Genomic DNA, 43,333 nt, shown 5'->3' on the forward strand with positions numbered 1-43,333 from the left:
TGCTGGTCTTGCCGAGGACTAGAAAAACAGGTTGGTTACGGCCGGGCGCTTCCATGCACTTCTGGATTCGCTTTGAAACGTACAATCCGGCTTACCGATCCAGTTCATGAGTTTTTACACGGCCTGGGTCGATAGCGGACATTCACGGCCCCTGTGCCGGCCTGTTCGCAGGCGGACCAATACCATCAAGCACTTCTCCCTGAAACCCTTGGCCGCTCAGGGCCGCTCATCGTCCCAAACACTGTCGATCCGCTAAAGTCAGGCGGCCTTGCAGTCATCACCGGGCGGCCTTGACTCGCATCCCGTCTTGCTAGGGACGAGAACACCGCGTGAAGCGATGGGCCGCGTCGAGCGAACACCTGTTCGGCGCCAGCGATTTCGACGACTGCATCGCCGTTTCGAGGGGTGGTCCGACCATCAGACCTTCTTGTCCCTTGTCGGTACGCTCATCTGCTGGAGTTAGGCCGAGAGGTGTCGTCAGGCTTTCTTTAGAACCTATCCCGGTAGGGAGGTGGAAGCCGGCGGCGATGCCTGGCAAGCGAGGGCAAGGCGCCGCGACGCCGCATGGCCGGCCATGCAAGGACGAGTAAGGCAGCACCCGCTTGCCAGGCGCGTCGACAGCGACGCATTCCCTGCTGCGATAGCTTCCTAGTACTCGCGGCGGTCCGGCTTGATTTCCTGCAGGATGGTGGTGGCGATCTCTTCGATCGACTTGGTGGTCGAGGACAGCCAGCGGATGCCTTCGCGGCGCATCATCGCTTCGGCCTCGTTGACCTCGTAGCGGCAATTCTCGATCGAAGCATATTTACTGCCGGCACGACGCTCGTTCCGGATCTGCGACAGGCGCTCCGGCGTGATCGTCAGCCCGAACAGCTTGGCCTTGAAGGGCGGCAGCGAGGAGGGCAGCTTGCCGCGCTCGAAATCGTCGGGAATCAAGGGATAGTTCGCCGCCTTCAGCCCGTACTGCATCGCCAGGTACAGGCTGGTCGGGGTCTTGCCGGAACGCGACACGCCCACCAGGATGACGTCCGCCTCCGCCAGGTTCTTGTGCGACTGGCCGTCGTCATGCGCGAGCGAAAAATTGATCGCTTCGATCCGGTTCTTGTACTCCTCGGTATCCACTGCATTGTGGATGCGCCCGATGGTATGGGTCGACTTCACGCCCAGTTCCTGCTCGAGCGGCGAGACGAAGGTCTGGAACAGGTCCATGTGCATGCCCCGCGCCGCGCGGATGATGCTGGACAGGTCGTGCTTGACCAGGGTCGAGAACACGATCGGCCGTTGACCGTCGCGCGCGAAGCTGTCGTTGATGCGGCGCGCGGCGTCGTGCGCTTTCTCGACCGAATCGATGAAGGGCAGGCGGATCTGGCGGAAACGCATCTCGAACTGGCTCAGCACCGCGTGCCCGAAGGTCTCCGCCGTGATGCCGGTGCCGTCCGAGACGAAGAAGACGGTGCGCGAGGTGGGGGAGGAGGAAGTCGTGGTTTCTGCGGTCATGGTGTCGGGATGCTCGGTCGTGACAAAGTTGCAGCAAGGTTTGCCGGTCACGCGGTAGAATGCTCGGCAACGGGTCTGCATTGTGCTGCACGACGGCCAGAATAACAAGAACAGGCCGTTGCCCAGGACACGATGTAAAAGCAGCCACAAGGTTTCTATCATCAAGTAAGGGTGTTTTACCATGACTAACCTGTCTGAAGCAGCATTGAAGGAGCCTGGCCAGGCCGCACGGGATCTGGCGAACAACGCGGCGCGTACCTACGTCGCGTCGTTCGAGAACCTGCGCATGACCGACGTCGAGTCGGTGGGCGGCAAGAACGCCTCGCTCGGCGAGATGATCTCGCAGCTGGCCGAGGCCGGCGTGCGGGTGCCGGGCGGCTTCGCCACCACGGCCGACGCCTTCCGCGACTTCCTCGAGCACAGCGATGGTGGCCCATCGCTGGCCCAGCGCATCGCCACGCGCCTGGAAGGGCTCGATATCGACGACGTGCGCGCGCTGGCGAGCGCGGGCGCCGAGATCCGCCAATGGATCGTCGACACCCCGTTCCAGCCGCGCCTGGAGCAGGAAATCCGCGCCTTCTACGAGCGCCTGGTGGCCGATTCCGATACCGAAGTCTCGTTCGCCGTGCGTTCCTCGGCCACCGCCGAAGACTTGCCGGACGCGTCCTTCGCGGGCCAGCAGGAGACCTTCCTGAACGTGGTCGGCATCGACAACGTGCTGGAAGCCATGAAGCACGTGTTCGCCTCCCTCTACAACGACCGCGCGATCTCCTACCGCGTGCACAAGGGCTTCACCCACGCCGAAGTGGCGCTGTCGGCCGGCGTGCAGCGCATGGTGCGTTCCGACACCGGCGCGGCCGGCGTGATGTTCACCATCGATACCGAATCGGGCTTCAAGGACGTGGTGTTCGTCACCTCGAGCTACGGCCTGGGCGAGACCGTGGTGCAAGGCGCGGTCAATCCGGACGAGTTCTACGTGCACAAGCCGATGCTCGCGCAGGGCAAGCTGCCGGTGATTCGCCGTAACATCGGCTCCAAGCTGATCAAGATGGAGTTCACCGAGGAAGCCAAGGCCGGCCGCTCGGTGCGCACCGTCGACGTGCCGATCGAGATGCGCAACCGCTATTCGCTGAGCGACGCCGAAGTGGTCGAGCTGGCCAAGTACGCCGTGATCATCGAGAACCACTACGGCCGTCCGATGGACATCGAGTGGGGCAAGGACGGCCGCGACGGCAAGCTGTACATCCTGCAGGCGCGTCCGGAAACCGTGAAGTCGCAGCAGAAGGCCACCGACGCCCAGCAGCGCTTCAGCCTGAAGGGCACCGGCACCGTGCTCACATCGGGGCGCGCGATCGGCCAGAAGATCGGCGCCGGTCCGGTGCGCGTGATCCACGACCCGAGCGAGATGGAACGCGTGCAGCCGGGCGACGTCCTGGTGGCCGACATGACCGACCCGAACTGGGAACCGGTCATGAAGCGCGCCTCGGCCATCGTCACCAACCGCGGCGGCCGTACCTGCCACGCGGCGATCATCGCGCGCGAGCTGGGCGTGCCGGCGGTGGTGGGCTGCGGCGACGCCACCGACGCGCTGAAGGACGGCACCTTTGTGACCGTCTCGTGCGCCGAGGGCGACGAAGGCAAGATCTACGACGGCCTGCTGGAAACCGAGATCACCGAAGTCTCGCGCGGCGAGCTGCCGCCGATCCCGACCAAGATCATGCTCAACGTCGGCAACCCGCAGCTGGCCTTCGACTTCCAGTCGGTGCCGAACAACGGCGTCGGCCTGGCGCGTCTCGAGTTCATCATCAACAACAACATCGGCGTGCACCCGAAGGCCATCCTCGAGTACCCGAACATCGATGCCGACCTGAAGAAGGCGGTGGAGTCGGTGGCCCGCGGCCACGCCTCGCCGCGCGCCTTCTACGTCGACAAGCTGGCCGAAGGCGTGGCCACCATCGCCGCGGCCTTCTGGCCGAAACCGGTGATCGTGCGCCTGTCCGACTTCAAGTCGAACGAGTACAAGAAGCTGATCGGCGGTTCGCGCTACGAGCCGGACGAAGAGAACCCGATGCTGGGCTTCCGCGGCGCCGCGCGCTACCTGGCCGAGGACTTTGCCGAGTCCTTCGAGATGGAATGCCTGGCCATGAAGCGCGTGCGCGAGGAGATGGGCCTGACCAACGTCGAGCTGATGATCCCGTTCGTGCGCACCCTGGGCCAGGCTGAGAAGGTCATCGAGCTGCTGGCCAAGTACGGCCTGAAGCGCGGTGAAAACGGCCTGCGCGTCATCATGATGTGCGAAGTGCCGTCCAACGCCATCCTGGCCGAGCAGTTCCTGCAGTACTTCGACGGCTTCTCGATCGGCTCGAACGACCTGACCCAGCTGACCCTGGGCCTGGACCGCGACTCCGGCATGGAGCTGCTGGCCAAGGACTTCGACGAGCGCGACCCGGCCGTGAAAGCCATGCTGTCGCTGGCGATCAAGGCCTGCCGCGCGCAGGGCAAGTACATCGGCATCTGCGGCCAGGGTCCGTCGGACAACCCGGACTTCGCGCAGTGGCTGGTGGGCGAGGGCATCGAATCGATGTCGCTGAACCCGGACTCGGTGATCGAGACCTGGCAGAAGCTGGCCGCCGGCTGAGCCCACAAGCACAGTGAACCAAAAGCCTGCTCGTCGAAAGACAAGCAGGCTTTTTTCTGGGCGCTGTTAGCAAATATTTGCGCACTGTAACTTGATTTAGGTCAAGGATTTAAAGCCTTGCACCCGGCTACTATCATATTGGCGAGCTCTACATTTTGCGTTCGCTTAACAATAAGGTAGGAAAATGCGGATACAGTTTCTTGGCGGTACTGGAACGGTCACGGGCTCGAAATACCTGCTCAGGACCGAGCACTCCAGCATCCTGGTCGATTGCGGACTCTTCCAGGGATACAAGCAGCTTCGACTGCGTAACTGGGCCGGCTTGCCCTTCGATCCCGCCAAACTCGATGCCGTCGTGCTGACCCATGCGCATCTCGACCACAGCGGCTACCTGCCCCTGCTCGTCAAGGACGGCTTCAAGGGGAAGATTTATTGCAGCGAGGCGACCTATGACCTGTGCCGGATCCTGCTGCCCGACAGCGGACACCTGCAGGAAGAGGATGCTGCCGCCGCCAACCGGCATGGCTATAGCCGGCATCACCCGGCCATGCCGCTGTACACCGAAGAAGATGCGCGCGTGGCGCTCAGGCAGTTCGTCACCGTCGGTTTCGGCAGCCATGTCGCGGTCGCGCCGGGACTGAGCGCGCACTTCAGCCGCGCCGGCCATATCCTGGGCGCGGCGATCGTCGCGCTCGACGACGGCAGCCGCAGGATCACCTTCTCCGGCGACCTGGGCCGCGCCAACGACGCCATCATGGTGGCGCCGGCGCCGCTCGCGCCGACCGACTACCTGGTGGTCGAGTCCACCTACGGCAACCGCGTGCACGACCCCGCCGATCCGCTGGTGCCGCTGGCGCGGACCATCCGCGAGACCGCCGCGCGCGGGGGCGTGATGATCATTCCCGCCTTCGCCGTGGGCCGGGCCCAGGGGCTCATGTACGCCATGCACCAGCTGAAGGCCGCCGGCGCCATCCCGGCCCTGCTGCCGGTGTTCCTGGACAGCCCGATGGCCAGGGATGCCACCGCCATCTATCGCAAGCACCGCGCGGACCACCGCCTGAGCGTGGCCGAGTGCCAGGCCATGTGCCATGCCGCCACCATCATCAACACCGTCGAGGAGTCGAAGCAGCTCGACGCCAGGAACACGCCGAAGGTGATCATCTCCGCGAGCGGCATGGCCACCGGCGGGCGGGTGCTGCACCACCTGAAGGCCTTCGCCGACGATCCCCGCAACACCATCCTGTTCGCCGGCTTCCAGGCCGGCGGCACCCGTGGCGCGGCGCTGATCGACGGCGCCGGGGAGATTCGCATCCATGGCCAGCAGGTGCGCGTGCGCGCCCAGGTGGCGCACGTCGACAACCTGTCGGCGCACGCGGACAGCAACGAGATCCTGGACTGGATGTCGGGCCTGGCCACGGCGCCGCGCCGCACCTTCATCACCCACGGCGAGCCGGCCGCCTCGGAGGCCCTGCGGCTCAGGATCAAGCACCAGCTGGGCTGGGATTGCCTGGTGCCCGAACACCTGCAGGAGGTGGCGCTGTGAGGAACGACGCACCGCTCGACGGCAGCTTCTGCGTGACGGCGCAGCGCCTCGGCATCGACAGCGGCGACGCTGCGGTCCTGTACCTCGATACGCGCCATGCCGCGTGCACGATGGCCGGGTTTTCAGCCGGGGCCCGGGTCCAGATCAGTGCGCAGGGGCGCTCGACCACTGCGCGCCTCAACCTGGTCGATGGCGGCATCCTGGCGCCGGGCGCGGCGGGTCTGTCCGAGCTGGCCTGGCGCCGGCTCGGCGCGCCCGCCGGCTGTGAACTGCGGGTGCAGCCGGCGCCGCCGGCACGCTCGTTTTCATTGGTGCGGTCCAAGATCTATGGGCAGGACCTGAGCGTGGACGCGGCCAGCGCCATCGTCGGCGAGATCGCCGCCGGCCTGTATTCCGAGATCGAGATCGCGGCCTTCGTCACCGCCTGCGCGAGCAGGCGCCTGGAGGTCGACGAAGTCTTCGCGCTGACCGGCGCCATGGTGGAGGCAGGCACGCGGCTCGAGTGGCCGGTGACGCCGGTGGTCGACAAGCACTGCGTCGGCGGCCTGCCGGGCAACCGTACCACGCCGCTGGTGGTGTCGATCGTGGCGGCCTGCGGCCTGACGATTCCGAAGACCTCGTCGCGCGCGATCACCTCGCCGGCCGGCACCGCCGACGTGATGGAAACGCTGGCGCCGGTGGCCCTCGATACCGCGCAGATGCGCCGGGTGGTCGAGCAGGAGGGCGGGTGCATCGTCTGGGGCGGCGCGGTCGACCTGAGCCCTGCCGACGACATCCTGATCCGCGTCTCGCGGCCGCTGGATTTCGACGGCGAGGCCACCATGGTGGCCTCGGTGCTCTCGAAGAAGATCGCCGCCGGCGCCACCCACGTCCTGATCGACATCCCGGTCGGCCCGAGCGCGAAGGTGCGCTCGCTGGCCGACGCCGAATCCCTGACGCGCCTGTTCCTGGCGGTCGGCGGCGCCTATGGGCTGCACGTGCGGACCGTGATCAGCGACGGCCGCCAGCCGGTCGGACGCGGTATCGGGCCGGCCCTGGAGGCGCTCGATGCGCTGGCCGTGCTGCGCAACGACGCCGACGCGCCGCAGGATTTGCGCGGACGCGCGCTGGCGCTGGCCGGCCAGCTCCTCGAGCTCGGCGGCAAGGCCGATGCGGGCGCGGGCCTGGCAATGGCGAGCGCCACCCTGGCGAGCGGCGCGGCCTGGCGCAAGTTCCAGGCGATCTGCGCGGCCCAGGGCGGCATGCGGGCGCCGCAAGCCGGCGCCTGCCGCTTCGAGGTGCTGGCGGCGCGCAGCGGGCGCGTAGCCACGGTCGACAACCGCCAGCTGGCAAGGGTCGCCAAGCTGGCCGGCGCGCCGCGCGATCCGGGCGCCGGCGTGCTGTTCCGGGCGCCGCTCGAGCGGATCGTCAGCACCGGCGAAGTGCTCTATACGATTGTCGCGCAATCGTCCGCGGCCCTGGCGCGCGCGATCGCGCATGCGTCCGCGCATCCGGACATCGTCGGGATCGTGGAAGCATGAAGCCGATCCTGTTTGCCTTGCCCGGCAACGAAGCCATGGGCGCCGAACTGTGCCGCCTGCGCGGCTGGGAAGCGGGCGACTGGGAAGTGCGCTCGTTCCCGGACGGGGAAACCCACATCCGCTACCTGAGCGAGGTGGCCGGACGCGAGGTGATCCTGGTGTGCAGCCTGGATCGCCCGAACGCCCGGGTGGTGCCGCTCTACCTGGCCGCCGGCGTCGCGCGCGAACTCGGCGCGCGCCGGATCGGCCTGGTCGTACCCTACCTGGCCTACATGCGCCAGGACGCGCGCTTCCACAGCGGAGAAGGCGTCACGGCGCGGCACTTTGCCGGCCTGCTGGGACGGGCCGGCGACTGGCTGGTCACGGTCGATCCGCACCTGCACCGCATCCATCGCCTGGACGAGATCTACGGCATCCCCTCGCGCGTGGTGGCGGCCGCCCCGGCGATCGCGGCCTGGGTCGTGGAGCACGTCGGGCAGCCGCTCCTGATCGGTCCGGACGAGGAGAGCGAGCAATGGGTCGCGCAAGTGGCCGCCGCGGCCGACTGCCCCTACACGGTGCTGCGCAAAGTGCGGCGCGGCGACCGCGACGTGTCGGTCTCGGCCCCCGAGCTGGCCGGCTGGCGCGAGCGTACGCCGGTGCTGGTCGACGATATCGCCTCCACCGCGCGCACCCTGATCGCGGCGGTGGGGCGCCTGCGCGAGGCCGGCATGCCGCCCCCGGTCTGCGTCGCCGTGCATCCGCTGTTCGTCGGCGAGGCCTATGCCGAGCTGCTGGCCGCCGGCGTCGCCGAGGTGGCCTGCACCGACACCATTGCCCACCGCTGCAGCCGGATCGGGATGGCCGCCGCCATCGGGGACGCGGCCGATGCACTGTCGGCCTGCTGCGACGGCGTCGGCATCTGATGGCAGCGTCCGTGTTCAGCGCCGCGACGCTCACGGCGATCGCGGTCGCCGCCGGCTGCGGCATGCTGATCGGCATCGACCGCGAACGGCGCAAAGGCAGCGGCCCGGCGCGCGGCTTCGCCGGCCTGCGCAGCTTCACGCTGGTGTCGGTGCTCGGCGCCCTGGCGCAGGCGCTGGGCGGCTTCCTGGTGCTGGCCGCGGCTGGCCTGGTGGCCGCGCTCGCGGCGCTCGCCTACTGGCGCGACCGCTCCGGCGACCCGGGCATCACCACCGAACTGGCCCTGTTCCTGAGCTTCCTGATCGGCGTGGCCGCCATCGACAACCTGGCTTTTTCCGCGGGCGCCGCCGTCGTGCTGGCCTCGCTGCTGCACCTGCGCGGACCGCTGCACCGCTTCGCCCGGGCGTCCTTGACGACGGCCGAACTGCGCGACGCGCTGCTGTTCGCCGGCGCCGCGCTGGTGGTGCGCCCGCTGCTGCCGGACGCCGGCCATCCCTGGCTGCTGGGCGTCAATCCGCGCACCCTGTGGACCCTGGCGCTCCTGATCATGGGGATCCAGGCCGCGGCCCACATCGGCGTGCGCCTGGCCGGCCCCCGGATGGGCTTCGCGCTGTCCGGATTCGGCGCCGGCTTCATCTCGAGCGTGGCCACCGTGACCGCGATGGCGGCGCGCTGCCGCAAGGAGCCGCAACTGCTGCGCGCCTGCGTCGCCGGGGCGCTGCTGTCGAACATCGCCACCTTCGTGCTGCTCGGAGTGGTTGCCGTCACCGTGGCGCCCGCGCACCTGGCGGCGCTGGCGCCGGTGCTGGGCGGGACGCTGCTCGCCGCGCTGGCGGTGGGCGGCGTCAGCCTGGCCGGGGCGACCGGCATGGCGCCGGACGCGCCCGCGACCGGGCGGGTGTTCGACATCCGGCAGGCGGTCCTGTTCGCGCTGGCGCTGAGCGCCGCCACCCTGGGCCTGGCCTACCTGAACGCCCACGTGGGGCAGGGCGCGCTGCTGGGCGGCACCGCGCTGGCGGGCTTCTTCGATGTGCATGCCGCGTCCGGCTCCGCGCTGGCGCTGCTGGCCGGCGGCACGGCGACGGCGCATGATGCGACACTGGCGATGCTGCTGGCGGTGAGCACGAATACGCTCAGCAAGGCGGCCGGCGCGCTGGCTGGCGGCGCCCGCTTCGCGCTGCGCGTGAACGGCAGCCTGGCCCTGGTGCTGCTGGGTGGCTGGCTGCCGTTCTGGTTCTGGCCTGCATGAACATCTGCGTGGCAGCGTAAATGCGTGAAATAAACCTCGAAAAACGGAGTGAATATGAAATATTCTTTCAAGGGAACATCGGTACTGGTCAGTGGCGCCGCGTCCGGCATCGGCGAAGCGACTGCGCGGCTGCTGGCGGCCAACGGCCTGGCCGTGGTCGCCTCCGACCTCCAGCATGATGCGCTGGCGCGCCTGGTGGCGGCGATCGAGGCCGACGGCGGGCGTGCCGTGGCCCACGTCGGCGACGTGGCCGACCCGGCCGCTGCCGAGGGCGCGGTGCGCGCCGCGCAACAGGCTTACGGCAGCCTGTCGTATGCGGTCAACAATGCCGGCATCGGCGGGCGCTTGCTGCCGGCCGGGGAGTTGCCGGCCGAGGACTGGCAGCGCGTGATCGACATCAACCTGAGCGGCGTGGCCCATGCGCTGCGCTTCCAGATCCCGGCCATGCTGGCCGCCGGCGGCGGCGCGATCGTCAACATGTCGTCGATCCTGGGCCTGGTGGGCAACCCGATGGCGCCCGCCTACGTGGCGGCCAAGCACGGCGTCACCGGCTTGAGCAAGTCGGCGGCGCTGGCCTATGCGGCCCAGGGCATCCGCATCAACTCGCTCCATCCGGGCTATGTCGAGACGCCGATCCTGGGCGCGCTCGACGCCCAGCAGCGCGGCGCCCTGGTCGGCCTGCACCCGATGGGCCGGATCGGGCGGGCCGACGAGATCGCGCATGCCGTCGCCTTCCTGCTGTCGGACGGCGCCAGCTTCGTGACCGGCGCCGCGCTGGCGGTGGACGGCGGGTATACCGCACAATGAACGACAGCGCACAATGAACGACAGCGCACAATGAACGACAGCGCACAATGAACGACAGCGCACAATGAACGACAGCGCACAATAATCCCAAAGCCCGGCAGGGCCGGGCAGCCCCTTTTTATCCTCTGCAGGAGCGCAGCATGGAAGCACCCACCAAGCGTATTGCCATCGTCACCGGCGGGGGCGACGCGCCCGGCCTGAACGCCGTGATCCGCGCCGTCGTGCTCGCGTCGGCACGGCTCGGCTGGGAGTGCTACGGCATCCGCGACGGCTTCAATGGCCTGCTGGCGCCCGACACCTGCATCGGCGAGCCGGTCATGCTGCTGCGCCCCGAATCCGTGCACGGCATCGCCCATCTCGGCGGCACCATCCTGGGCAGCACCAACCGCGGCAATCCGCTGCGTTATCCGGTGCGGGAGCCTGGCGCCGGCGCGCGCGAGCAGGACCGCAGCGACGAGCTGGTCGGCTTGTTCCGGCAGCGCGGCTTCGAGGCCCTGGTGATGGTCGGCGGCGACAGTTCGATGGAGATCGCCGCCTGCCTGCAGCGCAAGGGCTTGCCGGTGGTGGGCGTGCCCAAGACCATCGACAACGACCTGGACGGGACCGCGCAGACCTTCGGCTTCGACACCGCGGTCGGTTTCGCCACCGAATGCATCGACCGGCTGCACACCACCGCCGACAGCCAGCATCGCGTGATGGTGGTCGAGGTCATGGGGCGCTACGCCGGATGGATCGCGCTGCACGCCGGCATGGCCGGCGGCGCCCATGCGATCCTGCTGCCGGAGATCCCGTTCGACATCGCGGCGGTGGCCGCCGCCATCGCCGCGCGCGACGCCGCCGGGCGTGGCCACACCATCGTGGTGGCGGCCGAGGGCGCGCAGCCGGCAGGGCAGGAACGCGCGCTGCTGGCCGGGGCCGGCGCCGGCCACGCCGAGCGCCTGGGCGGCATCGGTGCGCGGCTCGAGGCGGCGCTGGCGCAAGCCACCGGCAAGGACTGCCGCAGCGTGGTGCTGGGCCACCTGCTGCGCGGCGGCAGCCCGTCGGCCTTCGACCGCATCGTCGCCGGCCGCTTCGGCGCCGCCGCGGTGCGGACCCTGGCCAGCGGACAGTCGGGCGTGATGGTGGCGCTCGGGGGGCAGGATATCGGCGCCGTGCCGCTGGAGCAGGTGGCGGGGCGCAGCCGGCGCGTCCCGGTCGAGGGCGAGACCGTGCGGGCGGCGCGCGACCTGGGCATCTGCTTCGGCGACGGTTTGACCTGACGGCCGCGCGCCGGACTAGCGCATGCCCAGCGCCCGCATCAGGGCCGCATCCTGCCGGTAGATATCCTGGGCAAACAGGGCCTGGCCGTGCTGGTCGACCAGCGCGGTGGCGTAGAACAGCACCACCGGCACCGGCCGGGCCAGCGTCACCGTGCGCATGGGGCCGGGGAGCATGGCCTTGGCCACCGCAGCGGCATCCCAGCGGCGCGGGTCGGCGAGCACGAACTGCGCCAGCTCGGCCGGGCGTTCGACCCGGATGCAGCCGTGGCTCAGGTCGCGCCGGGTCCTGCCGAACAGCTCCTTGGACGAGGTCGAATGCAGGTAGATGTTCATCGGGTTGGGCATCGCGAACTTCAGCTCGCCCAGCGCGTTGTGCGGTCCCGGCCGCTGCCGCACCCGCACGTCGCCGCGCCGCAGGCGGGCCAGCGCCTGGTCCGGCGCCAGCTGCAGCACCCGCCCGTCCGCGCCCACCAGCTCCATGTCGTTCTGCTGCAGGTAGGCGGCGTTCCTGGCCAGCTTCGGCACGATTTCGCCGGCCTGGATGCTGGGCGGGACGTTCCAGTAGGGGTTGAATTCGAGATAGCGCATCTGGCCGATGAACAGCGGCGTGGGCGTCCTGGCGGCGGTGCCGACGATCACCCGCATTTCCAGCATCGGCGCCGCCGATCCGGCACCGGTGTCGAAGGCCCACAAGCGGTAGGTCGGCACGTTGACCGCGACGATCCGGCCGCGCGGCAGCGGCGGCAGCCAGCGCAGGCGTTCCAGCGTGAGCGCGAGCTGCGCCACCCGTTGCGAAGGCGGCACCGCCAGCGCCGCCAGCGTGGCCGGCCCCAGGACGCCGTCTTCCTCCAGGCCGTGGCGCCCCTGGAAGCGCCGCACCGCGGCCGCCAGTTCGTCCGTGTAGCGGCCATCGCAGGATGGCGGCGCTGCACGGCCCTGCGGGCCGAGGTCGCCCAGCAGGCGCAGGCGCTCGCACAGCAGGGCCGCGCCGGCATAGGCGTCGCCGGGCGCGCGCGCGCCCGGGCCGGCCGGCGGCAGCGCCGGCCAGTCGGGCGCCGCGCCGGCCAGCTCCCGGTAATGCGCCAGCATGTCCTTGACCCGCCCATACAGGGCAATGGCCGGTGCGGCGGATGCGACCGCATCTTCCAGCCCGCCTTCGGCCAGCGCCTGGCGCAAGTGCGCGACCGGATCGAACTCGCCAGGGGCGCCGCTGGCGGGGCGGTAGTGCGAGGCGACGCGGCCGAAGCGCAGGTCGGCCAGGTACTGCAGCACGGCCGTGCTGAGCTCGCGGTCGAGCGCGGCCACAGAGGCGCCATCGCCTTGCCCTTGTTGCACGCCTTCCAGCCGGCGCGCCAGCGCGTCCACGCCGTAGCTGGACGGGTCGAGCCCGTGCTCGCCGGCATTGCCCAGCAGGCGCAAGGCCAGGCGCGCCCGTTGCGGCCCGTCGGCCAGCCAGAGCAGCGCCGGACCGTTCGCATACAGGCGTGCGCTCAGCAGGCGCGCATCGACGCCGGTGTAGGCGCCGCCGTTCGCTTCCGGCGCTGCGGCCGCAGGCTGCACGGCAGCGCCCGCGGCTGCATGGACCAGGAACAACAGGATGGCGCCGGCCCGTTGCAGGGCCAGGAGGGCCGGGCGGGCAAGGTGGGCAAGGGGAGCCTTGGGGCCGTGCAGCGTGACGATCATGGGTGCCGGAATGAATGGTGGGGAGGCCGCGGCGCAAGCCTGGTCTCGACCGCCCTACGATACGCGCCTTCTACATTGAAAGTCATTGACCCAGATCAAAATCACCAAGAACGCCGGCGTGCGGCGCTTGCGCGCCTGGCGCCGCGATGTCCAGGCCTTGCCCGTCGTCGCAACTAACACGGTTCCGTCCGCTTGCCTTGGCTGCATACAGCGCGCCGTCGGCCCGGTCGAGCAGCGTGTTGCCGGGATCGGCGCAATGCGCCGGCGCGATGCAGGCCACCCCGATGCTGATCGAGACGAAGCCACCCGGTGCATCGCGATGGGCCAACCGGCGGCGCTGCAGATCCGTGCGGATGGTCTCGGCAACGACCGCGGCGCCCGCCAGGTCGGTGGCAGGCAAGAGGACCACGAACTCTTCGCCGCCGAAGCGGCCGGCGACGTCGCGCGGCCGGCAGGCGCCGCGCCGGATGGTCCGGCCCACCTCGATCAGGGTGGCGTCCCCGGCCAGGTGGCCATAGCTGTCGTTATATTTCTTGAAATGGTCGACGTCGATCATCAAGGCGGCAAGCAGGCCGCCCTCCTGCTGCGCCTGCGCGATCTCCCGCTCCAGGGCGGACTCGACATAGCGCCGGTTGAACAGGCCGGTGAGCGGATCGAGCTGCGATTGCGTCAGGAGCGACGCATTCAGGCTCTCGAGTGTCGTTTTGGCCCTGATCAGGTCGCCCTCCAGGCCGTCGCGCTCGCGCATCTGCCGCAGCAGGTAGACCCCCATGGCGCCCAGGCCGGCCGCCAGCGCGAACAGCGCCGTGCCGGCTGCCAGCACCGACTCGCGCCATGGCGCCAGCACGTCGCCCTTCGACCGTGCGGCGGCAAGCAGGACCGGGTAGTCGCCAGCCTGGCGTACTGCGTAGATCAGGGCGTTGCCGCGTGCGGAGGTCTCGACCAGCCCGCCATCCGGCAGTTTGGCGCTCAGTTCCGGAAACAGGGAGGTGGCGCGCAGGTCGGCGCCGATCTCGACCCGGCTGAAGGGGATGGCCAGCAACTGGGTGCCGTTCGTCAGCGCCAGGATGAGCCTTCCGCCGGGCCGCAGTTCGATCCGTTCGTAGATCTTGCGAAAGAAGTCGACTTTGATGGTTGCCAGCACGACGCCGGCAAAGCGTCCGTCCGCATCCTCCAGGCGGCGCGAGACCGGAATGACCCAGGCGCCGCTGGTACGGCCGATGATGGGGGCGCCGATGTGCACCCCACGGTCGGAGGAGCCGCGGTGGTACCTGAAGTATTCGCGGTCGGCATTGTTGCGTCCGTTGAAGGACTGCCCGGCCGTGTTGACGATCCAGGTGCCGGATCGATCGTAGACGAACAGGCCTTGCAAGGCAGGCAGTTCGGCCAGGTGATCCTGCATCAGCGCATACAGGGAGTCCCGGTCCGACGCCGCCAGCCCGTCCTGCTCGACGCGGTTGACCAGGCCGACCAGGACGGTGTCGACCATCTTGAATGCCGAGCTGGCCTGGTCGGCCAGCGCGTGCGTGAGATTGACCGTCGAGATTTTGGCGCCCGACAGCTGCAGGCGGCGCAGCTGCCAGCTGTTCCATCCATAAGTGATCATCAAGGCCAGCACCGCGACGATCAGGATGCCGAATGCGCCGGCCCGGATGTTGCGGCGCCTGGCGGCCAGTTGCGAGCCGATCATGCCGGTGCCGCGCAGGAACGCGCTGCGGCCGCATGTGGACGAGGATATGCCAGCATCACTGCTTCCATGCATCGAGCAATTCCCTTAGGGCAGCGGCAAAGGCCTGGCTGGCCGCCTGGCATCGCAGCCCTGCCGCGGCTGCGTCGGCAGGGGCATCCCCGGCCGATGCGGCGTACGCACCGAGCTGCGCCATGAATGCATCGCGGCAGGCGAGGGCGCGCCCGAGCGACAGCCGGCAGGGCTCGCGTTTGCGGCTGCTCAGGTCCAGCCATTCGTTGAAGGTCTGGGTGCCGTTCGCGACGTCGGCCTGGTGGAAACGCTGCGGGCAGCCGGCATTCGTCAGTCCGGCATGCCAGGCGCGCTGCTCGACCAGGGCCTTGAGCAGCAGTGTGTCGTCGCGGTCCAGCGGGGTGCAGCTTGCCACCGACGGCGGCAGCCGCCAACTGGCCAGCCAGGGCGCCAGCGCCTGCGCGGGCATCGGGCGCGCAATGCCGTAGCCCTGCGCCAGCATGCACCCGAGCTGGACCAGCATGGCGGCGTGTTCTTCCGTCTCGACGCCCTCGGCCACCACTTCGCGCTTGAACGCGGCCGCCATGCCGATCACGCCTTCGAGGATGGCCAGGTCGTCGGGATCCTGCAGCATGTCGCGCACGAAGCCCTGGTCGATCTTGATGCGCTTGGCCGGCAGCTGCTTCAGGTAGCGCAGCGACGAGTAACCCGTGCCGAAGTCGTCCAGCGCAAAGCCGATCCCGATCTCGGTGCATTGCCGGATCAGGTTGGATACATGCCCCATGTCTTCCAGTGCGCTGCTCTCCAGCACTTCGAGCTTGATGCGGCGCGGGTTCACGCGCGGATGGGCGGCAAGCAGTCCGCGCACATGCTGGACCAGGTCCTTGCGGCGCAGCTGGGCGCCGCTCATGTTGACGCTGATCGCGATGTCCAGGCCCGCGTCGAGCCAGCGCTCGTGCTGGCGGAACGCCTCGGCCAGGATCCAGTTCTCGAGGGTCAGCATGAGCGGGTGGCCCTCGAGGGTCGGCAGGAAACTGCCCGGGGCCAGGCAGCCGCGGGTGGGGTGGTTCCAGCGCACCAGCGCTTCCACGGAATTCAGCTGGCCGGTCCCGAGATGCACGATCGGCTGGTAGTGCAGGGTGAACTCGTGCCGGACGATGGCGCGCTCGAGCGCGTCGAGCTCTTCGGCGCGTTCGATCATCACCCGGTAGCCCAGGGTATCGAAGCTCAGGTAGCGGTTCTTGCCGCCCACCTTGGCGTCGAACATGGCCTGGTCGGCCTGCCGGATCAACTGGTCGGCGTCGACATCCTCGCTTTGCGGATAGAAGGCCAGGCCCGCGCTGGCGCTGACACGAACCAGCGCACCGCCGAGGTGCAGCGGCTCGGCAATCGCCTGCAGCAGCCGGGCCACCATGGGCTGGCAGGCGGCCAGCGATTCGACCCCATCGAACACGGCCACGAATTCGTCGCCGCCGAGGCGGCATACGGTATCGCTGTCGCGCACCACGTCCTGGATCCGGCGCGCCACGGCGACCAGCAGTTCGTCGCCGCATTCGTGGCCGTGGAGGTCGTTGACCTTCTTGAAGTCGTCCAGGTCGAGCGAGGCGACGCCGACGCCGCCGCCTTTGCGGCGGGCCCGCCCCATGGCCTGCTGCAGGCGGTCGGCCAGCAGCCGGCGGTTGGCCAGGCCGGTGAGCGGATCGTAGTGCGCGATGTGTTCGAGATGCTCGGCCTGCCGCTTCTGGCGCGTGATGTCGGCGAACACCCCGACGTGGTGCGACAGTTGGCCGGCCTCGTCGCGGATGGCGGTAACGGTGAGGCGCTCCACGTAGAGCTCACCGGACTTGCGGCGGTTCCAGACCTCGCCGTTCCAGCGGCCTTCCTGCTCGATGCGGCGCCACATGTCCGCATAAAACTCCTTGCCCTGCCGGCCCGAGCTGAGCAGGCTCGGATTCTTCCCGAGCACCTCGGCGCGTGCGTAGCCGGTGATCGCCTCGAAGGCCTGGTTGACGTCGACGATGCGGCCGTCCGCGGACGTGACCAGGATCCCTTCGCCGGCGCTGGCGAACACGCCGGCCGCGAGCCGGCCTTGTTCGCGTGCGCGCTTGCGCTCGGTGACGTCGAACAGGGTGCCGACCGTGCCCGTCACGCGGCCATTGGCGTCGCGCTGCGCGCGCGCGAAGACGTCGACCCAGCGGACCTCGCCATCGGCGCGCAGATAGCGGACCTCATGGCGGCAGCAGTCACGCTCTCCGAGCAGAAGCTGGTCGAGCCGCGCCTGCTCCCTGCTCCGGTCGTCGGGGTGGACGTGTGCGAGACAGGAGCCGCCGAGCGCCGTGGCCACGCTGTTGCTGGTCAGTGCTTCCCAGGCACGGTTCAGGAAGGTCCAGCGTCCGGCACGGTCGGTCTGGAACACCACCTGCCTGAGTTCGTCCAGGATCGATGTTGCGTTGCTTTCCTGTAGTAGCGGATTGATGGGAGCGGGGAGGGGGGCAAGAAGAGCGGGATCGTTGCGCAAAATCGTATCGGGAGGCATGCAAGGCATTCGCACGGGCGGCCGCTTCCAATGATGCGACGCATGTCGCAGGAACTGCCGCCGGCGCGAGGGATGAACTGATGAAGGACATCATCATATTCGTTAGTTGATGTCAGGAAATTGATGTAGATCAAGAAATGAGGACTTCCGACAATATCCTACACTATGCGGGCAGCAGCATGGCCGCGACCGCCGCCAGCATGACGACGACTCCACCCCAGCCGAGCACGGTGTGGCGCCGGCTGAGGGTATATACGCCCATCAGCTTGCGGTTCCCCGCCAGCAGCATCATGACCACCATGACCGGCACCGCGATCACGCCGTTGACCTGGGCCGACAGCACCAGCGCCGCGATCGGATCGAGCGGGATGAAGTCGAGCAGGGCGCCGCCCAGCGTCGCCAGCGCAATGATCGCGTAGAACCGGCGCGCTTCCATCGGTTTCAGGTCGATGCCGTTGCGCCAGTGGAAGCTCTCGGTGATGGCGTAGGCGGCCGATCCGGCCAGCACCGGCACCGCCAGCATGCCGGTGCCGATGATCCCGAGCGCGTACGCGAGGAAGGCGAATTCGCCGGCCACCGGACGCAGCGCCTGCGCAGCCTGGCTGGCGGACGCGATGTGGGTGATCCCGTGCGCACCGAGGCTCGCGGCCGTCGTCAGCATGATGAAGAAGGCGACCAGGTTCGAGAACCCCATGCCCACCACGGTGTCGGTCTTGATGCGCGCGAGCTGGGCGCCGGCGTCGTGCGGGTGCGTCCGCAGCGGGTGCGCCTGCGGCGCGCTGCGGATTTCCTCGACCTCCTGCGAGGCCTGCCAGAAGAACAGGTAGGGACTGATGGTGGTGCCGAACACGGCGACCACCAGCGCCACCGACTCGCGCGTGAAACTGAAATGCGGCCACAGGGTGCGCGCCAGCGCTTCGCCCCAGTCGACCTGCACGGCGAAGGCGGCGGCGACATAGGACAGCAGGACCAGGGTCAGCCATTTCAGGTAGCGCACGTAGAGCGCATACGGCAGGAATACCTGCAGCAGCAGGCACAGCACCCCGAATCCGAGTGCGTAGAGATGGCTCGAGCCGCGCCCGGCCAGCAGGCGCAGCACTTCGCCCATGGCGGCGATGTCGGCCGCGATGTTGATCACGTTGGCCGCCAGCAGCAGCAGGACGATGGCATACAGGAGCCAGGGCCGGTAGGCGCGCCGGATGTTGGCGGCCAGGCCGCGGCCGGTGACGCGTCCGATCCGCGCCGACACCAGCTGGATGCCGACCATGAAGGGATAGGTGAGCACCAGCGTCCACAAGGCGTTGAAACCGTATTGCGCGCCGGCCTGCGAATAGGTGGCGATGCCGGAAGGGTCGTCGTCGGCGGCGCCGGTGATCAGGCCGGGGCCCAGCGATTTCAGGGTGGCGTTGTCGACGAGGCGGCGCAGCAGGGAGGGCGGCATGATGGTCTACGCGAAGGGGACCTCCCGACGCTGGTACGGGAACTGCCCTGCGTCCGCGGACGCAGGGCGCTTACGCCGGGTCAGGCGTGCTTGGCGGCCTTCAGGTGGGCCCTGGCGCTCTGCGCCTTCGCGATCGCGTCTTTCCTGCATGCCGACTTCTCGGCGCCCTTCATGGTCTTGCAGGCGGCCAGCGCGGTCTTCTCGTCGGCCGTGATCTTCCGCTGTTCAGCCTTGACGTCGGCCTTGACGTCGGCCTTGGTCGCCGGCGCCGCATGGACGGCGGCGGGGTGCTGGGCGCCCGTCGGTGCGGGAGCCTGGGGTGCCGCGAAGGCAGCGCTGGAAGCCATCAGCAGCACGGCACTGGCCAACTTGAACGTCGATTTCATGGTGATCTCCTGTTGCGTATCCGGTATGAGCAAGTCGCTCACCGTCTTAACGCCGCCCTGGCGGCGGGGTTGACGGCCGCTGGCGGCGCCGGCGCCGGTTTAAGCATCGCGTAAGTCGGGGTCTTATGCGCCTGCGATAAACAGCGGGCAGGCGCTTCTATTCCTGGATGGACCTGCTACACTGGTAGCGATAACTCTTTGCCGGAAAACACATAATCAACACGCGCATCGACATCGCCGCCGCTCATCTGCCCTCGCCGCCTGCCGCAGGTCGCGGGGGTTTTTTACTTTTTCGAACCTCGCGAAGGAGACTGGCGTATGACTGACTGGATGGGCTGGCTGGTAGTGGCCGGCGTGCTCGTGATCGCCGAACTGTTCACCGGCACCTTTTACCTCCTGATGATCGCGATCGGCCTCAGCGCCGGCGCGCTGGCCGCCTTCGGCGGCGCGAGCGGGCCGCTGCAGACCCTGAGCGCCGCGGCGGTCGGCCTGGTGGCGACCGCGGTGCTGCACCGCAGCCGCTTCGGCAAGCCGGCCCGCAGCAATGCCGCGCGCGACCCCAACGTCAACCTCGACATCGGCGGGCGGGTGGCGGTGGCGCACTGGCGCGACGGCCGCGCCCGCGTGATGTACCGCGGCGCCCTGTGGGACGTCGAGCTCGGCCCCGGCGCCTTGCCGGAAGCGGGCGACTACCGCATCGTCGAAGTGCTCGGCAACCGCCTCATCGTCGCCAATGCCTAGCAAGGCGCAAGGCGATTTATAAGCTCAGCTAATAGCTGACACTACATCTAGAAGGGATGCTCATGGAATTTACGTTCGGCACGGTCGCGCTGGTGATCTTCATCATTGCGCTGGTATTCATCTTCAAGACCATCAACGTGGTGCCGCAGCAGCACGCCTGGGTGGTCGAACGGCTCGGCAAGTTCCACGCGGTGCTGGCGCCGGGCCTGAACATCGTGGTGCCCTTCATCGACCGCATCGCCTACAAGCACAGCCTCAAGGAGATCCCGCTCGACGTGCCGCCGCAGGTCTGCATCACCAAGGACAACACCCAGCTGCAGGTCGACGGCATCCTGTACTTCCAGGTGACCGACGCCATGCGCGCCTCCTACGGCTCGTCGAACTACATCCAGGCGATCACCCAGCTGGCCCAGACCACGCTGCGCTCGGTGATCGGCAAGATGGAGCTGGACAAGACCTTCGAGGAGCGCGACCACATCAACACCACCATCGTCAACGCGATCGACGAATCGGCCGCCAACTGGGGCGTGAAGGTGCTGCGCTACGAAATCAAGGACCTGACCCCGCCGGCCGAGATCCTGCACGCGATGCAGCGCCAGATCACCGCCGAGCGCGAAAAGCGCGCCCTGATCGCCGCCTCGGAAGGCCGGCGCCAGGAGCAGATCAACATCGCCAGCGGCGAGCGCGAAGCGGCCATCGCCCGCTCCGAAGGCGAACGCCAGGCGTCGATCAACCGCGCCCAGGGCGAAGCCAGCGCGATCGTCGCCCTGGCCGAGGCCAGCGCCGCGGCGCTGCGCCAGGTCGGCGCCGCGATTCGCGAGCCGGGCGGCATGGACGCGGTCAACCTGCGCGTGGCCGAGCACTACGTCGACGCCTTCGGCAAGCTGGCCAAGACCAACAACTCGCTGATCGTGCCGGCCAACATGGGCGACATGAGCAGCGTGATCGCCAGCGCCATGCAGATCGTGAAGACGCAAAAATCCGACCTGCTGCCATGACGCCGGCTCGGTCTCGTACCATCGTCATCACCGGCGCCTCGGACGGCATCGGCGCCGAGATGGCGCGCCAGCTGGCGGCGCGGGAAGGGCAGGGGCTGGCGCTGGTGCTGGCCGCCCGCGACGCGGCCCGGCTGCAGGCGGTGGCGGACGAATGCGCCGCGCTGGGGGCCCAGGTCATGACGGTGCCGACCGACGTCGGGGTGCAGATCCAGTGCCGCCGCCTGGTGGTCAGCGCGCTGGAACGCTTCGGCCGCATCGACGTGCTGGTGAATAACGCCGGCCGCTCGGCGCATGCGCTGTTCGAGGAGGTCGAGGACCTGTCCTGGTACGAGGAGCTGATGCGCGTGAACCTGTGGGGCGCGGTCTGGTGCACCCAGGCGGCGCTGCCGGCGCTGAAAAACGCGCGCGGCAGCATCGTCGCGGTGTCCTCGCTGGCGGGGCTGGTCGGGGTGCCGGGACGCACCGCCTACAGCGCCACCAAGTTCGCGATGACCGGCTTCTTCGAGGCGCTGCGGGCCGAGATGAAGGGCTACGGCGTCAGCGTCACCACCGCCTACCCGGGCGTGGTGGCCACGCGGATCCGCGACAAGGGCTTCAACGCCCATGGCGAGCCGGCCGGGAGCAGCGCCCTGAGCGAGGAGGGCGCGATGAGCGTGGAGGAGTGCGCGCGCCTCATCATCGAAGGCATGAACGCGCGCCGGCGCGAAGTGGTCATGACGGCCAAGGGCAAGTTCGGACGCCTGCTCAAGCTGCTGGCGCCCGGCCTGGTCGAGAAGATGGCGCTGGCCGCGCTCAAGAAGGACCTGCGGCCGCCGCACTAGCGGCCGCGGTCCGGCTTAGAAGTCCACGGTCGCCGACACCGTCAGGGTGCGCGGCGCGCCTTGCACCAGGTAGCCGAAGCCCGGATAGCCGCCGCTCGAGGCCCAGTAAGCCTTGTCGGTGAGGTTGTCGATGCGCGCGCGCAAGGTCAGGTCGCGGTCCATGAAGCGGGTGAGGTAGTTGGCGCCGACGTCCAGGCGCGACCACGAAGGCAGTTTCTGGGTATTCGCCGCGTCGGCGTACTGGGTCGAGGTATGCAGCGCGCGGGCGTTCAGCGACAGGCCCTGCACGCCCGGCACTTCCCACTCGGCGCCCAGGTTCAGCTGGGTGCCGGGCACGCCGATCGCATCCTTGCCCTCGTCGACGACGCCGGCGGTGCGGCGCTGCTCGGCTTCCAGCACCGTCAGGCCGCCCAGCAGGCGCAGGCCGCGCATCGGCGTGCCGAACACGCTCAGTTCCAGGCCGCGGTTGCGCTGCTCGCCGAACACGCCGAAGCGGCGCTCCAGGACAAACGCGCTCGGCTGCGCGGTGGTGAAGAAGGCCGCCGTCATCCCGAGCTTGCCGCTGTCGACCTTGACGCCGACTTCCTTCTGGCGCGAGACGAAGGGCGCGAACACCTCGCCCTGGTTGACGATGTCCCTGCCGGCGGCCACCGGCCCCTGTTGCAGCGCCTCGCTGTAGTTGGCGTAGACCGACACGCCCCTGGCGGGCTTGTAGACCACGCCCGCCACCGGCGTGACCTTGCTCTCTTCGTAGCGCGCATTCGGCGCGCCGCTGGTGTAGTCGTAGCCGAAGGACTTGATGTTCTGGTGGCGCGCGCCCAAGGTGACCAGCAGGCGCTCGTCCAACAAGCCGAGGGTGTCGGCCAGCGCCACGCTCGACAGGATCGATTTCTGCGTCAGCAGCGGATCGTCCATGCGCCCGCCGGTGAAGAAGGCGTTCGAGGGCGGCGCCGCGTCGCGCGGGGCGTAGATGTTCGAGCCGAAGCCGGCGAAGTCGCTCATGGCATAGGCGTTCTTCGACTCCGAGTGGAAGCGCGATGCGCTGGCGCTCAGCTTGTGCGTCACCGCGCCGGTGCGCAACTCGCCGCGCACGCCGATTTCGCCGGTGCGCACCTTGTCCTCGCGCACGTTGTCGAAGCGGGTCATGGTGGCGTCGCCATCGAGGTCGGTGACGGTGGGCGAGGAGATGATGTTCGACTCCGTGCCCGAACGCAGGCCCAGCGCCGCCCAGGCGGTCGCGCCGCCCGGCAGGTCGGCTTCGGCGCGCAGGGTGCCGAAGGTGTCGCGCTCGCCGGAAAAGGTCCACGGCTGGGCGTAGTTGCTGTCGCTGGCCGGCGCCGCCAGGATCGGCACGCCGGCCGCCATCGTCACGCTCGGACGCGCCCCGGTGAGCTGGTGGTCCTGGTGGCCGACGTCGGCCGACAGGCGGTAGCCGCGGCCGCGGTAGTCGGCGCCCACCGAGTACAGGCTCAGCTCGCGGCCTTCGCGGTCGATCGCCGTGTCGCCGTCGCGGCGCACCGCGTTCACGCGCACGCCCAGGCGGTCGCCTTCGCCGAAGCGGCGCGCAAGGTCCGTCGCCACGTAGCCCTGGCCGCCCGATTCGACGCCCACCGTCACCTGGGTCAGCGGCCGGTTGGGGGCGCGCTTGGGCAGCAGGTTGATGGCGCCGCCGATGGCGCCGCCGCCCGGGGCCGCGCCGTTCACGAAACTGTTGGCGCCGCGCAGCACCTCGACCCGCTCGAGCAGTTCGGAGGCCACGAACTGGCGCGGCAGCATGCCGTACAGGCCGTTATAGGCCAGGTCGTCCGAGTTCAGGGCGAAGCCGCGGATCACGTACAGCTCCTGGTAGTTGCCGAAACCGCGCGCCACCCGCACCGACGGGTCGTTCTGCACCACGTCGGCCACGCTGCGCGCCTGCTGGTCCTGGATCAGCGCCTGGGTGTAGTTCATGCTGTTGAAGGGCGTGTCCATGATGTCGACGTTGCCCAGCAGGCCGAGGCGGCCGCCGCGCGCGACCTGGCCGCCGGCGTAGGCGGGCGGCAGGCCCTGGCTCGAAGCATCGGCCGAGGCGGTGACGACCACGGTGGCGATCGGTTCGGCAGGGGCGGCGTCCTGTGCGTGGGCGCCGGCGGCAAGCAAGTTGGCAAACACGGCGGCGGCGAGGGCGGTGGGGGTCGGGCGAAGCAGTATCATCGGAGGCGCTCTTCTTTTCTTGATGAGAATGATTGTCATTCTAGCGTCCCGGCTTGCGCATGTAAATGAGAACGATTATTATTTGCCGATCCGTCGTTCTCGATCGCCCATGTCCCCTACCTCCCTGCGCCGCTGGAGCTGGATCCACAAATGGAGCAGCCTGGTCTGCACCGTCTTCATGCTGCTGCTGTGCCTGACCGGCCTGCCGCTGATCTACCACCACGAAATCGGCCACCTGCTCGGCACCGACGTCGAGGCGCCCGCCATGCCGGCCAACACCCCGCGCGGCAACATCGATGCCGTGCTGGCCTCGGCCAAGGCACTGTATCCGGACAAGATGGCGATGTACATCTCGCAGGAGATCGACGAACCGGCGATCTGGAACGTCACCCTGGGCGACCATCCGAACGACGAGCACTACAAGCCGATCGCGGTCGATGCCCGCACGACCGAGGTGATCGCCGAGCCGGCCTTCGAGGGCGGCGCCTTCATGTCCACCATGTTCCGCCTGCACGTCGACCTGTTCGCCGGCCTGTACGGGAAACTCTTCCTCGGTCTCATGGGCCTGCTCCTGATCGTGGCGGTGGCAAGCGGCGCCGTGCTGTACGCACCCTTCATGCGCAAGCTTGATTTCGGGGAGGTGCGCCGCGAGCGCAGCCGGGTCATCAAATGGCTCGACCTGCACAACCTGCTCGGCATCGTCACCCTGGTGTGGGTGTTCGTGGTGGGCGCCACCGGCATGGTCAACACCTGGGCCGACCTGCTGCTGAAGTACTGGCAGAACACCGAGATCGCCGAGATGCTCAAGCCCTACGCGGGCCAGCCGAAGGTGGAAACGATGGCCTCGATCCACGACGCCATCGTGCGCGCGGAACGCGCCGAACCGGGCATGAAGGTGGCCTTCGTGGCCTTCCCGGGCACGCCCTTCACCAGTTCGCACCACTATGGCATTTTCATGCGCGGCGAAGAAGCCTTCAGTTCGCGCCTGTACAAGCCGGTGCTGGTCGACGCCGCCACCGGCGAGATCACCGACCGCCGCGAGCTGCCCTGGTACCTGAGCGCGCTGCTGCTGTCGCAGCCGCTGCATTTCGGCGACTACGGCGGCCAGCCCATGAAGCTGCTGTGGGCGCTGCTCGACCTCGGCACCATCGTCATCCTGGGCAGCGGCCTGTATTTGTGGCTCAAGCGCAGCAGGAAGGGGGCGCCGGCCGCCAAGGCCGTGCAAGAGGCGCCGGCCCTGGCGCGCAAGGCGAAAGCGCCATGATCCGCACCCGCATCCAGATCTGGGCCATGCCGGTCCTGCTGGCCGTGCTCACCGTGGTCGGCCTGGTCGCGGCCTTGCTGGGCGACGGCGCCTGGGACCTGGTCTCGGCCGTGGCGCTCGGCGCCCCGGTCGCGATGGGCGCCCGGCATGCGCTGCGGCGCACGCCCGCGCGCCGCAGCGGTCCGCCCTGACGCGCCCCGACGCTGTATACTTCGCCGACACGGCAGCCCGTTGGCGGGCAGGGCCGGACAACGAGCGAAAGGGCGCACATGTTTGCAGCAGTGGACCTGGGGTCGAACAGCTTCCGACTCCACATCGGCGAGCCGGCCGGCGGCCGCATGCACATCGTGCGCAGCGCGCGCGACCCGATCCGCCTGGCGGCGGGCCTGGACCAGGACAACATGCTCACCGAGGCGGCCATGGACAGCGCGCTGCGTACCCTGCAGGATTTCAGGGCGATCCTCGACGAGTATGTGCTGGACGCGGTGCGCGTGGTGGCCACCAACACGCTGCGCGTGGCGCGCAATGCCGAGCAGCTGCTGCCGCGTCTGGAGCAGGCGATCGGCCACCCGATCGAGGTCATCTCGGGCGAGGAGGAAGGGCGCCTGATCTACATGGGCGTGGCGCGCGCCATCGACAAGCCGGACGAGCGCCGCCTGGTGCTCGACATCGGCGGCGGTTCGACCGAAGTCATCGCCGCCATCGGCTCCGAGATCAAGCTGGTCGAATCCTTCGGCATCGGCACCCATCCGCAGACCGCCGCCTTCTTCGGCGACGGGCGCATCACCGCGCAAGGCTTCGAGGCTGCCGTTACCGAGGCGCGCGCCCGCTTCGAAGACGCCGCCGACCTGTACAAGGCGCAGGGCTGGGACGCCGCCTATGGTTCCTCGGGCACCATGCGCGCCATCCATGAGGTGATCGGCAAGAACCGGATCGGCGACGGCACCGTGTCGCAGGCCAGCCTTGCCGCGCTGCGCGACGTCCTGCTCGAACTCGGCCAGATCGAGGCCGTCAGGCTGCCCGGCATCAAGCGCGAGCGGGTGCCGGTGATGGTGGGCGGGCTGACGGTCCTGATCGGCGCGATGCAGGAACTCGGCATCGCCCGGCTCGCCACGATCGACGCCGGCCTGCGCCTGGGCGTGCTGTCCGACCTCGAACTGCGCGCCAACCGGAGCGACCGCCGCGACGCCGCGATCCGCGCCTGCATGCGCCGCTTCGAGGTGGACAGCCAGCGCGCCCTGCGCACCGCGAACATCGCATCCAGGCTGTACCAGCAGATGGACCCGTCCGAGGCGCAGCACTACCTGTGCTGGAGCGCGATGCTGCACGAAGTCGGACTCCAGGTCTCGATGACGGGCGCGCACAAGCACGGCGCCTACATCGTCGAACATGCCGACCTGGCCGGCTTCACCACCCGCGAGCAGCGCCTGATGGCGACCCTGGTGCTGGGCCAGAAGGGCAACCTGCGCAAGATCCGCGAGGCCCTGCACGAACCCGACCTGGCCAGGGCGGTGCTGGCGCTGCGCATGGCGGTGGTGCTCATGCATGCGCGCGCCGACGAGGACCTCGGCGGGCTGAAGCTGCGCATGAAGGGACGCATCGAGCTCGAGCTGCCGGCCGCGCTGATCGACAAGCATCCGACCCTGCGCCCATGGCTGCAGAAGGAAGAGGGGGCCTGGAACGAGGTCGGGATGCCGTTCCAGCTGCGCGTGGTCTGATTGGTGGGCGGCGCTTGCCGCCTTCCGATACGCCGGATTCCTCCAGAATATTTGCCCAAATGAAATTTTTTATTCATAATGTTCTGGTTTTTGGAGCAGTCTTCCGAGCGTCGGAAAACGGATTCCCGAACCGAATCCGTGCGCAGCCTATTTTTACTGAAAAGCCCCACCCATGACCCAATCCATGCAGGACGAAGCGCATCGCTTCGGCGATGCCCTCGCCGCCTATCTGAAACCCCACCGCCACGCGTTGAAGGACTACGCCTGGCCCATGTCCGCCAAGGCCAGGACGACGGCGCGCGCGCTCGGTCTTGCGGTCGGGGACACGGACGGCGGTGCACTGGCGACCCAGCAACTGCGACAGGCCGTGGCCCAGCGCGTGCGCGAGATCCATCGCCTGTCCGGCCCGGAGCGCGACGCCGGCATGGAAGCCTTGTGCGGTTTCGTGATCAGGGTCTGGGGTGGCCTTGCCAGCAACCGGGACGAGACCATCGCCGCGTATTCCAGCTTCTTCCTCGACGCTTGTCCGCCGGACCTGTCGGACATCGCGTCGGCCATGCAGCTGCGCAGCCACGCCAGGTGCGACTTTCCCTTCAAGGGGATTTCCAGCTGGTCGAAGTGGTTGAATTTCGTCTGGAACGACTGGGCCCTGATCTATGACGCCCGCATCGCCTTCGCCCTGAATGCGATTCATTTCCGCGAAGGCGTCGACGCGCGCGCCTTCCGCGTGCCCGAAGGACGCGATGCGCTGCTGAGCAAGATCGATACCCAGTCCTTGGCCGGCTTGCGCTACCTGAAGCGCCGCGGCGAACAGGCGCCCGGGCTGGACAGTCACAACCGGGACCTGGTCCGGTGGATGGAAAGCGCCTTGATGCCCGAAGAGAAAACCTACGAGTATTACCTGCTCGTGATGCAGCGCGCGCGCGAGGTGCTGGACCAGGACGGAGCCTGCTCGCTGGTGGACACCGAAATGCTGCTGTTCTATCTGTCGAACCGCGAGGTCGTCCGCGACTTGCTGGACACGGTGGGCACGGCGGTCGCCTGAGCGGCGCGCCGGCGCGGGGCGCTAGCGCAGCTGCCCGATGAAGTCCGGTCCCACCACCAGTTTCAGGTAGGGCAGCCCCGCGCCGGCTTTGCTGGCAATCCAGAATACCCCCGCCTTGCGGATGCGCCAGTCCTGCCGGCCGCCGCACAGCACCAGCGAGGCGACCTGGCCCAGCAGCGGCTGGTGGCCGACGATCAGCGCCGGCTGGCGGTGCTCCGGCCAGCCAGCGGCCTCGATGATCGCTTCCGCGCTCGCGTCGGGGGCCAGGCTGTCCAGCAGTTTGTAGTTGCGCCCCAGTGCTTCCACCGTCTGCACGCAGCGCCTGGCCGGGCTGCACAGCACCCGTACGTCGTCCGGCAGCTGGCGGTGCAGCCAGGCGCCGACGCGCGCGGCATGGCGCCTGCCCTTGGGCGTGAGGGCGCGCTGCAGGTCGCCCGCATGGTCGCCCTCCGCCACATGCGCTTCAGCTTCGGCGTGCCGCCACAGGATCAGGTCCATGCTCGTTCTCCTTGTTGGGATGGGGCCCTGCGCCGAGCGTCTCCATCAGGTCCTGCTGGGCGCTGAAGGCCTTCTGGCCGCCGCGGGGCTTCTTGCGCCGGTAGCGCCCGTCGCTGCCCAGCTCCCAGGCGTCGACGTTGTCCTTCAGGTAGGGATGCAGTCCTTCGCGCAGCACGCGGCGCTTGAGGGCAGGGGAGCGGATCGGGAAGGCGACTTCCACGCGCCGGAACAGGTTGCGGTTCATCCAGTCCGCGCTCGACAGGTAGATGTCGTGTTTCAGGTTGTTGCGGAAGTAATAGATGCGTGAGTGCTCGAGGAAGCGGCCCACGATCGAGCGTACCCGGATGGTCTCGCTCAGGCCCGGCACACCCGGGCGCAGCGCGCAGGCGCCGCGCACCACCAGGTCGATGCGCACGCCGGCCTGCGAGGCTTCGTACAGGGCCCGGATCACCGATTCGTCGGTGAGCGAATTCATCTTGGCGATGATGCGGGCCGGCTTGCTGGCGCGCGCGATCGCCGCTTCGTCGCGGATGGCGCGCACGATTTCCTTCTGCAGCGAGAAGGGCGCCAGCCACAGGCTGGTGAGCTGCTTCGGGCGGGTCAGGCTGGTGAGGTGGATGAAGACCTCGTTGACGTCGGCGGTGATCTCTTCGTCGCAGGTGAGCAGGCCGAAGTCGGTGTAGAACTTGGCGGTGGTCGAGTTGTAGTTGCCGGTGCCGAGGTGGGCGTAGCGCCGCAGGCCGTGGTCCTCGCGGCGCAGCACCAGCGCCAGCTTGGCGTGGGTCTTCAGGCCGACCACCCCGTAGACCACCTGGGCGCCGGCCTGCTCGAGGCGCTCGGCCCAGTTGATGTTGGCTTCCTCGTCGAAGCGCGCCATCAGTTCGACGATGACGGTGACTTCCTTGCCGCGCCGCGCGGCGGCGATCAGGGCCTCCATCAGGTCCGAGTTCATGCCGGCGCGGTAGATGGTCTGCTTGATCGCCGCCACGCAGGGATCGTTGGCGGCCGCCTGGATGAAGTCGATCACCGGCTGGAAGGATTCGAAGGGGTGGTGCAGCAGCATGTCCTGCTTGCGCAGCACGGCGAAGATGTCCGGCCCCACCAGCTTGGCCGGGAAGCCCGGCGTGAAGGGCTGGAACCTCAGCTCGGACTTGTCGTTGACGTTGGCGACTTCAAGCATGCGGCCGAGGTTCACCGGGCCGTCGACCGCGAACAGGCGCGAACGGTCGATCCCGAACTGGTCGAGCAGGAAGTTCGACAGGTGCGGCGGACAGGCATGGCCCACTTCGAGGCGCACCGCGAAGCCGTAGTTGCGGCTATGGAGTTCGCTCTGCAGCGCCTGGCGCAGGTTCTTGACCTCGTCCTCGTCGACCCACAGGTCGCTGTTGCGGGTGACCCGGAACTGCGAGTACGACAGCACCTCGCGGCCGGTGAACAGGTCGGCCATGTGGGCCTGGATCACCGAGGACAGCAGGCAGAACGAAGCGCCCTTCTTGTCCGAGAGTTCATCCGGCAGGCGAATCACGCGCGGCAGCACCCGCGGCGCCTTCATGATGGCGATGCCGGTGCCGCGCCCGAAGGCGTCCTTGCCGGCCAGTTCGACGATGAAGTTCAGGCTCTTGTTGACCACCCGCGGGAAGGGGTGGGCCGGGTCCAGCCCGATCGGGGTGAGCAGGGGGCGCACCTCGCGGTCGAAGAAGGCCTTGACCCAGGCGCGCTGGGCGGTGTTGCGCTCGCTCCGGCGCAGCATGTGGATGCCGTTCTCCGCCAGCCGCGGCAGGATCTCGGTGTTGAACAGCTTGTACTGCCTGTCGATCAGGCGCCGGCATTCGAGGCTGGCGCGCTCCAGGGTGCTGGCCAGCGCATGCGGAATGCCGTTGTGGCCGGCCTCCATCTGGTGCTGGGCCAGCAGGCTGGCGACGCGCACCTCGAAGAATTCGTCGAGGTTGCCCGACACGATGGTCAGGAAGCGCAGCCGCTCGAGCAGCGGAATGGACGGGTCTTCGGCCTGGGCCAGCACCCGCCGGTTGAACTCGAGCAGCGACAGCTCGCGGTTCAGGAAGGCGCCGCCTTCGGGGATGCCCCTGGCCTCGGACTCCGGGGCCTTCTGTTTCATATCCATGTTCTGCGTCGTAGTCTCGGCGCAGCCAGTGTAGTTGGCGAATATGACAATGTTGTTACACGGCGTGTCGCGCTTGACATTTAAGCATGCTTAAAGGCGGTGCGCGTATAAAACGACTCATCGTCATCATAACAAGAGGAGAACGGCTCCATGAAAGCGTTCGTGCGCGCCAACAAGGGTTTCCTGATGTTCATCGTGCTCTTCGGTGTGTTCCGCACCGCGGTGGCCGACTGGAACCCGATTCCGTCCAGTTCCATGCGGCCCAACCTGCTGGAGGGCGACGTGGTCTTCGTCAACCGCCTGGCCTACAACGTCAAGCTCCCGCTGACCGACGTCGTGCTGGCGCGTACCGGCGAGCCGCGCCGCGGCGATGTCGTCACCTTCACTTCGCCGGCGGACGGCACCCGCCTGATCAAGCGCCTGCTGGCGCTGCCGGGCGACCGGGTCGAGATGCGCAACGAGCGCCTGGTGATCAACGGCGTCGAGCAGCAGTATTCGGTCGAGGAGCTGGTGCAGGAGCCGAGCGCCGAGGGCCACATGGACGCGCTGCGCATGACGGAAGCCGTGGACGGCCGGCGCCACCGCATCCAGGTGCTGCCGCAGCGCCTGGTGGCGCGCGACTTCGGCCCGGTGACCGTGCCGCAGGACGCCTACCTGATGTTGGGCGACAACCGCGACAACAGCGCCGATTCGCGCTACATCGGCTTCGTGCCGCGCCACCTCCTGATCGGACGCGCCGAGCGCATCCTGGTGTCGGCCGACTACCAGGGCAACTGGATGCCGCGCACCGAGCGTTTCGGGATGTCGCTGCGCTAGCCCGGTGTTCGTAGGGTGCGCAGGTTCCCTGCCCACGCGTCCAGCTCACTTCCAAACAGCGACAACGTGTGCCTTTACGCTTCGGTGATTTGAACGCGTGGGCGGGAGACCCGCCCACCCTATGGGGGCGCTGGCCGTTTGAGGGGGCTGCCGAATTGTTTTGGTGAAATCCAGTACAATCCCGTCCCCCGGACGCTTGCCTGTCGCAGTGCCGGTTCATCCTCAAGGCACTTTCATGCACCGACTCCTCACCACCATCCTCGCCTGCCTCGGCATGATCGGGGCCCTCGCGATCGACACCTATCTGCCCTCGATGCCGGCCATCGGGGTCGAGTTCGGCGTCGGGCCGGTGGCGGTGCAGCAGACCTTGAGCGTGTTCCTGTTCACCTTCGCGCTCATGATGCTGTTTTACGGGACCTTGTCGGATTCCTTCGGGCGCCGGCCGGTGATCCTGGGCGCGCTGTCGGTGTATACGCTGGCATCGATCGGCGCCGCCTTTGCCCCGAGCTTCGGCTGGCTGCTGTTCTTCCGCGCGCTGCAGGGCCTGGCGGCCGGCGCCGGCTCGGTGATCGGGCAGGCCATCGTGCAGGACCGCTTCTCCGGAGCCCAGGCGCAGAAGATCATGTCGCACATCATGATGGTGTTCGGCCTGGCGCCGGCCATCGCGCCGGTGCTGGGCGGCTGGCTGCACGTGAGCTTCGGCTGGCGCTCCACCTTCCTGTTCCTGGCCCTGTTCGGCACCGCGATGATCGTGCTGGTCACGCGCCTGCTGCCGGAAAGCCTGCCGCGCGATAAACGCCAGGTGTTCCACCCGGTGACGATCGCGCGCAATTACCTGATGGTGCTGCGCCATCCGCAGTTCGTGATGCTGTCGCTGGCGCTCGGCCTGGTGTTCGGCGGCCTGTCGCTGTACATCGGTTCGGCCGCCAACTTCGTGATGGAGATCCTGGGCCTGCCGGAGACCGCCTTCGCCTGGATGTTCATCCCGCTGATCGGCGGCATGGTGATCGGCTCCGCCTGGGGCGGCAAGCGCGCCGTCAAGGCGCCGCCGGGCCGCCTGCTGTGGATCGGCTACGGCGTGATGGCGCTGGCCTCGGTCCTGAACGTCGGCTACAACGCGCTGTTCGCGGCCAGCGTGCCATGGGCGGTGCTGCCCCTGGGCGTGTTCACCTTCGGCCTGGCGGTCGCCATGCCGGGCATCCAGCTGTCGGCCATGGGCCTGTTCCCGCACAACCGCGGCCTGGCGGCCTCGATGGTCGGCTTCATCCAGATGATGTCCTTCGCGCTGGTGTCGGGACTGGTGGCGCCGCTGCTGTTCGGCAGCGCCTTCAAGCTCGCCTGCGGCGCCGCGATCGGCTGCGTGCTGAGCTTCCTGATGTGGCGCCTGAGCCGGCGCTTCGCGGCGCCTGCCGTCCAGACCGCTCAGTAAGCGCTCACCAGGCAGGGGCGGCAGGGCAGGGCTGCGCAGAGGCAGCCCGTGCAGGATGCTAGCGGCGGTGCGTCTTCATCGCCGCGGCGACTTCGCGCTTGGCGTCGCGGTCCTTCTCGGTGGCGCGCTTGTCGTGCTGCTTCTTGCCCTTGGCGAGGCCGATCTCGCACTTCACGCGCCCGCCCTTGAAGTGCAGGTTCAGCGGCACCAGGGTGTAGCCGGCGCGCTCGACCTTGCCGACCAGCTTGTCCAGCTCGGCGCGGTGGAGCAGCAGCTTGCGGGTGCGCAGCGCTTCCGGGTGGCTGAAGCTTGATGCCGTGGTCAGCGCGCTGATGTGGGCGCCGAACAGGAACAGTTCGCCGTTGCGCACGACCACATAGGCTTCCTTGATCTGGACCTTGCCGGCACGGATGGCCTTGACTTCCCACCCCTCCAATACGATGCCGGCTTCATACCGGTCCTCGATGAAGTAGTCGAAAAAAGCTTTTTTATTGTCAACAATACTCATGAAATAGCGAAAATCCGCGTCTCGGTTAAACTACTGCTGTGGCGCCGCAGCGGGATCGCGGTGAAATTCACCTGAAATTCACCGGAACCCGCGTGGCGCAAAATGCAACTCGTCCAACATCATAACAAACGGTTGACCAATGGCAGTAGTGCACAAATCAGTTTTTCTCGGGTATAGCGCCGAGCAGATGTTCGACCTGGTCTCCAAGGTCGAAGACTATCCAAAATTCCTGCCCTGGTGCGGCGGCGTGAAAGTGATCGAACGGGCCGACGACAAGCTGGTGGCCAGCCTGCAGATCAACTTCCATGGCGTGAAGCAGAGTTTCACCACATCGAACCACAACAACCGCCCGACCCAGATGAAGATGCACCTGGTCGATGGCCCGTTCAAGATGCTGGAAGGCACCTGGAACTTCAAGCCCCTGCGCGCCGACGCCTGCAAGGTCGATCTCGACATGCACTACGAGTTCTCGAGCGTCATCCTGGAACAGATCATCGGGCCGGTGTTCGGCATGATCGCCAACACCATGGTCGATTCCTTCAGCAAGCGCGCCGAGGCGCTCTATGGCTGACGCGCCGCTGCCGGCCGCGGACGGCATGCTGCAGGTCGTGGTCTGCTACGCCACCGACCGCGACGAATTCCTGCGCCCGCTGCAGGTGGCGCCCGGCACCACGATCGGCGCCGCCATCGAGATGAGCGGGGTGCTGGAGGCCTATCCGGACATCAACCTGAGCACCCAGCCGGTGGGCGTCTTCGCCAAGAAGAAGACGCTCGACACCGTGCTGCGCGAACACGACCGCATCGAGATCTACCGGCCGCTGGTGGCCGACCCGAAGGACTCGCGCCGCCGCCGCGCGGCCAAGAAGGACGCGGCCGTGCCGGCCTCCGGCGGCGCGGCGCCGGCCGCCTGAGGCCCGTTGCCGGGCAAGCTTGTCGATTTGCTCAGTTGTAAAATTCCGACCAAGCAAATATTCCGGGGCGCTTCGCGGTATCATGCTGACGCCCTCGCAGTCCGGTAAGCCGACGTATGCTGCCGTGGCCGATCGCGCCAGCGCATCGGCCCGGCGCGAGGTCTTCATTATCGTTTGCTGCCCGCCCCCATGCTGATTACCGTGAGTCTGTTGTTGGTCACCACCGCGCTGTCGGTGGTCATGTTGCTGGTCCTGACCTCGCTCGCCGACAGCAAGGTGGCCGGTGTCCGCGAGTGGGGGCAGGCCAACGCCATCGCGGTGATCGCGCTGCTGCTGTTCGCGACCCGCGGCGTGGTTCCCGACCTGCTCAGCATCGAAGTCGCCAACGTGCTCATGCTGCTCACCGTCAGCCTGATGTATGCGGGGTTCCGGCGTCACCTGGGCTTGCCGGTGCCGTGGCGCCTGCTGGCCGCCGGCAGCCTGGCCGCCTTCGCCGGCGTCGTGTATTTCCATGTCGTCCACCCAGCGCTGGGCCTGCGCGTGGTCGCCGTGTCGGTCTACCATGCTGCCATCTGCTTCGCCATCCATGCCAGCCTGCCGCGGGTCGCCGACGGGCGCCTGCGCTATCCCAACGCATTCACCCGCACCGCCGCCTTCCTGCTGGGCCTGGGGCATGCCGGCCGCGGCGCCTTCTATGCGCTCGACGCCTACGGCTCCGTGTCGCTGCTCGCGCCCGACGTGGCCAACCTGGTCTTCTTCGCCATCGGCACCCTGGCCTTGCCGGCCCTGAGCCTGGGCGCGGTGATGCTGGCGAATGCGCGCGTGCTGACCGATACCGCGTATGCCGCCGAGCACGACCACCTGACCGGCGCGCCGTCGCGCCGCGCTTTCTTCGAGATCGCGGAACGCGAACTGGCGCGGGCACGGCGGCACGGCGGCGGACTGGGCTTGCTGCTGCTGGACGCCGACCACTTCAAGCGCATCAACGACACCTACGGCCACGGCGTCGGCGACGAGGTCCTGCGCGACCTGGTCAGGCGCGCCGGGGACGTGGTGCGCAAGATCGACTACTTTGCCCGCCTCGGCGGCGAAGAGTTCGGGGTGCTGCTGCCGGACGCGAACCACCAGACCGCACAGGCGGTGGCCGAGCGCCTGCGCGCCGCGCTCGACCGTTCCCAGCCGCAACGCTCCGCCGAGGGCGGCGTGCCCTACACCGTCAGCATCGGGCTGGCCATGCTCGATCGGGGAGAGGATTTCGCCGGCCTGATGCGGCGGGCCGATGCGGCCCTGTATGCGGCCAAGGACGCGGGCCGCAACCAGGTGGTGTGCGCGCCGACCGCCACGCCCGTGGAACAGCAGCAGCCGGGCGGCGCCAAGGTGATCCGCCTGCGTCGCTGAGCCTCAGCGGCAGGCAGCCAGGGCGCGGTCGACGCGGGCCAGCTGTGCGGCGCGCTCCTCGTCGCTGACGAAGCTGCGTTCGCCCTTGGCGTCGAACTTCGCGACGCGGATGCCCGAGTCGAGCTGGGCCCGCATCTCGCGCGCCGCGTCGCAGTGCTCGGCAAGATCGCGCTGGCGCCTGGCCTCGGCCGCTTCCTTCTGTTCCTGTTCCTCGCGCGCCGCGACGCGCTTGCGGTAGTCGGCTTCGCGCTGGGCCAGGCTCGGCGCCGGCTTCGCCACGGGCGCGGCTTGCGGCGCCGGCTCAGGCACGGGCACCGGTGCGGGCGCAGGCGCGGCCCGGCCCGGCGCCTTCAGGATCTTGTGCGGCGGCGTGCCCGGCGGGGGAGGGCGGTCCGAGAACTGGCGCACGCCGTTGGCGCCGATCCACGAATACTGGGCATGTGCCAGGGTGCTGCCCAGCAGCAGGGTGCAGGCGGCGATCAGGCGGAAGGGCAGGCTTGGGTGCGGCATAAAAGTTTTCCTTGGGTAACAAGCAGATTTCGCCACGCTTCGATGGTGCTGTCAATCGCGGCAGCTGCAAATGGCCGATTTTGGGGCAGGGCGGCGACAGGATTTTCTACTTTCTGTATAATTCACTTTTGCGCCTATAGGAAAATGCTATGCGTCTACTCCAAAAAGCACTCACGTTCGATGATGTGCTGCTCGTCCCGGCCTACTCCAATGTTCTTCCGGCCGACACTTCCCTTCGCACCAAACTGACCCGGAATATCACGCTGAATATCCCGCTGCTGTCGGCTGCGATGGACACCGTGACCGAAGCACGTCTGGCGATCGCGATGGCTCAGGAGGGCGGCATCGGCATCATCCACAAGAACCTGCGTCCGGCCGACCAGGCTCGCGAAGTAGCACGCGTCAAGCGTTTCGAAGCGGGCGTGCTGCGCGACCCGATCACCATTCCTCCCACCATGAAGATCCGCGAAGTGATCGCGCTGTCGCAACAGCACGGCATCAGCGGCTTCCCGGTGGTCGAAGGCAAGCAGGTGGTCGGCATCATCACCAACCGCGACCTGCGTTTCGAGGAAGACCTGGACGCCGAAGCGCGCGCCAAGATGACCCCGCGCGAAAAGCTGGTCTACGTCAATGAAGACGCCAACACCGAGGAAGCCAAGCGCCTGATGAACAAGCACCGCCTCGAGCGCGTGCTGGTCGTCAACGAGGCCTTCGAGCTGCGCGGCCTCATCACCGTCAAGGACATCCAGAAATCGCACGAGCACCCGCTGGCCTCGAAAGACTCGCAGGGTAAACTGCTGGTCGGCGCGGCCGTGGGCGTGGGCGCACGCGACGAAGAGCGCATCGAACTGCTGGTGCAGGCCGGCGTGGACGTGCTGGTGGTCGACACCGCGCACGGCCACTCGCAGGGCATCCTCGACCGCGTCAAGTGGATCAAGGAACGCTTCCCGCACGTGGACGTCATCGGCGGCAACATCGCCACCGCGGCCGCGGCGAAGGCCCTGGTCGAGTACGGCGCGGACGCAGTCAAGGTCGGCATCGGCCCGGGCTCGATCTGCACCACCCGCATCGTGGCAGGCGTCGGCGTGCCGCAGATCACCGCGATCTCGAACGTGGCCAAGGCCCTCGAAGGCACCGGCGTGCCCTGCATCGCCGACGGCGGCATCCGCTTCTCGGGCGACATCTCGAAGGCGCTGGCAGCCGGCGCCCACACCGTCATGATGGGCAGCATGTTCGCCGGCACCGAGGAAGCGCCGGGCGAAGTCATCCTGTACCAGGGCCGCAGCTACAAATCCTACCGCGGCATGGGCAGCCTGGGCGCGATGGCCGAAGGTTCGGCCGACCGCTACTTCCAGGAAGTCTCGAGCAAGGCCGACAAGTTCGTCCCGGAAGGCATCGAAGGCCGCGTCGCCTACAAGGGCAGCGTGCTGGCGATCCTGTACCAGCTGGTCGGCGGCGTGCGCCAGTCGATGGGCTACTGCGGCTGCTCGACCATCGAAGAACTGCGCGAGAAAGCCGAGTTCGTCGAGATCACCTCGGCCGGCATGCGCGAATCGCACGTGCACGACGTGCAGATCACCAAGGAAGCGCCGAACTACCGTTCGGAATAAATATCTACGAAACGCGGCCCGCACTGGCCGCGTTTTCGTAGGGTGGGCAAGTCCCTTGCCCACGCGTTCAACCAGCACCGGCCCTGTCGCGACAGGGCAGGATATGCAAGAGTCGGTTGGACGCGTGGGCGGGAAATCCGCCCACCCTACGGTCCCGATTCCAATTACAGTCGACTCCCTTCATGCATTCGAAAATCCTCATCCTCGATTTCGGTTCCCAGGTTACCCAGCTGATCGCGCGCCGCGTACGCGATGCCGGCGTGTTCTCCGAAGTCTATCCGTACGACGTCAGCGACGAGTTCGTCCGCAACTACGGCGCCAGCGGCATCATCCTGTCGGGCAGCCACAGCTCGACGCTCGAAGGCGACGCCCCGCGCGCCCCGCAGGCCGTGTTCGAAGCCGGCGTGCCGGTGCTCGGCATCTGCTACGGCATGCAGACCATGGCCGCCCAGCTCGGCGGCAAGGTCGAGAACGGCAAGCTGCGCGAGTTCGGCTACGCCGAAGTGCGCGCGCGCGGCCATACCGCGCTGCTGAACGGCATCAACGATTTCGTGACCGACGAAGGCCACGGCATGCTGCGCGTCTGGATGAGCCACGGCGACAAGGTGCTGGACATGCCGCCGGGCTTCAAGCTGATGGGCTCGACCGACAGCTGCCCGATCGCCGCCATGGCCGACGAAGACCGCCGCTTCTACGCGCTGCAGTTCCACCCGGAAGTGACCCACACCAGCCAGGGCGAAGCCATCATCGGCCGCTTCGTGCACGAGATCTGCGGCTGCAAGTCGGACTGGAACATGCCCGACTACATCGGCGAAGCGGTCCAGAAGATCCGCGAGCAGGTCGGCAGCGACGAAGTCATCCTGGGCCTGTCCGGCGGCGTCGACTCGAGCGTGGCCGCCGCCCTGATCCACCGCGCCATCGGCGACCAGCTGACCTGCGTCTTCGTCGACCACGGCCTGCTGCGCAAGGACGAGGGCAAGATGGTGATGGACATGTTCTCGAAAAACCTCGGCGTGAAGGTGCTGCGCATCGACGCCGAAGACCAGTTCATGGGCCACCTGGCCGGCGTCACCGACCCCGAGCAGAAGCGCAAGATCATCGGCCGCGAGTTCGTCGAAGTGTTCCAGGCCGAAGCCAAGAAGCTGAGCAACGCGAAGTGGCTGGCGCAAGGCACGATCTACCCGGACGTGATCGAATCGGCCGGCAAGGGCAAGAAAGGCCAGACCATCAAGAGCCACCACAACGTGGGCGGCCTGCCGGAAACCCTGAACCTGAAGCTGCTCGAGCCGCTGCGCGAACTGTTCAAGGACGAAGTGCGCAAGCTGGGCGTCGCGCTCGGCCTGCCGCACGACATGGTCTACCGCCACCCGTTCCCGGGCCCGGGCCTGGGCGTGCGCATCCTGGGCGAGGTCAAGAAGGAGTATGCCGACCTGCTGCGCGAAGCCGACGCGATCTTCATCGAAGAACTGCGCAATACGCCGTTCGAGCTGCCGGCAGTAAGCGGGATCGATCCGGGCAAGGCGCCGGTGAACTGGTACGAGGCGACCAGCCAGGCCTTCGCCGTGTTCCTGCCGGTGAAGTCGGTGGGCGTGATGGGCGACGGCCGCACCTACGAATACGTGGTGGCCCTGCGCGCGGTGCAGACCCTGGACTTCATGACGGCGCAATGGGCGCACCTGCCGCACGCGCTGCTTGGGAAGGTGTCGAACCGGATCATCAACGAGGTGCGTGGCCTGAACCGGGTTGTTTATGACATTTCGGGGAAGCCGCCGGCGACGATCGAGTGGGAATGAGGCGAGTTACGCACGTAACCCATCACTGAGTCTGTTCCAGCGAGCCGCTGATCATTCGGATTGAATGATCAGCGGCTTGTTTGTTTCCTGCGCTGATAGCCAAGAACGACGATTCTTAGAATCCACTGCGCTATTGTCGCCGAAAATATAACTAACCCACTTAAAAACTCTCCACACGGCAATCCTCCACGCTAACGACTGCGAAGAAACGAGCATGGCGTCCTGGTTGCGCAAAAACCGGCGCGGCCCGGCAGCGTCGGAGACAGCGTGCGTGAGCAGTCCTGGTGCCGGCATGCACCGGTAAGCGGCGAAAAGCAGGGCGCTTCCATCTCGACGAGCATTGTCGATGGCGTGGAGCGCCTCCACAGATTGCAGGTCGCATGCGCTGCTCAGGCCCGACCTTCGCTGCGAGGATGTCCTCGTTCCGAGCAATAACTCGTGCGGCTGGCTTCGCATGCTCCTTCCCCCGATTGAACACGTCCTGTGCATATCAGAGGGCCCGATTCACCTTTCGTCCCGATCGATGGGAGCGCATATCTGGCTTCCTGGGCATTCTTGATTGCCTTCCACGAGGAGACGAAAAGGCAGCGCCTTGTTTTCGTCACGGTAAATGACATTGCACGATGCAAAATGCTCGCTGCGGAGCAGCAGGATTTTATCCTGCGCTGCAAGACATGTTTTCACAATCCGGAATGAGAATTGCAAGTCTTTGAAAACTCAGGGAATTAATTTATTCCATTGCGGATGGTCTCGATGCGTGCAGCGCAGCAGAACTGCGTACTATTAAATACATGAAGTGTCTTGCTTTAAGGGCGTTGGCGACATGCCCGCTTTTCCAGGTTTCTTAATCCGCAAATCAGGAGTTATTCATGTCTCAGTTTCAAGCCGATATCGAATCGATTTCCAGTCTCAAGGCAATGCACGGAAGCGCATGGAATGCGATCAATCCCGAGTCTGCCGCGCGCATGCGCGCCCAGAACCGGTTCAAGACCGGCCTCGATATCGCACGCTACACCGCCAGGATCATGCGCGACGATATGGCCGCCTACGATACCGATCCTTCCATGTATACCCAGTCGCTTGGCTGCTGGCACGGTTTCATCGGCCAGCAAAAGCTGATCTCGATAAAGAAGCATTTCAACAGCACGGATCGCCGCTACCTCTACCTGTCGGGTTGGATGATCGCGGCCCTGCGTTCGGAGTTCGGCCCGCTGCCGGACCAGTCGATGCATGAAAAGACGGCGGTGCCCGCCCTGATCAAGGAGCTGTACACCTTCCTGCGCCAGGCCGATGCACGCGAGCTGGGCGACCTGTTCCGCCAGCTGGACGGCGCATCCGGCGCGGCCAGGGAGGCGATCCAGCAGAAGATCGACCAGCACGTGACCCATGTGGTGCCCATCATCGCCGACATCGACGCCGGTTTCGGTAACGCCGAGGCGACCTATCTGTTGGCGAAGCAGATGATCGAAGCGGGCGCCTGCTGCATCCAGCTCGAAAACCAGGTCTCGGATGAAAAGCAGTGTGGCCACCAGGACGGCAAGGTGACCGTGCCGCACGAGGACTTCCTCGCCAAGATCCGCGCGGTCCGCTACGCCTTCCTCGAACTGGGCGTGGATGACGGTGTGATCGTTGCCCGTACCGATTCCCTGGGCGCGGGCCTGACCAAGCAGATCGCGTTTACCCGCGAACCCGGCGACCTGGGCGACCAGTACAACGCCTTCCTCGACGCCGAAGAAGTGTCGGTCGAGTCCTTGACTAACGGCGACGTGCTCCTCAGCCGCAACGGCAAGCTGGTGCGCCCCAAGCGTCTTCCGAGTAACCTGTTCCAGTTCCGCGAGGGGACGGGCGAAGCGCGCTGCGTGCTCGACTGTATCACCTCGCTGCAGAACGGCGCCGACCTGCTGTGGATCGAAACCGAGAAACCGCATATCGGCCAGATCGGCGGTATGGTGAAGGAGATCCGCAAGGTGATTCCGAATGCGAAGCTGGTCTATAACAACAGCCCGTCCTTCAACTGGACGTTGAACTTCCGCCAGCAGGTGTTCGACAGCATGAAGGCCGAGGGCAAGGATGTCGGCGCATACGAACGCAACATGCTGATGAGCGCGGAATACGACGAGACCGAACTGGCGCGCATCGCCGATGAAAGGATTCGTACCTTCCAGGCTGACGCCGCGCGCGAGGCGGGCATCTTCCACCACCTGATCACGCTTCCGACCTACCATACCGCGGCACTGTCGACAGACAACCTGGCCAGGGAATACTTCGGCGAGCAAGGCATGCTGGGTTATGTGGCGGGTGTGCAGCGCAAGGAGATCCGCCAGGGCATCGCATGCGTCAAGCACCAGAACATGTCCGGTTCGGATATCGGCGACGACCACAAGGACTACTTCAGCGGCGAAGCCGCGCTGAAGGCCGGCGGCAAGCACAATACGATGAATCAGTTCTGATCGGCGGCTGAAACGGGGCGTCTGCCGAGCGCGGCGCCCGACACGCTCACCAAGCTATGGAACAAGCATGAATAATACGCACTCCAGCTCCGGAAGCAGTCTTGCGATTGCCCCGCCGGGCGACGGCGCAATGGGCGATCATCTGCGCGACCACCGCCGGATTCACACTGACCCGCATGTGCGGAGCCTGGCCGAGACCACCGGCTTTTCCGAACAGCCGGCGAACGACACCGTACGACCGGTGGGCCGGGTAGGGATCATGGGCGCCCACGGTGCGAGTATCGGCCTTGCCATGGGCCTGCTCGACACCGGCATGCCGGTCACGGTCTTCGACAAGCGGGATGCACTCGATCAAGGACTTGCGCTGCTTCGCTCGCGTTATCAGCAGTCAGTCGCCAGCGGTGCACTTGCGGCTGGCCAGCGCGACAGGCGGCTGGCGCTGTTTGGCGCCACCGCCAGGTTTCACCACCTGAAAGACTGTGATCTCGTCATCGATATGATGTCCGTCGACATGCAGCTCAGGGAACGATTCTTCCGCTGGCTCGATGAAATCGGCAAGCCCAGCGCGATCCTGGTCGCCAACGCTCCGAGGGCCGGGCTCGACCGAATTGCCAGCGTCACCAGGCGCCCGGCCGATGTACTGGCGCTGCGCTTTTCGAACCCTGTCGATCCCTTGGAAAAACTGGCATTGGTTCGTGGGCGGCAAACCTCGGGCGAAGCGTATGCCACGACAGCTGGACTGTTCGCAGCGATCGGGAAGCTGGAAGAATAAGGATCGTCCAGCCACCGAAAACTGTCCGGATCGGTCTCCGGCCGTGGCCCAGGACGTCTTGCAGCAGGGGCGGGCGGATTGCCAGCACGCCGCGAGCAGGACTGCGACGTTCGAGCATGTCCTTCTGTCCGATGTGGAACGGCCCGGGTGCATGATCCGGCAAGGCATGCTGGAGATGGCAGCGGCGTGGACCTTCAGGTCTTCACGCGTCGTGGGTTTGAGGCGGCGATCGCGGGGCTTCAGGCACTTTAGGTGGAATTTTTGATGTGGATCAAATAAGCCCAGTGACTTCCCTGTCGAGTATCGTTAGCGTGACGGTCATGGGGTGAATGTAGCACCCAGGGCAATCTTGACCGTGGAGTACATCATGCGACATGACAAACTGACGACCAAGCTTCAAGAAGCGCTGGCGGATGCCCAGAGCCTGGCGGTCGGCAACGATAACCAGTACATCGATCCGGTGCACCTGCTGGTCGCCCTGCTGAACCAGGACGACGGCGGCGCCCGTTCGCTGCTGCAGCGCGCCGGCGTCAACGTCGGCGGACTGGCGAACGCGCTGAAATCGGCGCTCGAGC

35 protein-coding genes are annotated in these 43,333 nt (G+C 67.3%); 24 read left to right on the forward strand and 11 right to left on the reverse strand.

Annotated elements, in window-relative coordinates:
• Positions 1-648: 648 nt before the first annotated feature.
• Positions 649-1,497 (reverse strand): pyruvate, water dikinase regulatory protein, encoded by an 849-nt coding sequence (locus AB3347_RS24530; protein WP_369094316.1) that lies wholly within the window; start codon positions 1,495-1,497, stop codon positions 649-651.
• A 181-nt stretch (positions 1,498-1,678) separates the two neighbouring features.
• Here AB3347_RS24530 and ppsA point away from each other — a divergent pair, with 181 nt between their 5' ends.
• The 7 genes from ppsA (at position 1,679) to AB3347_RS24565 (ending at position 11,416) form a co-directional block, all read left to right on the forward strand.
• Entirely contained in the window at positions 1,679-4,135 is a 2,457-nt protein-coding gene (ppsA, locus tag AB3347_RS24535; RefSeq protein ID WP_369094317.1) for a phosphoenolpyruvate synthase, read from the forward strand.
• A gap of 184 nt (positions 4,136-4,319) precedes the next feature.
• The gene (locus AB3347_RS24540) at positions 4,320-5,678 is read left to right on the forward strand and encodes an MBL fold metallo-hydrolase RNA specificity domain-containing protein (protein WP_369094318.1); all 1,359 of its coding nucleotides are present in this window, start codon (positions 4,320-4,322) and stop codon (positions 5,676-5,678) included.
• Positions 5,675-7,198, forward strand: coding sequence for a thymidine phosphorylase family protein (locus tag AB3347_RS24545; protein WP_369094319.1), 1,524 nt, complete (start codon positions 5,675-5,677; stop codon positions 7,196-7,198). The genes AB3347_RS24540 and AB3347_RS24545 overlap by 4 nt, the downstream gene beginning before the upstream one ends.
• Positions 7,195-8,103 carry a ribose-phosphate diphosphokinase gene (locus tag AB3347_RS24550; protein WP_369094320.1) on the forward strand — a complete coding sequence of 303 codons (909 nt, stop codon included), beginning with the start codon at positions 7,195-7,197 and terminating at the stop codon, positions 8,101-8,103. The genes AB3347_RS24545 and AB3347_RS24550 overlap by 4 nt, the downstream gene beginning before the upstream one ends.
• On the forward strand, positions 8,103-9,350 hold the full coding sequence (locus AB3347_RS24555) for an MgtC/SapB family protein (RefSeq protein WP_369094321.1): 1,248 nt from the start codon (positions 8,103-8,105) through the stop codon (positions 9,348-9,350). The genes AB3347_RS24550 and AB3347_RS24555 overlap by 1 nt, the downstream gene beginning before the upstream one ends.
• A gap of 54 nt (positions 9,351-9,404) precedes the next feature.
• A complete protein-coding gene (locus AB3347_RS24560; RefSeq protein ID WP_369094322.1) occupies positions 9,405-10,157 on the forward strand; it encodes an SDR family NAD(P)-dependent oxidoreductase in 753 nt (250 codons plus the stop codon).
• A gap of 140 nt (positions 10,158-10,297) precedes the next feature.
• Positions 10,298-11,416, forward strand: a complete 1,119-nt coding sequence (locus tag AB3347_RS24565) for a 6-phosphofructokinase (protein WP_369094323.1) — start codon at positions 10,298-10,300, stop codon at positions 11,414-11,416.
• Positions 11,417-11,431: 15 nt separating this feature from the next.
• Here AB3347_RS24565 and AB3347_RS24570 read toward each other — a convergent pair whose 3' ends face one another.
• The 5 genes from AB3347_RS24570 to AB3347_RS24590 all read right to left on the reverse strand — a co-directional run bounded on the left by AB3347_RS24570 (position 11,432) and on the right by AB3347_RS24590 (position 19,161).
• On the reverse strand, positions 11,432-13,099 hold the full coding sequence (locus AB3347_RS24570; protein WP_369094324.1) for a murein L,D-transpeptidase: 1,668 nt from the start codon (positions 13,097-13,099) through the stop codon (positions 11,432-11,434).
• Positions 13,100-13,181: 82 nt separating this feature from the next.
• Positions 13,182-14,789: a diguanylate cyclase gene (locus AB3347_RS24575; protein WP_369094325.1), complete on the reverse strand. Its 1,608-nt coding sequence runs from the start codon at positions 14,787-14,789 to the stop codon at positions 13,182-13,184.
• A 55-nt stretch (positions 14,790-14,844) separates the two neighbouring features.
• Positions 14,845-17,316, reverse strand: coding sequence for a putative bifunctional diguanylate cyclase/phosphodiesterase (locus tag AB3347_RS24580; protein ID WP_369094326.1), 2,472 nt, complete (start codon positions 17,314-17,316; stop codon positions 14,845-14,847).
• Between the two features lie 181 nt (positions 17,317-17,497).
• Positions 17,498-18,775 (reverse strand): NRAMP family divalent metal transporter, encoded by a 1,278-nt coding sequence (locus AB3347_RS24585; RefSeq protein WP_369094327.1) that lies wholly within the window; start codon positions 18,773-18,775, stop codon positions 17,498-17,500.
• Between the two features lie 80 nt (positions 18,776-18,855).
• Positions 18,856-19,161 (reverse strand): hypothetical protein, encoded by a 306-nt coding sequence (locus AB3347_RS24590; RefSeq protein ID WP_369094328.1) that lies wholly within the window; start codon positions 19,159-19,161, stop codon positions 18,856-18,858.
• Positions 19,162-19,479: 318 nt separating this feature from the next.
• Between AB3347_RS24590 and AB3347_RS24595 the strand changes: the two genes are divergently transcribed.
• From AB3347_RS24595 to AB3347_RS24605, 3 genes are all read left to right on the forward strand, one after another.
• Positions 19,480-19,902, forward strand: a complete 423-nt coding sequence (locus AB3347_RS24595) for an NfeD family protein (RefSeq protein WP_369094329.1) — start codon at positions 19,480-19,482, stop codon at positions 19,900-19,902.
• Between the two features lie 62 nt (positions 19,903-19,964).
• The gene (locus tag AB3347_RS24600; protein WP_369094330.1) at positions 19,965-20,900 is read left to right on the forward strand and encodes an SPFH domain-containing protein; all 936 of its coding nucleotides are present in this window, start codon (positions 19,965-19,967) and stop codon (positions 20,898-20,900) included.
• A complete protein-coding gene (locus tag AB3347_RS24605; RefSeq protein ID WP_369094331.1) occupies positions 20,897-21,721 on the forward strand; it encodes an SDR family oxidoreductase in 825 nt (274 codons plus the stop codon). Before AB3347_RS24600 ends, AB3347_RS24605 begins: the two co-directional genes overlap by 4 nt.
• 15 nt (positions 21,722-21,736) lie before the next feature.
• Here AB3347_RS24605 and AB3347_RS24610 read toward each other — a convergent pair whose 3' ends face one another.
• A complete protein-coding gene (locus AB3347_RS24610) occupies positions 21,737-23,914 on the reverse strand; it encodes a TonB-dependent receptor (RefSeq protein ID WP_369094332.1) in 2,178 nt (725 codons plus the stop codon).
• Positions 23,915-24,023: 109 nt separating this feature from the next.
• Between AB3347_RS24610 and AB3347_RS24615 the strand changes: the two genes are divergently transcribed.
• From AB3347_RS24615 to AB3347_RS24630, 4 genes are all read left to right on the forward strand, one after another.
• Positions 24,024-25,178 (forward strand): PepSY-associated TM helix domain-containing protein, encoded by a 1,155-nt coding sequence (locus tag AB3347_RS24615; RefSeq protein WP_369094333.1) that lies wholly within the window; start codon positions 24,024-24,026, stop codon positions 25,176-25,178.
• On the forward strand, positions 25,175-25,369 hold the full coding sequence (locus AB3347_RS24620) for a hypothetical protein (protein ID WP_369094334.1): 195 nt from the start codon (positions 25,175-25,177) through the stop codon (positions 25,367-25,369). The genes AB3347_RS24615 and AB3347_RS24620 overlap by 4 nt, the downstream gene beginning before the upstream one ends.
• 78 nt (positions 25,370-25,447) lie before the next feature.
• Positions 25,448-26,896: a Ppx/GppA family phosphatase gene (locus AB3347_RS24625; protein ID WP_369094335.1), complete on the forward strand. Its 1,449-nt coding sequence runs from the start codon at positions 25,448-25,450 to the stop codon at positions 26,894-26,896.
• Positions 26,897-27,068: 172 nt separating this feature from the next.
• Complete coding sequence (locus AB3347_RS24630) at positions 27,069-27,941, forward strand: hypothetical protein (protein ID WP_369094336.1); 873 nt, start codon at positions 27,069-27,071, stop codon at positions 27,939-27,941.
• A 21-nt stretch (positions 27,942-27,962) separates the two neighbouring features.
• On the opposite strand, the gene AB3347_RS24635 is transcribed toward AB3347_RS24630, so the two are convergent.
• Positions 27,963-28,439 (reverse strand): histidine phosphatase family protein, encoded by a 477-nt coding sequence (locus tag AB3347_RS24635; RefSeq protein WP_369094337.1) that lies wholly within the window; start codon positions 28,437-28,439, stop codon positions 27,963-27,965.
• The gene (gene ppk1 / locus AB3347_RS24640; protein WP_369094338.1) at positions 28,405-30,561 is read right to left on the reverse strand and encodes a polyphosphate kinase 1; all 2,157 of its coding nucleotides are present in this window, start codon (positions 30,559-30,561) and stop codon (positions 28,405-28,407) included. Before ppk1 ends, AB3347_RS24635 begins: the two co-directional genes overlap by 35 nt.
• 150 nt (positions 30,562-30,711) lie before the next feature.
• On the opposite strand from ppk1, the gene lepB reads away from it, so the two are divergent.
• Positions 30,712-31,377 (forward strand): signal peptidase I, encoded by a 666-nt coding sequence (gene lepB / locus AB3347_RS24645; protein WP_369094339.1) that lies wholly within the window; start codon positions 30,712-30,714, stop codon positions 31,375-31,377.
• A gap of 235 nt (positions 31,378-31,612) precedes the next feature.
• Entirely contained in the window at positions 31,613-32,806 is a 1,194-nt protein-coding gene (locus AB3347_RS24650) for a multidrug effflux MFS transporter (protein WP_369094340.1), read from the forward strand.
• A 58-nt stretch (positions 32,807-32,864) separates the two neighbouring features.
• Here AB3347_RS24650 and smpB read toward each other — a convergent pair whose 3' ends face one another.
• Positions 32,865-33,314 carry an SsrA-binding protein SmpB gene (gene smpB / locus AB3347_RS24655; protein WP_369094341.1) on the reverse strand — a complete coding sequence of 150 codons (450 nt, stop codon included), beginning with the start codon at positions 33,312-33,314 and terminating at the stop codon, positions 32,865-32,867.
• Positions 33,315-33,453: 139 nt separating this feature from the next.
• Between smpB and AB3347_RS24660 the strand changes: the two genes are divergently transcribed.
• The 3 genes from AB3347_RS24660 to AB3347_RS24670 all read left to right on the forward strand — a co-directional run bounded on the left by AB3347_RS24660 (position 33,454) and on the right by AB3347_RS24670 (position 35,623).
• The gene (locus AB3347_RS24660) at positions 33,454-33,885 is read left to right on the forward strand and encodes a type II toxin-antitoxin system RatA family toxin (RefSeq protein WP_369094342.1); all 432 of its coding nucleotides are present in this window, start codon (positions 33,454-33,456) and stop codon (positions 33,883-33,885) included.
• The gene (locus AB3347_RS24665; RefSeq protein ID WP_369094343.1) at positions 33,878-34,225 is read left to right on the forward strand and encodes an RnfH family protein; all 348 of its coding nucleotides are present in this window, start codon (positions 33,878-33,880) and stop codon (positions 34,223-34,225) included. The genes AB3347_RS24660 and AB3347_RS24665 overlap by 8 nt, the downstream gene beginning before the upstream one ends.
• 201 nt (positions 34,226-34,426) lie before the next feature.
• Complete coding sequence (locus AB3347_RS24670; RefSeq protein WP_369094344.1) at positions 34,427-35,623, forward strand: diguanylate cyclase; 1,197 nt, start codon at positions 34,427-34,429, stop codon at positions 35,621-35,623.
• A 3-nt stretch (positions 35,624-35,626) separates the two neighbouring features.
• Here AB3347_RS24670 and AB3347_RS24675 read toward each other — a convergent pair whose 3' ends face one another.
• Positions 35,627-36,133 carry a DUF4124 domain-containing protein gene (locus tag AB3347_RS24675; protein WP_369094345.1) on the reverse strand — a complete coding sequence of 169 codons (507 nt, stop codon included), beginning with the start codon at positions 36,131-36,133 and terminating at the stop codon, positions 35,627-35,629.
• Positions 36,134-36,282: 149 nt separating this feature from the next.
• Between AB3347_RS24675 and guaB the strand changes: the two genes are divergently transcribed.
• The 5 genes from guaB to AB3347_RS24700 all read left to right on the forward strand — a co-directional run.
• Positions 36,283-37,743 (forward strand): IMP dehydrogenase, encoded by a 1,461-nt coding sequence (gene guaB / locus AB3347_RS24680; protein WP_369094346.1) that lies wholly within the window; start codon positions 36,283-36,285, stop codon positions 37,741-37,743.
• Between the two features lie 182 nt (positions 37,744-37,925).
• On the forward strand, positions 37,926-39,536 hold the full coding sequence (guaA, locus tag AB3347_RS24685; protein WP_369094347.1) for a glutamine-hydrolyzing GMP synthase: 1,611 nt from the start codon (positions 37,926-37,928) through the stop codon (positions 39,534-39,536).
• A gap of 869 nt (positions 39,537-40,405) precedes the next feature.
• The gene (locus AB3347_RS24690) at positions 40,406-41,986 is read left to right on the forward strand and encodes an isocitrate lyase (RefSeq protein WP_369094348.1); all 1,581 of its coding nucleotides are present in this window, start codon (positions 40,406-40,408) and stop codon (positions 41,984-41,986) included.
• A gap of 67 nt (positions 41,987-42,053) precedes the next feature.
• Entirely contained in the window at positions 42,054-42,758 is a 705-nt protein-coding gene (locus AB3347_RS24695) for a 3-hydroxyacyl-CoA dehydrogenase NAD-binding domain-containing protein (RefSeq protein ID WP_369094349.1), read from the forward strand.
• A gap of 367 nt (positions 42,759-43,125) precedes the next feature.
• Positions 43,126-43,333: Clp protease N-terminal domain-containing protein (locus tag AB3347_RS24700; protein ID WP_369094350.1), on the forward strand; the 208-nt coding region annotated here is incomplete at its 3' end.

The sequence above is a fragment of the Massilia sp. X63 genome (assembly GCF_041023745.1).
Taxonomy (GTDB): domain Bacteria; phylum Pseudomonadota; class Gammaproteobacteria; order Burkholderiales; family Burkholderiaceae_D; genus Telluria.

Excerpts from the sequence above, each read along its gene's own strand:
- AB3347_RS24565 (WP_369094323.1), top strand. The coding sequence starts at position 10,298 with ATGGAAGCACCCACCAAGCGTATTGCCATCGTCACCGGCGGGGGCGAC.
- guaA (WP_369094347.1), top strand. The coding sequence starts at position 37,926 with ATGCATTCGAAAATCCTCATCCTCGATTTCGGTTCCCAGGTTACCCAG.
- smpB (WP_369094341.1), bottom strand. The coding sequence starts at position 33,314 with ATGAGTATTGTTGACAATAAAAAAGCTTTTTTCGACTACTTCATCGAG.
- AB3347_RS24675 (WP_369094345.1), bottom strand. The coding sequence starts at position 36,133 with ATGCCGCACCCAAGCCTGCCCTTCCGCCTGATCGCCGCCTGCACCCTG.
- AB3347_RS24575 (WP_369094325.1), bottom strand. The coding sequence starts at position 14,789 with ATGATCGGCTCGCAACTGGCCGCCAGGCGCCGCAACATCCGGGCCGGC.
- ppsA (WP_369094317.1), top strand. The coding sequence starts at position 1,679 with ATGACTAACCTGTCTGAAGCAGCATTGAAGGAGCCTGGCCAGGCCGCA.
- AB3347_RS24560 (WP_369094322.1), top strand. The coding sequence starts at position 9,405 with ATGAAATATTCTTTCAAGGGAACATCGGTACTGGTCAGTGGCGCCGCG.
- AB3347_RS24650 (WP_369094340.1), top strand. The coding sequence starts at position 31,613 with ATGCACCGACTCCTCACCACCATCCTCGCCTGCCTCGGCATGATCGGG.
- AB3347_RS24690 (WP_369094348.1), top strand. The coding sequence starts at position 40,406 with ATGTCTCAGTTTCAAGCCGATATCGAATCGATTTCCAGTCTCAAGGCA.
- AB3347_RS24620 (WP_369094334.1), top strand. The coding sequence starts at position 25,175 with ATGATCCGCACCCGCATCCAGATCTGGGCCATGCCGGTCCTGCTGGCC.
- AB3347_RS24625 (WP_369094335.1), top strand. The coding sequence starts at position 25,448 with ATGTTTGCAGCAGTGGACCTGGGGTCGAACAGCTTCCGACTCCACATC.
- AB3347_RS24555 (WP_369094321.1), top strand. The coding sequence starts at position 8,103 with ATGGCAGCGTCCGTGTTCAGCGCCGCGACGCTCACGGCGATCGCGGTC.
- AB3347_RS24585 (WP_369094327.1), bottom strand. The coding sequence starts at position 18,775 with ATGCCGCCCTCCCTGCTGCGCCGCCTCGTCGACAACGCCACCCTGAAA.
- AB3347_RS24590 (WP_369094328.1), bottom strand. The coding sequence starts at position 19,161 with ATGAAATCGACGTTCAAGTTGGCCAGTGCCGTGCTGCTGATGGCTTCC.
- AB3347_RS24550 (WP_369094320.1), top strand. The coding sequence starts at position 7,195 with ATGAAGCCGATCCTGTTTGCCTTGCCCGGCAACGAAGCCATGGGCGCC.
- AB3347_RS24665 (WP_369094343.1), top strand. The coding sequence starts at position 33,878 with ATGGCTGACGCGCCGCTGCCGGCCGCGGACGGCATGCTGCAGGTCGTG.
- AB3347_RS24610 (WP_369094332.1), bottom strand. The coding sequence starts at position 23,914 with ATGATACTGCTTCGCCCGACCCCCACCGCCCTCGCCGCCGCCGTGTTT.
- AB3347_RS24660 (WP_369094342.1), top strand. The coding sequence starts at position 33,454 with ATGGCAGTAGTGCACAAATCAGTTTTTCTCGGGTATAGCGCCGAGCAG.
- AB3347_RS24635 (WP_369094337.1), bottom strand. The coding sequence starts at position 28,439 with ATGGACCTGATCCTGTGGCGGCACGCCGAAGCTGAAGCGCATGTGGCG.
- AB3347_RS24530 (WP_369094316.1), bottom strand. The coding sequence starts at position 1,497 with ATGACCGCAGAAACCACGACTTCCTCCTCCCCCACCTCGCGCACCGTC.
- AB3347_RS24630 (WP_369094336.1), top strand. The coding sequence starts at position 27,069 with ATGACCCAATCCATGCAGGACGAAGCGCATCGCTTCGGCGATGCCCTC.
- AB3347_RS24540 (WP_369094318.1), top strand. The coding sequence starts at position 4,320 with ATGCGGATACAGTTTCTTGGCGGTACTGGAACGGTCACGGGCTCGAAA.
- guaB (WP_369094346.1), top strand. The coding sequence starts at position 36,283 with ATGCGTCTACTCCAAAAAGCACTCACGTTCGATGATGTGCTGCTCGTC.
- AB3347_RS24595 (WP_369094329.1), top strand. The coding sequence starts at position 19,480 with ATGACTGACTGGATGGGCTGGCTGGTAGTGGCCGGCGTGCTCGTGATC.
- lepB (WP_369094339.1), top strand. The coding sequence starts at position 30,712 with ATGAAAGCGTTCGTGCGCGCCAACAAGGGTTTCCTGATGTTCATCGTG.
- AB3347_RS24695 (WP_369094349.1), top strand. The coding sequence starts at position 42,054 with ATGAATAATACGCACTCCAGCTCCGGAAGCAGTCTTGCGATTGCCCCG.
- AB3347_RS24570 (WP_369094324.1), bottom strand. The coding sequence starts at position 13,099 with ATGATCGTCACGCTGCACGGCCCCAAGGCTCCCCTTGCCCACCTTGCC.
- ppk1 (WP_369094338.1), bottom strand. The coding sequence starts at position 30,561 with ATGGATATGAAACAGAAGGCCCCGGAGTCCGAGGCCAGGGGCATCCCC.
- AB3347_RS24600 (WP_369094330.1), top strand. The coding sequence starts at position 19,965 with ATGGAATTTACGTTCGGCACGGTCGCGCTGGTGATCTTCATCATTGCG.
- AB3347_RS24615 (WP_369094333.1), top strand. The coding sequence starts at position 24,024 with ATGTCCCCTACCTCCCTGCGCCGCTGGAGCTGGATCCACAAATGGAGC.
- AB3347_RS24605 (WP_369094331.1), top strand. The coding sequence starts at position 20,897 with ATGACGCCGGCTCGGTCTCGTACCATCGTCATCACCGGCGCCTCGGAC.